Below are 45902 nucleotides of genomic sequence, written 5' to 3'. Positions count from 1 at the left end.
AAGAACGCGGACGCATGGTGTTTCAGGATGAATCGGGTCTATTGGACCTGCCGCTGCCAAATCTGCCGGGCCCACATCAGATACAAAACGCCGGGGCGGCGCTGGCGGCGCTGCGCCATCTGGGTGCCGATAGCACCGCCTGCGAGGCGGCCCTGACCCGCGCCGAATGGCCCGCCCGGATGCAGCGCCTGCGCCACGGGCCGCTGGTGGAGGCCGCGCCATCGGCTGAACTATGGCTGGACGGCGGCCATAACCCCGCCGGCGGACAGGCCATCGCCGCCACGCTGGCGCGGATGCCCGCACGCGCGACCCATCTGATTGTCGGCATGCTGAACACCAAGGATGTCACCGGCTATCTGCGCCCGCTGGCGGCAGGGACCACCAGCCTGACCGCCGTCTCGATCCCGGACGAGCCAAACACCCTGCCCGCCGAAGCAACCGAGACCGCCGCCCGCGCCGCTGGGTTTACCGCAACCGCACAAGCCAAAACCGTGCTGGACGCGGTGCGCCATCTGGCCAAAACCACCCCCGGCGCGCGGATTCTGATTTGTGGGTCGCTTTATCTTGCCGGGCAAATCTTGCGCGACAACGGCTAGACCCCTAACCCGCCCTGGCATTTAGCCGCCCCAATCCGCAGCCTGCATTTCGCGCAGGCGGCTTGCCGTGCGCTCAAACTCAAAACTGCCCTCGCCCTCGGTATAAAGACTTTCCGGCTGATCTGCGGCCGAACAGATCAGCGCCACCTTGGCCTCGTAAAGCGCGTCAATCAGCGTCACGAAACGCTTTGCCTCGTTATAGTTCGCCGCAGACAGATAGGGGATACCCTCAAGGATCAGCACACGCACGGCTGCGGCAACGGCCAGATAATCCGCCGGGCCCAAGGGCTTGGCGCACAGATCCCAGAAGGACACCCGCGCCACGCCATCATGATGCGCCGGCAGCACCACATCGCGCCCCTTGACCCTCAGGTGCAGCGGCGCGGCCACGCTGCCTGCGGTCAGATCCTGCCAGATCCCGTCGATTGCCTGCGCCGCTTCATGCCCGGCGGGGGTAAAGTAGACCTGCGCACCTTGCAGCCGATGCTGGCGGTAATCTGTTTCACTATCCAGCGCATACACGGTCATCCGCGCCTCGATCAGGCTGATGAAGGGCAAGAACAGCGCCCGGTTCAGCCCGTTGAGGTATAGCGCTTCGGGGGCGCGGTTCGAGGTGGTGACGATCGTTACCCCCAGCTCGAACAGGTATTCAAACAGCCGCCCCACAATCATCGCATCGGCAATATCGGTGATGTGCATCTCATCAAAACACAAAAGCCGCGCGTCTTCAGCGATGGCGGCCGCCACCGGGCGGATCGCATCCGGCGCGCCGGTTTTGCGGGCCTCATTCAGGCCGGCCTGCACCTCTTGCATGAATGCGTGGAAATGCACCCGCCGTTTGGCCGCGATATCGACCGTCTCATGGAACAGATCCATCAGCATCGACTTTCCGCGCCCGACACCACCCCAAAGGTAAAGCCCCTTTGCCATTGGTGCGGGCTTGCCAAAAAGACCGAACAGCCCGTTCTTTTTTGCCGGCCGCTCCAGCATCGCGCGCACGGCTTCCAGATATGGCAAGGCGGCGCGTTGGGCGCTCTCGGCCTGAAGGCTGCCATCTGCCACGCGGGCATCGTAGATTTGGGTCAAGGTCGGCTTCATGGCTCTGCGATAACGTCTGGTTCACACAAAGAAAAGGGCCTGCCCCGGCCGCATGACAATTGATATTGCCCCCGTGTTCCGCCAGCATCGCCCTGCCGATAAAGGAGACCACCATGCCCAAAGACCTGCCCGTGCTGGGCGTCGCCCTTAGCCTCGACATGCTGGCGCTGCACCGCAACTGGATTATGGAAAAGCAACGCGACATTGAAATTCAAAGCTTCTGCTGGCCGATGGTGCAGGAAGATGACATCACCGCCATGACCCCCCGCGCCAAGGCCCTGCTGGATGGTCATACCGGGCGCGTTGGCCTGCATGGTCCCTTCATGTCGTTTTCCATTGATTGCGCTGACCCGCTGATCACCGAGGTAATTCGTGCGCGGATGCTGCGGACCTTGCAGATCTGCGAAGATCTTGGCGCCGATCAGATGGTGGTCCATTCGCCCTACACCACCTGGGATGATGCCAATAACGCCATCAACCCCAGTGCGGCACATATTCAGGTGGAACGCACCCGCTATGTGATGGACCCGGTAATCAAGCGCGCCGAAGACGCCGGCGTGACGCTGGTCATCGAAAATGTCGAAGACAAGAACCCGCATGACCGGGTGGCGTTGGCACGCGCGCTGAATAGCCCGAAGGTCAAGGTCTCGCTTGATACGGGGCATGCGCATTACGCCCATGGCACGACCGGCGCGCCACCGGTTGATGTTTTCGTGCGCGCAGCCGGGGCCGCGTTGGAACATGTTCACCTGCAAGACGCGGACGGCTATGCTGACCGGCACTGGCACCCGGGCCAGGGCACCATCAACTGGCACGCGGTTTTCGCCGCACTGGCCGAACTGCCGAAACACCCCCGCCTTATCCTGGAGGTGAACGACGAACGCGGCATCCGGCGCGGTGCCGATCATTTGATCGGGCTGGGAGTGGCGCTTTGACCACCGTCCAACCGCGCGGTGCGGCTTGAGCCTGCGATCACCTTGGCATAGGGTCTGCGCCACACCACCCCGCATGACAGGAGTCCATATGAGCAACCCCGCAACGCAACGCCTTCACCTGGTATTTGGCGGCGAACTGACCGATCCAGCCCGGACCGAATTCAAGGACGTGAACGATATCCATATCGTCGGCATCTTCCCCGATTATGCCTCGGCGCATCGCGCCTGGAAGGCCGAAGCGCAGCGTACCGTGGACAACGCGCATACGCGCTACTTTCTGGCTCACCTGCACCGCCTGCGTGACGAAGAAATCGCCGCCAGCCCCACCGAAGAGCTGGGCGGCTGATCAAAAGCCATGGCGCGGCCCTTTCCGACGTGGCTTAACCTTGCAACCCGGTCGCGCAAGCCTCGGTTGACGGTGGATGCGCCAACTACCCCGCGCCCGGAAGGGCCGCTGGTCTGGCTACATGCAACCACGCCTGCCGCCCATGCCAGCGCCGGGCAACTTGCCCGCCACATCAGCCACGCCCGCCCCGGCCTTGCGGTATTGCTGTCTGAACAGGGTCTGGACCCCGGCTTGGCTGCGCCAAAATCGGCCAACCCATCAGGCACGCAGGCCGCACATAAAGGGCCCCCCACGAATGAAATCATCGCAACCGCCCCCCCTACCGGCGATGACCCGGCATTGGCACGGGCGTTTATCGACCACTGGCACCCGGATCTGAGCGTGTTTGTCGCCACCACCTTTTCTGCCGACACGCCCCCCACACTCCCCACCGCCCTGATCGAGGCCTGTCACGCCAAGGGGCACCCGTTAATGCTGTGTGACACGCGTTTACCGGCCACGATGGCCCAACGGTTCAACCTGAAACGCCCGCTTTTGCGCGCTCTTTTGGGGCGATTTCGGTTGTTGCTGGTGCAAGATCAGATCAGCGTCACAACGCTGACCCAGCTTGGCGTACCTGCGGACCGCATCGAGGCCCCCGGCACTGTTTCAGAAACCGCCGAGCCACTGCCCTGTTTCGAAACTGAAAGGGCCGCTATTGCCTTGACGCTGCGCGCGCGCCCGGTCTGGCTGGCCATGGCACCCCCCGCAGCCGAGGAAGCGGCCGTTCTGGCGGCGCATTCATATGCCCTGCGTCACGCGCACCGGATGCTGCTGATCCTTCTTCCCGAAGACCCCGGACGCGGCGCCGAACTGGCTGACCAGCTGCAAAGCGAGGGCTGGTCCGTTGCCCGCCGCACAGAAGAAGGCGAGCCCGACGAAGACACCCAGATCCTGATAGCCGACGATCCATCCGAACCGGGGCTGTGGTATCGGCTGGCGCCGGTCACCTATATGGGCGGCACATTGTCCGGCACGGCAATCAATCCACATTCGCCACTGGAACCCGCAGCGCTTGGGTCGGCCATTCTGCACGGCCCGCAAACAGTGCCTTTTGCCGCCGAATACGCCCGTTTGGGCGAGGCCCGCGCCGCCCGGCTGCTGGCTGATGAAAATGCGCTCGCCATGGCGGTGGCCGACCTGATCGCACCGGACAAGGCGGCGGCGCTTGCGCATAACGCCTGGGCGGTCACTTCGGGCGGCTCTGGCGTGGCGGAAACGGTGGTGCGCAAAATTCTGGCGCTACTGGACAACCCCCGCGCCGAGGTCGGGTGATGCGGCCCCCTTTGTTCTGGTTCACCCCCCCGACCAAGCCCACGTTGGCCGCGCGGCTTCTGGCGCCTTTGGGGGCGCTCTATGCCGCGGCCACGGCCCGCCGACTGGCCCGGGGGGGGGCGGGCTTTCGCCCCGGCGTTCCGGTGATCTGCGTCGGCAACCTGAACGCCGGCGGGACCGGCAAAACCCCCACCGTCATAGCGCTGATGCAGCTTTTGACCGAACGCGGGATCACCGCGCATGTTGTCAGCCGCGGCCACGGCGGCAGCCTGCCACGCGGCACAACAACCGCCACCCGCGTCGATGAACGCCGTCACACCGCCGCCGACGTCGGTGACGAACCGCTGCTGCTATCGGCATTTGGCCCCACATGGGTTGCCCAGGATCGCACCATCGCCGCCCGGGCGGCCGTGCAGGCTGGCGCGCAGGCGATTTTGCTGGATGATGGCCACCAGAACCCGGCGCTGCACAAAGACCTGTCACTGATTGTCGTTGACGCGGCCAAGGGGTTTGGCAACGGGCGCTGCCTGCCCGCAGGCCCGCTGCGCGAACCCGTGGCCACCGGCCTTGCGCGCGCCGATCTGCTGCTGTCGATCGGCCCTGCCGCCGCGCAGACCCGCTTTGCCGCGACGTGGCCCAGCCCGTTGCCGCACCTGACCGGCACGCTTGAGCCGCTGGAAACCGGGATGGACTGGCAGGGGCTACCAGTTCTTGCCTTTGCGGGCATTGGTCATCCGGAAAAGTTCTTTGCGACGTTGCACGACCTTGGCGCCCATCTGTTGCGCGCCGAGCCGTTGGACGATCACCAGCCCTTCACGCTGGCCCTGCTGACGCGCCTTGAAACCGAAGCGCGGCTTTTGGGGGCGCAACTTGTCACCACCGAAAAGGATGCGGCCCGTCTGCCCGCCTCTTTTCGGCCCAAAGTGCTGACGCTGCCCGTGCGACTTGCCATTCAAGACCCCGCGCCCCTGCTTGCTGCGCTGGGGCGAATTGGCCTCTAATCCTCTGCCGGTCGACGGATCGAAAGCTGGTTCAGGGCCGGCCACTACCGCGCAGACCCGAATCTTGCGCCGCCTCGCATTTTGCAAGGTTCGGCCTTACTCTGCCCACCTTGCCCTATGCGGTATGAGGGTCTTCTTGCGTGCGGAATTCTATTACGACCCGCAACCCCGGCGCGTTATCCGAAAGCGTGACCTGCGCCCCATGCCGTTCAGCGATAGCCCGAACCAGTGCCAGCCCCAGACCACTGCCCGGCGTGCGGCGGCTGGCATCAAGCCGGTGGAACGGCTCAAACACGGCCTCGCGCGCGGCCTCGGGAATACCTGGGCCAGTATCGGCAACCGTCAGGCGAACAGCGTGCGCCTTTCGGTCAAGACATAGCTGGATCTGATTGCCCATGCCGCCATGGCTAACGGCATTTTGCAGCAGGTTGACGACCATCTGCTGTAACATCGCCGGATCCCCGATGATGTCAAAGCGATCATCGTCCGAGCGCACATAACGCAGGGCCTGCCCCGCATCCTCGGCCACCATTTGATAGGTTTCGGTCAGGTCATCCAGCAACGCGACAAGATCGACGGTGGTGAATGCGGCACCATCGCCGCCCGACTCGATCCGTGAAAGCCGCAGGTAGGCATCGAAAATCCCTGTCATCCTTTCCAATTCGGCCTGTGTATCCTCAACCTCGGCTTGCGGGTCCAGCCCCGCGTCTATCCGGTCAAGCGCGCGTCCCAGCCCAAGATAGGCCCGTGCCAGCGGTGATTTGAGGTCATGGGCGACTGCGGCGGCGGTTGTGCGGGTTGAAACCACCATCCGTGACAGCCGGTCCAGTTGCGCATTCATACGCGCGGCTATTCGGTCGATCTGGTCATTATCGGCCAGGACCGCCATGCGCGCCGTCATATCCCCGGCGGATACCTGAGCCAATGTCGCCTCCATCGCTTCCAGCTTGCTCTGGCTTTTGCGGCTTAGAAGATAGCCCGTGCCCAACATTGTCAGCACAATGACAAAGCCGGCCATGGCCAGGGTCCGAAAAAGGGCATGGTTGACCAAAAGCAGCCGATCCATGCGCTGCCCAACGACAAGTGTATAAGGCTCCATGGTATCGCTAAAATAAAGATAGTCGATCTGGCGGCTTTGGCCCTGACCTTGCGCAGCGGCGACAACACCATCCAGCGGCCCGCTTTGCCACCCGGCCCCATCAGGCCGTAAAAGCATGTTGCCCGCGATCAGCACACCGTCTGGATCAAACAAGCCGATCACGCGATGTTCGCCTGCGGTAAAACGCGTGGCGGTTTCAATCAACTCGGTCAGGGGAGTTAGCCCTTCGTGCCGGTAATCGGTTTCGAAAAGCGTCCACCTAGACTGAATATCCACGCGTAATTCTTCTGTCAGGCTACGCTCGACGTATATGTGCGATACCACCCCGACCGAAACAAGAACGGCCAGAAAAACCATCGCTGACATCAAGACAGCCGTGAATGCGGCCCCCGAAAGGACGTTACCGCGGTCCATGCAGCGAATATCCGGTGTTGCGGATCGTATGGATCAGGGGCGTATCAAAAGGTTTGTCGATCTTGGTGCGCAATCGGCTCATGTGGGTTTCAACAACCGTGGTGTTTGGCTCAAAGTTGAAATTCCACACTCGCTCCAGCAACATTGTGCGTGTCACCACGCGCCCGGCGTTACGCATCAAAATTTCCAGCATTGCGAATTCCTTGGCGTGAAGCTCAATCACCTTGCCCTGACGGGTTGCCGTGCGGGACAAGAGGTCAAGATGCAGATCGTGAACATCAATCGCATGGGTTTCACCGCTATCGTATTTTCGCCGGGTGACTGTTTCGATCCGAGCCAGAAGTTCTGAAAAATGAAAGGGTTTGACCAGATAATCGTCGCCACCCGCTGACAGGCCTTCGACCCTGTCTTCGACCTGCCCCATAGCGGTCAAAAACAATACCGGCAGGTCCTTATGTGCTGCGCGCAGCGCCTTGAGCACCGAAAGCCCGTCCATCCCCGGCATCATCCGGTCCAATATGGCCATATCGCAATCATTATATAGGCAATAGCTAAGCGCGTCCCGCCCATCAGCCACGCGATCGACGCTGTGGCCATTTTCAACCAGCCCCGCCGACATGTATTCGGCCATCTTTTCATCGTCTTCGGCCAACAGGATTTTCATGGGCAGCTCCGTACTTTACCCAGAGATTACGCACTGCGCACAGCTTCAGCCAGCTTTTCCGTGAATCTTGCACAGAAGTAAGGTTCAGATGAGTTTCGCGGATAGGTCAAAGATTAAAGGAGTTCCAGCTGGCTGGTTGTCGGAATCCGCCATCATTGAGGAATACAAAGATGAACGCACAAGATCACTCATTTGCAGGCACGGCGCACAAACCCACATTTTCAAAGCGGCTGACACATATCGGAATTGTGTTTGCCGCAATCGGGCTATTGGCCATTTTATTGCCCGGATGGGCCACACTCGCAGGCGAAATCCTGATTGCCTGGATGCTTTTGCTGTGGGGCGTGGTCGGCCTTTGGTTTGCCTGGGAAATGCGGCCGGCGAAAGAATGGTTTTATGGCGCTATCCTATTCGGACTTACGCTGCTGCTAGGTCTGGTGTTCCTGCTATTTCCGGGGGTCGGGATCGCAACATTGACCATTGTGATGATCATTGTTTTTCTGATGGAGGGGATCGTTTCCATCCTACTGGGCCTGCGGATCAGTGGCCATTTGCGCAGTTGGGGGTGGATGGTATTCAGCGGAATTTGTTCACTGATTGTGGGTGCCATCATCCTTTTTGGCTGGCCTGAAACGGCCGTCTGGACGCTGGGTCTGCTACTTGGTGTAAACTTCCTCTCAAGCGGCCTGTCTCTGATCATGCTGGGAAAAAACGTCAAAGAAACCCTCTGACATAGTAAGATCAGCAAGACCCGGTGCCGCAACCTGCCAGATTTATCACGCCCACCGGCAGGCTTTTTACCGCGAAGGTGAATCGGGTCTTTGATCTGATCGCCAAGGCTGCACCGGGCCGGGCCGAGGGCCAGGCGCAGCCCCATGTGATAACCGTTAGGGGCGCTGCCGGCCAGTCAACGAACGGCCGGCAGCGTTGACGATATGCAGCCGGCTGCCGCACGGATAGGCCAAGTTGCGATCAGCACTGGACCCCACTTTTCTATCGACTTGACGTCATTGGAAAGAAGGGGTGGTCACCGCACATGCAAAAGTGGCACAACAGCGCTGTTTGACACCGGAAAGCTGGTCGGCAAGAAGCAGGCTTTCAGAAGCTAAACGGTAGTAAGGAATCGTCTGCGCGTCAGCATCGCCGCAAAGTTGCCCCAGCCGGAGAAGAAACCCTATGCACAAAGCGAATGCCCTCATTGGAAAAACACTGAAGAAGATGGGTGCAAACAGCTTGTTGATGCGTTTGTTGCTGGAGAGCATTCCGCAGCATCGCAAACGCTACGCCTTTGCCATACTCTCGATGGTTCTCGTTGCGCTTACCACAGGTGCCAGCGCATGGATAATGGGCGAGATTGTCGATGCGATGACCGATTCAGAAAACCGGGCGCGGGTTTTCTATGTGGCGGGCGGGGTGGTCCTGACCTTTTTCCTCAAGGGAATCGCGTCTTACGCCCAGGCAACGCTGATGGCGCGCGCTGGCAATCGAATTGTGGCTGAAAAACAGACGACCCTTTACAATCGTTTATTGGAGCAGGGGCTGACCTTTTTCAACGCGACCGAATCTTCGGATGTTCTTTTGCGCGTCACACAAAGTGCACAAATGGCGCGAAACGTGATTGATACGATAGTTACAGGGTTCGTAAGGGACCTTCTAACGCTTATCGCACTGGTTTCGGTGATGGTATATCAACAGCCCCTTCTTTCAATAATATGTCTCTTCGTGGGTCCGGCCGCGCTCTTTGGAGTGCAGAAAATTCTAAGGAACGTGCGCTCGGTGATGGCACAGGAAATGGCCGGACTTACCGAGATCATCAAGGTCGTTCAGGAAACAGCCGTGGGTGCGCGGGTGGTAAAGTCCTTTGCGCTAGAACGTATGATGTCAGAAAGAATGGATCTGGTTGTTCGTCAGGTGGAATCACGTGCGAACAAGATGGTCCGGCTACAGGCGGCGACGGCGCCACTGATGGACACGATAACCGGCCTCGCGATAGCCGGAATTGTCATTCTGAGTGCTGTCGACATTTTTGGAAATCCTGCGGGGACGGCAGGGCAGCTCATGTCTTTTGTTACGGCCTTCCTGATGGCCTATGAACCGGCGAAACGGCTTTCGAAAATGCGGATTAGTATTGAGGCCGGAATGATTGGGGTTCGCATGATGTATGAACTTATCGATCAGCCGATAACCATGACCGAAAGCAGTAATTCCGTGACCCTTCCGGAAGGGCCCGTTTCGCTGAAACTCGACAATATTCGTTTTGGATACGATCCCTCCAACCCCGTTGTTGACGGCATCACATTTGAATTTCCACAGGGGCAAACCACCGCGCTTGTGGGGCCATCCGGAGGTGGGAAATCTACGCTTCTTAACCTAATCCTGCGCCTTTATGACCCGCAGGAGGGGCGGATCTTGCTAGGGGGGCATGATCTGCGAGAGATTTCATTCGCCAGCCTTAGAAAATCCATTGCGTATGTTGGTCAGGATACGTTCCTGTTTTCCAATACCGTCATGGAAAATCTTCGCATCGCAAGGCCAATGGCCAGCGATGACGAGGTGCGCGAGGCGGCGCGTATTGCGCATGCTGACGAATTTGTCATGAGACTGCCGCTGGGGTACAATACGCCAATCGGTGAAAACGGCACCTTCCTGTCAGGGGGGCAACGGCAAAGGCTTGCCATTGCGCGCGCGGTGCTCAGGCGTGCGCCTGTTCTTCTTCTTGATGAAGCAACCAGCGCGCTCGATAGCCATTCAGAGGTGTTGGTTCGTGACGCTTTGGAGCGGATAACCAAGGGTGTGACCACCATTGTGGTTGCGCACCGCCTGTCTACGGTGCTGCGCGCTGAAAGAATTTGCTATGTGGAAGAAGGCAAATTGGTTGAGACGGGCACCTTGTCCGGTTTACTTGCCAACGGTGGCAAGTTCCGACAGCTATATGACCAGCAATTCAGCAAAGGCCTTTAACGGGCTGCTGAAAGATCGGCGCTCGGCGCGATGACTGCAACAATATCGGGCCGCATTCATCGCGGGGGGTAAAGCATCTGGGTTGCGCCGCAAACCTGTCCGGAAACGCAGGGCCCCTTCAAGGGGCGCCTTGGGTCACAACGTCCGTCATCCGAAAATGTGCCAATAGCCCACTGGTTTCAGCCACCAAGCAGTTCCCCAAATCGCGCCTCAACCAGTTCTAGAAAGCGCGTTGCCACACGCGAGGGTTCGCGCAGTGCGGGCAAGAGCAGATCGTAGCGGAACGGTTGTTCTGGGTGCAGATGGCGCGTGATGATCTTTCCTGTCGCCGCAAAATTAGCGGCTGTTACCGGCTCGACGATCGAGATACCCGCACCCTTTGCGACAAGTTCGCAGATGGATGCCGATAGCTGGGCTTCTGCGACGATCCGTGGACGGGCATTGCCGATGGCAAAGAAAATATCGGTCTCGGACCGGGTGGCGATTTCTGCACCAAGCGCCACAAAGGGTTGTTCATCAAAATCGGCCGGCTCCAATCGGTCCTTTTGCCCCAGCGGATGCCCGATCGGTAGAACGGCCTGCATGGGCGCGGTAAAGATCGGGCTGCGCCGCACTGCCGGATGGTCATTTTCAAGCGCCGCAAACCCGAGGTCGAACTGCTGCGAACTCAGGTGCCGCAAGACCGCTTGAGAGCTTCGCGCCCGAAGCGAGACGATGATCCCCGGTTCCAGCTTGATAAAGGCCCCGATCACATCGGGCAGAAACTTGAGCGCCAGCGCAGGCATACCCGCGATCAGCAGACTTCCGCGACGAAAATCACGAATGTCATCAATAACGCGGGAAATCTCGGCCAGGCCGACAAAGGACCGCTCTACCTCTTCGTAAAGCGCCAGCGCCTCTGATGTCGCAACCAGCTGCCGTCCGCGTCGCTCAAAAAGCTTGAAACCTGTGACAGTTTCAAGATCGGCGAGTATCCTGCTGATCGAAGGTTGAGTCGTATTAAGCACGCCGGCCGCAGCCGTGACTTTTCCGGTCTCTATCACTGCGCGGAACGCTTCAAGTTGGCGGTGGGTAAGGCGGTTCAGCATGATGTGGATACATACCATGAATGAATGATTATAACAAAATAAAGAATTTTTCGTATGAATGATTTTATGCGATTTTCAACTGCGGAGGAATCGCATGGCAACCCAAACATCAGAAATTACGATCATCGGCGGTGGCGTCGTGGGCCTGTCAATTGCGATTGGCCTTTTGCAGGCAGGGCGCCGGGTGACAATACTTGACGGCGCCGACGGAGACTTTCGCGCATCGCAGGGAAATTTCGGTCTTGTGTGGCTGCAAGGCAAAGGTGCCGACTTTGCGCCCTACGCGGAATGGACACGCGATGCCGTTACCGCCTGGCCCCAATTTGCGGCGATGCTGGAAGAGATGTCCAACCTCAAATTGGCGCTGTCACAGTCAGGCGGGTTTGAGTTTTTTACGGATACGACGGAATTTGATCAGTTCAGGGCATCGCTGGAACGGCAGCAGGCGCATCTCGGGAATCGGTTCAGCCACGAAATCATTGGCCCTGATGACCTGCGGCGGATGTATCCGGGGATCGGGTCGGGTGTCGTCGGGGCCACCTTTTGTGCAGCCGACGGCCATGTAAACCCGCTGCGTTTACTTAGGGCGCTACGTTGCGCGGTCACGGCGCTGGGGGGTAATCTGGTTTCGGATGCTTTGATAACCAGCATTTCGCCATCAATGTCAGGGGGGTTTGATCTGTCATTGCAGAACGGAAATCATCTTGGGGCGGACCGCGTCATCCTTTGCGCGGGCCTTGGCACATCGCAATTGGCGGCACAATTGGGCTTTGAAACCCGCGTCCGGCCACAGCGCGGCGAATTGTTGATTACCGAAAAGCTGGCCGACCGGCTTCCGTTCTTGTCCAGCACGATCCGGCAGGTAGATGAGGGCGGCGTGCAGATCGGTGGGACCAAGGCCGACGCTGGCCCCGATGACAGTGAGACGCTTCCCATCATGGCGCAGTTGGCGCGCCATGCAGTGACGGTTCTTCCTGCTCTGGCCGATGTTCGGGTCGTCCGCGCCTGGGGTGCGCTGCGCGTGGTATCGCCGGATGGCTATCCGGTCTACGCGCGGTCAAAACAGCATCCCGGCGCCTATCTTGTAACTTGTCATAGCGGCGTCACGCTGGCCTCTCTTCATGCGACCGTACTGGCCGAATGGATCGACGATACTTCACGCGCACCAAATCTGGAGGCATTCGATGAAAATCGCTTCGCGCTTTCTGGCGCGGCCTGAGGCTGCCAGGGCCATAAAATTGACGTTGGATGACCAGCCCATCACGGCACATCCCGGCGATACGGTCGCGGCGGCACTGCTTGCGCATTCGGGCGACGCCGCACGCCATACCGTCAAGGGTGCGCCCCGTACGGCCTTTTGCATGATGGGTGTCTGTTTCGATTGTCTGGTTGAGGTTGACGGGCGACCGAATGTTCAGGGCTGTATGATTGCCGTCCGCGATGGCATGGTTTTGCGGCGACAGCATGGATTGCGCCCTTTGATCGGAGGCGGCGAAGATGCGTGACACCGATTTGATCATCGTCGGCGCAGGCCCCGCTGGAATGGCCGCCGCCGCCACCGCCGCAAACGGCGGCGCGCGTGTGTTGCTGCTGGATGAACAGCCCCGTGCCGGTGGGCAAATCTTTCGCAATGTGGCCGCGGGTGGTGCGGAACGCCCCTATCTTGGCAAGGAATACACGGCGGGAAAACCGCTTGTTGCGGCGCTTGATCACCCAAATATAACCGCCAAATATGGCGCAACCGTCTGGCGTCTTGAGGCGGGACCACGCCTTATCTGGTCCCGCGATGGGGGAAGCAATGTCAGCTGCGCACCCCACATCCTTTTGGCAGGCGGGGCGCAAGAACGCCCGGTTCCATTTCCGGGGTGGACGCTGCCCGGGGTGATGCCGGCAGGTGCGGCGCAGATACTGATGAAAACCGCAGGGCTTTTGCCGCGCGACGCGGTCTTGGCCGGGTCCGGGCCGCTTCTTTATCTTATTGCGGCACAGATGATCGACGCAGGCACACCGCCAAAAGCGATGGTGGAAACGCAGTCACAGGCGATGATGTTGCGCGCCCTGCCACGACTGCCCCGCGCACTTCTTGGCGCAGGCACGCTGATCAAGGGCCTTGGCCTTATACGCAAAATCCGGGCCGCTGGCGTGGCGCGGTATACCGGTGCCTCTGGCTTCAAAGCCGCCACGACGAAGGACGGCACGATCGCCTTTTCTTTTGTTGCCAAGGGGCGTGAACACCATATGGACACGCCCATCCTTTTGACGCATCAGGGCGTTGTTCCCGCAACCCACTTAAGCCGCGCCGCGGGGATCGTTCATGCCTGGAACGAGGCACAGCAAGCGTTTCAGCCGGTAGTTGATTCATGGGGCCGGACCAATGTTTCAGGCATTCATGTGGCAGGTGACGGCGCCGGGATTGGCGGCGCCGAGGCTGCCCAAGCGGCGGGGCGATTGGTGGCACTGGATGTCTTGCATCTTTCAGGGAAAAGCAGCCAGGCGGCGCGCGATCAGCGCTCTGTGCCAGAACGTGCCACGCTGCGCCGCGCGCTGGCAATCCGGCCATTTCTTGACGCTGTCTATGCGCCCCTTCCAGAATTTCTATCCCCCCCAGACGACACAATTGTGTGCCGCTGCGAAGAGGTCACCGCGGGCGATATCCGCCGGTCACTGCAAGAGGGCGCGAACGGCTTGAGGCAGGTCAAAACCGCAACACGCGCCGGAATGGGCCCGTGCCAAGGCCGGATGTGCGACTTGACGGTGCGCGGCATCCTATCATCCTGCGGGGCCACCCCCGCAACACCACGCGCCCGCAGCCCCATAAAACCCATCTCACTTGGCGAATTGGCGGCACTCACATCTCAACAGGAGACATCAGCATGACCGGCATTTCCGCCCTGAGGGTCGACAACCTGCACAAGAGCTTTGGCGACCACGAGGTCATCAAAGGGGTGTCGATGGAGGCGCAAAAGGGGGACGTGATTGCAATCCTCGGCGCCTCGGGCTCGGGCAAGAGCACCTTCCTGCGCTGCATCAACCTTTTGGAGACACCGAATTCAGGCGATGTCTATCTGGGCGGTGAAAAAATCCGCATGAAGAAAAACCGTCATGGCGAAATGGTCCCCGAGGATATCCGGCAGGTCGAGCGCATGCGTGCAAGGCTTTCGATGGTTTTCCAGGGCTTCAACCTTTGGTCCCACATGACGGTCATGGAAAACGTGCTGGAAGGCCCGCTTTACGTTCAAAAGACCCCCAAGGCCGAGGCCCGGGAAAAAGCCAAGGCGCTGCTTGCCAAGGTCGGGTTGGCCAACCGCGCCGACTATTATCCCGCGCATCTTTCGGGTGGCCAGCAACAGCGGGTGGCAATTGCCCGGGCACTGGCAATGGACCCCGATGTGATGCTGTTTGACGAGCCAACCTCGGCGCTGGACCCCGAACTTGTGGGTGAGGTCCTGACTGTGATGCGCAACCTGGCCGAGGAAGGCCGGACCATGCTGGTCGTGACCCACGAGATGGGCTTTGCGCGCGATGTATCGTCAAAGACAGTGTTTCTACATCAGGGCGAGGTCTGCGAAGAAGGCCCGCCGCGCAAGCTTTTTGCTAACCCCGAAACTGAACAGTTCAAGGCCTTTTTGTCGCGCATGAACTGACAAAACCCATCTGAAGGAGGAAACAACCATGAAAAGAAGAACATTGTTCGCAACCGTGGCGGCGCTGGGGATCGCGCTAAGCAGCACAGCCGCTGTAGCAGAAACCCTGCGCATCGGGGTTGAAGCCGCCTATCCGCCGTTCTCCTTCAAGGATTCCGATGGAACACTTGGCGGTTTCGATATCGACATTGCCAAGGCGCTTTGTGCCCAGATGCAGCGTGAATGCGAACTGGTCGAACAGGAATGGGATGGGATGATCCCGGCACTGAAGGCCAAGAAATTCGACGCCATTGTCGCCTCTATGTCGATCACCGAAGAGCGCAAGCATCAGATCGACTTTTCTGACAAATACTATCAGACCCCGGCGCGGCTGGTCGCCAGGAAAGATGTGACATTTGAGGGCACACCCGAGGGATTGACGGGCAAGCGTATCGGCGTGCAGCGCGGCGCAACCCACCAATGTTATGCCGAGAAAATGTTCCCCGGCGCCGAGATCGTGCTTTATGGAACACAAGAAGAAGTATTCCGGGACCTCGCGCTAGGTCGGATCGACGCCCAGTTATCGGATTCGCTGATTGCTTACGAAAGCTTCCTGTCAAAGGAAGAGGGGGCCGATTATGCCTTTCTTGGTGGCGATCATCTTGACGTGGAATGCTACGGCGAAGGCGTCGGCATAGCTGTTCGCAAAGGCGATGCAGAACTGCGCGACGCGCTAAGCGCCGCCATCACCGCGATCCGCGAAAATGGCACCTACGCCAAAATCAACGATACGTATTTTGCTTTCGATATCTACGGCGGCAGCCCCGCCGCGAAATGAGCTGAACCGACAGGGCCGCATGCCGCGGCCCTGTTTTTTTCCGAAAGGACCCGGCGATGGACCTCATTTTCGAATATCGATCACAGCTGATGGCTGGCGCGGCCATGACAGTTCAACTCGCGCTGGCGTCCCTGATTATTGCGGTGGTGTTCGGGCTTTTGGGGGCTTGGGCCAAGCTGTCCGCCAGCCGGATCGCACGGCGGTTGGCGCAAATCTATACGACAATCGTGCGGGGTATCCCGGATCTGGTCCTGATCATGTTGGTGTTTTATGGCGGGCAAGTAACGCTGAACGCTATGGGCGACCTGACCGGGCTTTGGGGTTATATCGAGATCAGCCAATTTGTTGCTGGCGCAGGAACCATTGGCGTGATCTTCGGCGCCTATTTCACAGAAACCTTTCGCGGCGCGATCATGGCAATCCCGCGCGGGCAAATCGAGGCTGGTATCAGTTGCGGCATGCCCCGTTTGCTGATCTTTCGCCATATCATCTGGCCGCAGATGGTGCGCTACGCATTACCGGGTTTTACAAATAACTGGCTGGTACAGCTCAAGACGACCGCGCTTGTCTCGGTCATCGGGTTACAGGATCTTGTCTATAATGCGTTCACGGCCGGCCGGTCGAGCGGGCAGCTCTTTACCTTTATGGCGGCGGCGTTCGTAATTTACCTGATCCTGACCGGCCTGTCGGACATTGCATTTCGCATGCTGGACCGGCGCTATAGCCGCGGCGTGGAAAGGGCATGACCATGGAGCAAATCCTGTCCTATATCCCGCTTGATATTTCACTGATCGCTGAAAATTTCGACAGGTTCCTTTATGGGGTCTGGACAACGTTGAACCTGACGTTTCTCGCGCTTTTCGTTGGGGGCCTGCTGGCAATTCCAATGGCGATAGCGCGGGCTTCGCATCACCGGGTTCTGAATCCCATTATCTGGGCTTACACCTATGTTTTCCGCGGCACGCCGCTTTTGGTGCAAACATACCTGATCTACTACGGTTTCGGCCAGTTTGAGTTTATCCGCAAAAGCTGGCTTTGGGAGCCGGTCTTGTCTTCGGCATGGTGGTGCGCGCTGATTGCTTTCACGTTGAATACCGCGGCCTATTCCACAGAACTGTTGCGCGGCGCCATCGTCGACACCCCGAAAGGCGAGGTCGAGGCCGCCATCGCCACGGGCCATTCCTACACCGGACGTATGCGCCGCATCATCCTGCCGTCGGCTTTCCGCCGGGCCATTCCCGCCTATTCAAACGAGGTCATCTTTATGTTGCACGGATCGGTTGTCGCCAGCACGATCACCTTGCAAGACATCCTGGGCGTCGGGCGTTGGCTGAACGGGCGCTACTATCTGGCCTATGAGGGTTTTATCACCGCGGCCCTGCTTTATTTCCTTATCGTGCTTTGCATCACATCGGCCTTTCGCTGGCTGGAACGGCGCTATCTGCGTCATTTGACACGCCGCGAAACGCCGCAAACCCCCAAAATAAGCCCGGAGCCAGCCCCATGACCCAAAAGACACACATGATTGACCGGATGCACACCAACACCAGGATGAGCCGCATCGTGACGCATGACGGAACGGTATATCTGTGCGGTCAGGTTGGTGATGGCATTGATATCGCCGCACAAACCAGCGATTGCCTGTCTCGCATTGATACGCTTCTGATCGAGGCGGGATCGTCACGCAAACATATTCTTCAGGCGGTGATCTGGCTGGCTGATATGTCCGATTTTGATGCAATGAACGCGGTTTGGGATGCCTGGGTGCCCCAAGGATATGCCCCAGCGCGGGCCTGCGGTGAGGCGCGTCTGGCCGGTGATGACCTGAAGGTTGAAATCATCATCACCGCCGCTGAAACCGGGGCTGACGGGGGACCCAGCAAATAATGCAAAAGCGATGCGGATTGATTGGTCTGCCGGTAGCCTGCGGCAAGCGGCGCCGCAGGCACTGACAGGCCAGGATCGCAGCGCCACTTTTTTATCTTGGGGCGCCACGCCTATAGCCCTCTGACCCGCAACCATTCGGGACGGGATACCCTGACCGGACCCAAGCACAACTTGCCGGCACGGTGATTATGTCAGCAGCCTGTTACAGGCTGCTGTTCAACGCCGCGATGATGACATCACCCATTTCCGAGGTTGAGATCGGCTTGCCACCCTCGGGGCCCATCAGATCAGCCGTGCGGGCACCCTCTGTCAGTACCTTCTCTACGGCTTTTTCCAGCCGCGTCGCCTCATCGCCCAGATCAAAGCTGTAACGCAGCGCCATCGCAAAAGACAAAATACTGGCGATAGGATTGGCTTTGCCCTGACCCGCGATATCTGGCGCCGATCCGTGCACCGGTTCATACAGCGCTTTTGGGCGACCGTTGGCCATGGGTGCCCCCAGCGACGCCGAGGGCAACATCCCAAGGCTACCCGTCAGCATCGCCGCACAATCCGACAGCACATCGCCAAACAGGTTGTCGGTGACGATCACGTCAAACTGCTTTGGCCAGCGGACAAGCTGCATCGCACCGTTGTCGGCATACATGTGCGACAGTTCCACCTCGGGGTATTCGTTGTCGTGAACCCACTGCACCTCTTCACGCCACAGAATGCCCGATTCCATGACGTTGGCCTTCTCCATCGAGCAGACCTTGTTGCCACGCCGCTTGGCCAGCTCAAACGCCGAACGCGCCACGCGGCGAATTTCGTCCGTGGTGTAGCGTTGGGTGTTGATGCCAACGCGACCACCCTCATTATCGGGGAAAATCCCGCGCGGTTCGCCAAAATAGATGCCCGAAGTCAGTTCGCGCACAATCATGATATCAAGGCCCGCCACCACGTCTTTCTTAAGGCTGGAAAAATCGGCCAACGCATCAAAGCACTGCGCCGGACGCAGGTTTGAAAACAGGTCCATTTCCTTGCGCAACCGCAACAGACCGCGTTCCGGCTTTACGCTGAAATCCAGCGTGTCGTATTTTGGCCCCCCTACGGCACCCAGCAACACCGCGTCGACTTCCTGCGCGCGCGCCATGGTTTCGTCCGACAAGGGCGCACCATGCGCGTCATAGGCAACACCGCCGACTAGCCCTTCAGACACGTCAAAGTGGATGTCGCGCGTGTCACCATACCAGGTGATGACCTTTTTCACTTCGGCCATGACTTCGGGGCCGATACCGTCACCGGCAAGAATAAGGATCGAGGGGTTCGCCATTGCTGTCTCCAACCGAAAATAGGGTTGGTTGCGGCGTAACGGCTGGGCGACGCATGGTCAAGCGGCAGCCCTTCAGGGCAAGGCAATATCGACCCAGACCAGCCGATGGCGCGATGCCGTCTGTACCGCCACCGCAAGCGGTTCATCAGGGGTAGGCCAAAGGACGCCCGAGTTGGTAACCGTCAGGCTGGCAGCGGGCAGGATGTAATCGGCGCGCATATTGCCGGGGCCGGGGCTATCGGGCCAGTCGGCAGTGTCGTGCGCCGCATCGCCCCGCTGACCTGCGTTCGGGCCACCCTGCGCGGCCGCAGCCAATGGGCCGCCCAGACTGCGCGGGGCCGGGTCTTGCACCAAGGGGTGGGCAACAAGGGCCGCCAATGCCTCGGCCCGCCCTTCACCATCTATCAGATCCAGATTGGCATCGCCCAGAATGATAAACGGGGCATCCGGCACGGGGGGGAACGCCCCTTCCAGATACCGCAGCCACAGCGCGGTTTCGTCATGGTTGCGACGGCCGTTCCGGTCTTCGGGGCCGTCAAAAACCGGCGGGGTCGCAGCATAGGCCCAAAGATGCAGCGCGCTGCCATCGGGCAACTGCAAGGGCACATCCCAATGACCCGTGGTCGAAAGCCGCTGCACCGCCGCAGCATCGGGTGCAAGTCCCGCGCCCGCCATCAGATTTCCGGGCAGGTCACGCCACAGCATTGACGTAAAGTCGCGGGCTTGATCGGTGGCAATCGGCAGGCGCGACAGAATGGCCATCCCCTTTTGCCCTGCAAACCGGCCATAGCCCTGCGCATCGCGCGCCTCGCCCAGACGGCCGTTGCCGTTGAGGTCCAGCCCCGTCGCCATCCCGGTATTGGGGCGCAGCGCAAAGCGGTGCGGATATGCGGCACCACGGACGGCAAGCCGCGCCTCAAACGCGGTCAGCGCGGCGCTGTCATGGTCCCAGTCAAACCCGGTCAGCAAGATCACATCAACCGCAGCGGCGGCAATCACATCGGCCACCGCCTCAATCTGGGGGTCGTCACCCTTGGCGATATCGCGCAACAAAAGGCCGGGGCCCTTGCGCGACAGATCGGGCGAATAGGTTGCCACGCGCAATGTATCGGCCATGACGGGAAGCAGGCCGCAAACCCAAAACGCCAGCGTCAGGCCGTAGCAAAGCTGCTTTCGTCCTGATGCTCTTGTTCGCGCTGCTGTTCGATCATCGTGGCGATGCGCCCCATGGCAATGCCGCGCATGAACAGACTTGCCGGAAGAAATGCCCATGCGCTTACCGTCCAGACCATTGTTTGCGGAGATTCCAGTGTAACAGGCGAAAAGCCCGTGGAAACCAGTTTCACCAACGCCGGAATAACAAACGGCAACACAAAGCCAAGCCCTACATTGAACCAGGCATCACGGCGCAACCGGTCAACAACATCCCCACCCGCTGTAGGGTCAAACGTTGGCAGGTTCACCCAAACGTTGAACCCGCCAATGCTGTGCGGCCAACCGATAGTGCGCAAGATCACCACAAAATAACCAAGCGTTATCAACGATATAATATAGCTTATGCCACCCGCGGTACGAACCATATCAATATGGCGCACATCGGCGTCAGCGGGCAGCATCAGCACCAAAAGCCGCACCGGGCTATAGGGTACGTCGATTGACTGGGCAACGGAAGCACCCAGAACCTCGACAAAGCGGGTCAGCGTTGTGGGTTCGGCGTGGCTGGTGACGACAATCGACAGCAGCATCACCGTGACCAAAAGCGACACAAAGCGGATACGGTTGAACGGGGGCGCGTCGCGGAACTCTACCAGGCCGGGGTAGGCAGAGGCGTATTCAAAGAACGTCAACGCCGCCGCAAACATGGCCATAAGCGCCACAATCTGCGTTGTGTCAGACCCAACCCCAGGTATCATCAATGATGGTGTCGCAATCAGAAGTATTACCAGCACAGCGCGAAAAAGCGCCCCCGAAAGACGTGAAACCACTGTCCTAACCCTCTTCCCCGGACGACCCCGATGCGATGCCGGTGTCTTGTTCCGTATTATTGCCGCCAATTGTGGCGGGATGCCTTATTTGCGCCTTGATTCTGCCCATATCCGCTTCCTCTGGCAATCAATTGTTAAGAATAAGGAATTCTTTGAGGCAATTTGACGGAAGGAGTGGTGCGCGATTGCATCAATATTCAAGCAATAAAAAGGCCGCCTATGGCAATGACCCACAGGCGGCACAAAATGTAGTGGCGATGGCAGGGATCAGACCCAGGGGCGCGATTGGTTTGCGGCCATCTCGAACGTGTCGATAGAGTCGATCTTTTGCATCGTCAGGCCGATATCATCCAAGCCATTCAACAGGCAGTGTTTCTTGAACGGGTCCACGTCAAACGCAAAGGTTTGTCCGTCAGACGAAGTGACCGTCTGCGTCTCCAGATCGACGGTGATGCGGGCGTTCGCGCCTTTTTTGGCGTCCGCCATCAGCACGTCAATCGCCGCCTGCGGCAGCACAATCGGCAGAATGCCGTTCTTGAAACAGTTGCTATAGAAAATGTCGGCAAATGAGGTGCTTATGACCGAGCGGATGCCAAAATCGTGCAGCGCCCACGGGGCATGTTCGCGCGATGAGCCACAACCGAAGTTCTCTCCGGCAATGATGATTTCAGCCTTGCGGTAAGCGGGCTGGTTCAACACAAAGCCCGGAATTTCCTTGCCGTCCTGCGTAAAGCGCATTTCGTCAAACAGGTGCACGCCAAGGCCCGAACGCTTGATCGTTTTCAGGAATTGCTTGGGGATGATCATGTCGGTGTCGATGTTGACCAGCGGCATGGGGGCCGCGATACCGGTCAGGGTGGTGAATTTATCCATGGTGGATCAGGTCCTGAAAAGGGGCACGGAACGGGGGGCCGGCCGGTACGGAAACGGTGCACAAGCTGTGCGTACGTTTGCCGGCCATGGCCCGCCCGCCCGCGCGGATTACATCATCTCGCGGATATCAGTCAGATGGCCGGTAATGGCCGCCGCCGCCGCCATCGCCGGGCTAAGCAGATGGGTGCGGCCGCCGCGGCCCTGACGCCCCTCAAAGTTGCGGTTCGAGGTGGCCGCGCAGCGTTCGCCGGGGGCCAGCTGATCGGGGTTCATCGCAAGGCACATCGAGCACCCCGCCAGACGCCATTCAAAGCCCGCGTCGATAAAGATTTGCGCCAGACCCTCTTCCTCGGCCTGCGCCCGCACAAGACCCGAGCCGGGCACAACCATGGCGCGCATCCCGTCCTTGATCTTCTTGCCTTTCAGCACGGCGGCAGCGGCGCGCAGATCTTCGATCCGGCCGTTGGTGCAAGACCCGATGAACACGGTGTCGATCTGAATGTCGGTCAGTTTCTGACCAGCGGTCAGGCCCATGTAGTCAAGCGAGCGTTGCGCCGCCTCGACCTTACCGCCGGTAAAGTCCGACGGGCTGGGCACGGTGCCGGTGATCGGCAGCACATCCTCGGGCGAGGTGCCCCAGGTGACGACGGGGGCAATGTCTTCGCCCCTGAGCGTCACGACCTTGTCGAAATGCGCACCTTCGTCGGTGTAAAGGGTTTTCCACCACGTCAACGCCGCTTCCCATTGCGCGCCTTTGGGGGCGTGCGGGCGGCCCTTGCAATAATCGAAGGTCTTTTGGTCAGGCGCGATAAGGCCCGCACGGGCGCCACCCTCGATGGCCATGTTGCATACCGTCATCCGGCCTTCCATCGACAGATCGCGGATCGCTTCGCCGCAATATTCGATGACGTAACCGGTGCCGCCGGCGGTGCCGGTCGCACCGATGACGCTGAGGGTGATGTCTTTGGCGGTGACACCGGGGCGCAGTTTGCCGGTGATTTCAACCTTCATGTTTTTGGATTTCTTCTGGATCAGCGTTTGCGTGGCCAGAACGTGTTCTACCTCGGATGTGCCGATACCATGCGCCAGCGCACCGAATGCGCCGTGGGTGGCGGTGTGCGAATCGCCGCACACCACGGTCATGCCCGGCAGGGTCCAGCCCTGTTCGGGGCCAACGATATGCACGATACCCTGGCGGACGTCGGAAACGGGATAGTAGTGCACCCCGAAATCGCGCGCGTTCTTGTCCAGCGCCTCGACCTGAATCCGCGATTCCTCATTCTTGATGCCCTGTTCGCGGTCAAGCGTGGTGGGCACGTTATGGTCAGGCACGGCGATGGTTTTTCCGGGGGCACGCACCTTGCGCCCAGCCAGTCGCAGCCCTTCAAAGGCTTGCGGGCTGGTGACTTCGTGGACCAGGTGGCGGTCGATATACAGCAGGCAGGTGCCGTCAGCGTCTTCTTGCGCGACGTGGGCATCCCAGATTTTGTCATACAGGGTCTTGAGCGCGGTCATGGCTCTCTCTCATAGATGGCTGTGGATTAGATAAGGGGCAAAAGAGGGGTGCAAAGACCCCGGCGTATCAAAGATACGCGAGAATGGAGCGGCTTTCGCCGTAAAAGCGTTCCCGCAAGCGGGCGCGATCGTCCATATCAAAAAACCGGGTCATGCGTGTTAGATACCTTGGAATCGGCTTTGTGGCAATATGGCACCCGAATAGGGCTGGTCTTGGCCCGCGTTTCTTGAGATTTAGCGCCGCTGATGCTAGTTTCATGGTATTCCCCGCGCCGGGGGCCTTCGGCGCGCCTATCTGGAGGGCACTGTCCTGACTCATTCTGACCCTGCAACCGGGCTGCCGGTTGGACCGCGCGCGGTGCGCACCGCCAATGCAAGAAACGAAAAAGGTGAGCTGGTCGACCAGCCAAGCAGCGAAGAGCTGCTGACAAGCGTTCTGGCGTCACTGGAAGACGACAAGGCCGAAGATGTGGTGACGATCGACCTGAAGGGGCGGTCCTCGATGGCGGATTACATGGTGATCTGTTCGGGGCGCAGCTCTCGCCAGGTGGGGGCGATTGCCGAAAAGCTGATCGACCGGCTAAAGCAGGAATATGGTCGGCTAAGCCGGATCGAAGGCAAGGAACAGGGCGACTGGGTGTTGATCGACACCGCAGATGTCATCGTGCATGTGTTCCGCCCCGAAGTGCGCGACTTCTACCAACTTGAAAAGATGTGGATGCCCACCTCGGATCTGGGGTCGGGGGTCGTCTGATGCGGGTCCATGTCTGCGCCGCGGGGCGGCTGCGGGCGGGGCCGGAAAAGACGCTGGTTGACGATTATCTGGAACGTTTCGGCAAGACCGGGCGGGCGCATGGCCTTGGCCCGGCGCAGGTGATCGAGGTTGAGGACAAGAAGAACGCCGGGATGGAGGCCGAGGCGGTGTTGCTGGAACGGGCCGTGCCTGCGGGTGCGGTGATCTGCTGTCTGGATGAGCGCGGGGCGGTGCTGTCCTCGCCCGAGTTTGCGGCACGGGTGACCGGCTGGCGCGACGCGGGGCGGCAGGATCTGGCCTTTGTGATTGGTGGGGCCGACGGGATCGCGCCGGGGCTGCGCGAACGGGCGGATTTCAGCATGAGCTTTGGGCGGATGGTCTGGCCGCATATGCTGGTGCGGGTGATGCTGGCCGAACAGATTTACCGGGCGGCGCAGATTGTGGCGGGAACGCCTTACCACCGGGTCTAACGGGGGCGCTGCCCCCGCACCCCCGGGATATTTACGCCAGAAAGAATGCCCAGAGTTGCCCTGCCGCGCCGCCGCGCGTAATCAGGGGCAGGATTTTGCAGGAGGCCCAGATGACCCATCCCAAACCCGTGGTTTTGTGCATTCTGGATGGTTGGGGCGAGAGGGCCGAACGTGAGGGCAATGCGCCCCTGCTGGCAAACACGCCGAATTTCGATGCGGTCATGGCAGGTTGCCCTCGGGCGACGCTGATTACACATGGGCCCGATGTGGGGTTGCCAAGCGGGCAGATGGGGAATTCAGAGGTTGGGCACACCAATATCGGCGCGGGCCGGGTGGTGGCGATGGATCTGGGGGCGATTGATCTGGCGATTGAGGATGGCAGTTTCTTCAGCAACGCCGCCCTGTTGAGCTTTGTCGCGCGGCTGAAAGAAACGGGCGGTGCGGCGCATCTGATGGGGGTGGTGTCGGATGGCGGGGTGCATGGGCATATCCTGCACGTTCTGGCTGCGGCGCGGGCGATTGCCGGGGCCGGGGTGCCGGTGGTGCTGCATGCGATCACTGACGGGCGCGATGTGGCCCCTACCTCGGCGGGCGAGTTTGTGGCCGAATTGCTGACCGGGCTGCCAAAGGGCGTGCGTGTCGGCACCGTCATCGGTCGCTACTGGGCGATGGACCGTGACACCCGCTGGGAGCGGGTCAGCCGCGCCTATGGGGCGATTGTTCAGGCCAAGGGCGCGGCGGCAGCCGATGCCCGCACCGCCGTGGCCGATGCCCATGCGCGGGGCGAAACGGATGAGTTCATCGCCCCCACGGTGATTGATGGTTACCGGGGTGCCAAGGATGGCGACGGGTTCTTTTGCCTCAACTTCAGGGCCGACCGCGCGCGCGAGATTCTGGCCGCATTGGGCGCACCGGAGTTTGACGGGTTTGACGTGGCGGGGCGGCCGCAATGGGCGGCGATGCTGGGGATGGTCGATTACTCAAAGGCGCATGACGCCTATATGACCAGCGCCTACCCCAAGCAGACCATCGTCAATACGCTAGGCGAATGGGTGGCCAAGCACGGGTTGACGCAATTCCGACTGGCCGAAACGGAAAAATATCCGCATGTGACGTTTTTTCTGAACGGCGGCAAAGAGGCCCCCGAACCGGGCGAAGACCGCTGCATGCCAAAGTCACCCAAAGTGGCAACCTATGATTTGCAGCCCGAAATGTCGGCCCCCGAGGTGACAGCGAAATTCATAGCCGCGATCAGCCATGGCTACGATCTGATCGTGGTCAACTATGCCAACCCCGATATGGTGGGCCACACTGGCGATCTTGCCGCCGCGATTGCTGCCTGCGAGGAAATCGACCGCGATCTGGGGCAGGTGCTGAATGCGCTGAAGGCGGCGGGCGGGGCGATGATTCTGACCGCCGATCATGGCAATTGCGAGGTGATGATCGACCCCGTGACGGGGGGGCCGCATACCGCGCATACGACCAATCTGGTGCCGGTCGCGCTGATTGGCGGGCCTGCCGGCGTGCGGCTGCGGCATGGGCGGCTGGCCGATCTTGCGCCGACGCTGCTGGAGTTGATGGGCCTGCCGCAACCCGATGAGATGACCGGCAAAAGCCTGATCGAGCGGTGAGGATGCGCGCGACCATACTGGCTTTGGCGTTGGCCCTGACCGTGCCGATAATGGCGGCGGCGGCCCAAGGGCAAAGTGCTGCGGCCAAGGCCGCGCTGCTGGCCGCTGACAATCTGCGCACGGCGGTATCGGCGCTGGATGTGGCGAAATCGTCGAAAGACCGCGTCGCTGCGCTGACCGAAACGATCCGCGCCTATGAGGAAGGTCTGGGGGCGCTGCGCGACGGGTTGCGCCGCGCCGCCATCCGCGAGGCCGAGATCCGCGCCGTGTTCGATGCCAAACGTGACCGCGTCGGGCGGTTGCTGGGGGTGATGTCGACGATGGAGCAATCCGACGGGCCGCTGTTGCTGCTGCATCCGGCGGGGCCGGTCGGGGTGGCGCGATCGGGCATGGTGTTGGGGGCGGTGACGCCCGCGCTTCAGGCCGAGGCTGAGGCGATGCGAACGACCTTGCAGGAAATATCAGACCTGCGCAGCCTACAGCAAAGTGCCGCGGCGACGCTGCAAAGCGGGCTCGCCTCGGTTCAAGAGGCGCGCACGGCGCTAAGCGAGGCGGTGGCAGAGCGGATCAACCTGCCGACCCGCTATCTGGAAGAGCCCGAAGAACTGCGCGCGCTGGTCGAAAGCGCGGACACGATGGAGGGCTTTGCCTCGGGGTTGGCGGATATTGACAATGACATCGGCGCCCCGATGGATGATTTTGCGGGTGCGATGGGCACGCTGCGCCTACCGGTGATGGGTAGCCTGCTGCGCCGCGCCGGTGAGGCCGACGCCGCCGGTATCCGCCGCCCTGGCATGATCTTGGCCACCGCACCGGCCGCGCTGGTCACGACACCCTGGCCCGCGACCATTCGCTACCGCGGGCCGCTCTTGGACTACGGAAATGTGATCATCCTAGAGCCCGCAAAAGACTATCTTCTGGTTCTGGCGGGCCTGGACACCGTCTATGGTGAAGTAGGGGACGTGCTTGCGCAGGATGCGGCAGTGGGTCTGATGGGCGGATCCGAGCCGGGCGCGAAAGAGTTTGGCACGGATTTTGTGGCAGCGGCACAGATTGGCGGTGGCGCAGGGCGGTCAGAAACGCTTTATATTGAACTGAGACTGAACAAGAAGCCCGTGGACCCCGCCCAATGGTTCACTGAAACGCGTAAAGACCAGGGATGAGGAAAACCAGGGATTGACGATGAAAAAATTCGTAATGGCCGCGATTGGCGGTACTATCGCCGGGGCAATTCTGACAACGCAGGTTGCCGGGCCCCTGGTGGCACAAGAGGCCGCCAAATCGGCCTCGGTCTATGAGCAGTTGGACCTGTTTGGTGACATCTTTGAACGGATCCGCACGGATTACGTCGAAGAGGTCAAGGACTCGGATCTGATTGAGGCGGCGATCAACGGGATGTTGACATCGCTTGACCCGCATTCCAGCTATCTGCCGCCCGACGCCTATGACGATATGCGCACGCAGACGCGGGGCAGCTTTGGCGGGCTTGGCATTGAGGTGACGCAGGAAGAGGGCTTTGTAAAGGTCGTCTCTCCGATGGACGGCACGCCTGCAGCAGAAGCGGGGATCGAGTCGGGCGACTATATTACCCATGTGGATGGTGAATCGATCCTTGGGCTGACGCTGGATGCCGCCGTGGAAAAGATGCGCGGGCCGGTGGGCAGCGAGATTGTCATTACCGTGGTGCGCGAAGGCACGCTTGAGCCGTTCGATGTGTCGATCATCCGCGACACGATCAAACTGACCGCCGTAAAGGGCCGCACCGAAGGCCAGACCGTCGTGCTGCGGATCACCACGTTCAATGATCAAACCTACCCCAATCTGGTGGACAGCCTGAAAACGGCGGTCAAGGACGCGGGCGGTATGGACAAGGTGAACGGCTTTGTTCTGGATATGCGCAACAACCCCGGTGGCCTGCTGACCCAGGCGATCAAGGTGTCTGACGCGTTTCTTGATGCGGGCGAAATCGTATCGACCCGTGGCCGCAAGGCCGAAGACAGCGAACGTTTCAACGCCTCGGCCGGCGATCTGGCCGAAGGTAAACCCATTGTGGTGCTGATCAACGGCGGGTCTGCCTCGGCCTCCGAAATCGTGACCGGGGCGCTTCAGGATCATCACCGCGCAATCGTCGTGGGGACGAAATCCTTTGGCAAGGGCTCGGTCCAGACGGTGATGCCGATCAAGGGCGATGGCGCGATGCGGCTGACCACGGCGCGCTATTACACGCCGTCGGGTCGCTCGATCCAGAACCTGGGGATTGCGCCCGATGTGGTGGTGCAACAGCCGCCCAAAGCCCCGGCCGTCGAAGAGGACGAAGCCGCGACCAAGATCAGAACCCGGTCAGAAGCCGATCTTCGCGGCACGTTAAGCAACGATTCCATGTCCGAGGACGAAAAAGCCCAAGCCGAGGCGGAACGCACCAAGGCCGAAGAGGCGGCAAAGCTGCGGTTGGACGATTATCAACTGGCCTATGCCATTGATATTCTCAAGGGCCTGTCGGTGATTTCACCCGACGTCGTCAAATCGCTGGCCGACGCGACAAAGAATTAGCGCGGCAATTGCGCCATTGAACCGGGGGGCCTTGGCCCCCCGTTTCGCCATTGCCCCTTGCTATCACAGGACACCGTATGACCCCCGATCAGATTTCCACCCTTCCCTATCGGCCCTGCGTGGGTGTGGTGCTGATAAACCCCCAAGGGTTGATCTTTGCAGGGCAGCGCATCGACAGCCCGGTTGCCGCCTGGCAGATGCCACAAGGCGGGATCGACGCGGGCGAGGCCCCCTATGACGCGGCGCTGCGCGAATTATGGGAAGAGACCGGGGTGACGGCGGATCTGGTGGAACCGGTCGCCGAAACCGCAGATTGGGTGACCTATGACCTGCCCGATGAATTGATGGGCAAGGTCTGGAAAGGCCGATACCGGGGGCAGCGGCAAAAGTGGTTCCTGCTGCGATTTCAGGGCGCCGACACCCAGATCCGCATTGCCACCGACCACCCGGAATTTGCGTCCTGGCGCTGGATTGGCGCGGCAGAGATGGTCGCGGCGATCGTGCCGTTCAAACGGGCGGTTTATGAATCCATCACCGCCGAATTCGCACCTTATCTGCACGGGATCAACTGACCGGCCGTCTAGAAATCCAGGCCAAGGTCCAGCGTGCGCGCTGAATGGGTCAGCGCCCCCGATGAGATGTAATCAACCCCGGTGGCCGCCACCTCTGCGATGCGTGGCAGTTGCATATTGCCCGACGCCTCCAGCACGACCCTTCCGTCGGCCATTGCCACCGCTTGGTGCAGCGTGGGCGTGTCCATATTGTCAAGCAGCACGACATCGGCACCGCCGATGGCCAGCACTTCGGCCAGTTGGTCCAGCCGGTCAACCTCAATCTCAATCCGCATCATGTGACTGCGGGCTGCCTTGGCGGCGGTCAGAACGGCGGTAATCCCGCCGGCGGCGGCTATGTGGTTGTCCTTGATCAGGATCGCGTCCGAGAGGCCGTAGCGGTGGTTAAAGCCGCCTCCGTGCTGCACCGCCAGCTTTTCCACCGCACGCAGGCCGGGGGTGGTTTTACGGGTGCAGGTGATGCGCGTGTTCGTGCCGCGCGTTTTCGCCACAAAGGCCGCGGTCAGCGTGGCAATGCCCGTCAGCCGCCCGGCAAAGTTCAGCGCCACCCGTTCCGCCATCAGGATCGAGGCGGCGGCGCCGTCGATGGTCATCAGCGTATCGCCGGGCTGGCAAGGCTGGCCATCAGCGACCTGCGTTTCCAACCGAAGCGCGGGGTCGACCAGCCGGAACGCCACCGCGGCGATCTGCATGCCGGAAACCACGCCCGCCTCGCGCGCGTTCAGGCGGGCAGTGTAGCGGACACCGGCGGGAATGACTGCGCGGGTGGTCACATCCCCCATCGGGGACAGATCTTCGGTCAGCGCCGCACGAACCAGTGGTTCAAGCAGGAAATCAGGCAGGGTTGCAGTCATCGGGTATCCTCAGTGACATCGGCGCGAAGGGCCAGGGCGGTGGCCAGTGTCAGGCGCGATCGTTCGGCCTGCGCCGGGTCGGCGTCAGGGTAATCGGTGCGGAAATGCCCGCCCCGGCTTTCCTCCCGCATCAAGGCGGCGGCGGCGATCAGCGTGGCGGTGGCGGTCATGTTCGCCAGCGTTTCGGACGGTGGCGCCAGGGATTCGATTTCGCCAATCTCGGCCAGCGCGCGGCGCAAACCTGCCTCGTTGCGCATGACGCCGACATGGGCGGTCATCAACTGCCGCAACCGGGCGATGGCGTCAGGGTCCGGAACGGTGCCACCTTCCGGGAAGGTCAGGCTGACCGCAGGGGCCGCGACCACCGGGCCAAGGGCCGCATCAATCGACAGGCTGCACAGACGGGCGAAAACCAGCGCTTCAAGCAGCCCGTTCGAGGCCAGACGGTTTGCGCCATGCAGCCCGGTAGACGACGCCTCGCCGCAGGCCCAAAGGTTGCCAAGGCTGGACCGGCCCTGCGCATCAACCGCAACGCCCCCCATGTGGTAATGCGCGGCGGCGGCAACCGGAATAGGCTGTGAAACAGGGTCTATTCCGGCCCGTTTGCAAGCTTCGGCCACGGCGGGAAAGCGGGTCAGTACCGACGCGCCCAGCGCCGCGCGGGTATCAAGCATCGGCCGGTGCCCGGCCACGGATTCAGCAAAGATCGCGCGGGCGACAATATCGCGGGGGGCCAGTTCGGCATCGGGGTGCAGGGGCAGCATGAAGCGGGTGCCATCGGCGTTGATCAGGGTGGCCCCTTCGCCGCGCAGCGCCTCGGTTGCCAAGGGGGCGGGGTCTTCGCCGCAATCAATGGCGGTGGGGTGAAACTGCACGAATTCGGCGTCAGCGATAACGGCACCCGCGCGGGCGGCCATACCGATCACCTGGCCGCGAATCCGCGGCGGGTTGGTGGTCACTGCATAAAGCCCGCCTGATCCACCGCCTGCCAGCAGCACCGCCGCCCCGCGCAGCAGCACCCGCCCCGAAGGCACATCCGCGCGTTCCAGCCAAACGCCGGTGACGGTACCGTTCAGCGCCTCCAATCCCGACGCCAGCACCCCCTCAAGCACCTGCACCGAGGGCGCCACACGCACGGCAGCGATCAACGCCTGCATGATCTCGCGGCCGGCTTGATCGCCCTTGACGCGGACCACGCGCGGCTGGCTATGCGCCGCTTCGCGCGACATGATATAGTCGCCGCTCGCGTCGCGGTCGAACGGCGTGCCAAGGGTGGTCAGGTTCAGGATATGTGCCTTTGCCTCGGCGGTGACCATGCGGGCGATTTCGGGGTCGACTGTGCCGGCGCCCGCACGCAGCGTGTCTATTGCGTGGCTTTCCGGGCTATCACCAGCCGACATCGCCGCCGCAACCCCGCCCTGTGCCCAGGCAGACGAGGCCCCTGCCCCCAGCCGTTCAGGCGAAATCACCAGCACCGGGCGCGGCGCCAGTTTCAGCGCCGCGTAAAGCGCCCCCAGACCCGCCCCGACGATAATCACGCGGTCAGTGGCAAGGTGGGCGGCAGACTGCGGTATCATGCCATGGTTTTCCGCGACAGATCTATCATCCGCTGCACAGCCACGCGGGCACGGGCGGAAATTTCAGGGTCGACCACCACTTCGGTCGTCATCGTATGAAGCGACCAGAGAATCTTTTCCAAGGTGATTTTCTTCATATAGGGGCACATGTTGCAGGGGCCGACAAAGTCGACTTCTGGCAGTTCATCAGCGATGTTCGAGGCCATGGAACATTCAGTAACAAGCATCGCCCGGCCGGGTTTGTGGCTGTGCACATAGTCGATGATACCCGAGGTCGAGCCGGAAAAATCAGCCTCGGCCACCACATCGGGCGGGCATTCGGGATGCGCGATGATCTGCGTGTCAGGGTAATGGGTGCGAAATTCGCGCAGGTCGGCGGCGGTGAATTGTTCGTGGACGATACACGACCCCGCCCACCAGACCACCCGCTTGCCCGGCACCTGGCGCGCCACGTTCTGGGCCAGATACTGGTCAGGGGTCATGATGACGGTATCGCCTTCCATCGCGGCAACGATCTGCGCGGCGTTGGACGATGTGCAGCAGATATCCGAGGCGGCCTTCACCTCGGCAGTGGTGTTGACATAGCTGACAACCGGCGCACCGGGGTATTTGGCGCGCATCTCGGCAACGCCTTCAGCGGTAATGCTTTCTGCCAGCGAACAGCCTGCCGCCATATCCGGGATCAGCACGGTTTTCGCCGGGTTCAGGATTTTTGAGGTTTCGGCCATGAAATGCACACCGCATTGCACGATCACGTCGGCCTCGACCCTGGTCGCGGCAATCGCCAGTTGCAGACTGTCGCCCACAACATCGCCAACCCCGTGAAACACCTCTGGCGTCATGTAGTTATGCGCCAGAATGACGGCATTTCGTTCGCGTTTCAGGCGATTGATTTCCATCACATAGGGCGCATAACGGGCCCAGTCGGCCAGCGGCACGACGCGGTTCATCCGGGCGTGTATATCGGCCGTGGCTTCGGCCTTTTCCAGCGACGGCGCAAGATCGTAGGCCTCGGCAAGCGAGCTCCGCATCAAGGCAATATCCAGCATGGGCTTCCTCCTCCCAACGTAGGCATGGTTGCATTTAAGGGCTGTGGCGGGTGGGCGCTATGGGAATATTGACGGAAAATTTGCTTTTTTCGGGAATGGAGCCAAGATCGGGGCCATGTCGCCACGATTTGCCGAGCAATCGCCTGTATTATTTCAGGATCACTCAATTTTCGGAAAATAGTCCGCAGGCGAAAGATGGACGTTTTGCAAAGCTGAATCACCGGGCGTCAACGGCAGGATTTTTGGCCCCCGTTTGCCGACCCTTCGATGGTCTTGCAAAAACGTCAACACTTGGCGCAACGCCATTCGCCCCTGCTCTTGCGGGTCATCGAAGGGCGCAAACAGCACGCTACCGCCCACCAGGCCACGCTTGACCGTATGGGCAAGATAGGTCGCAATCAGCCTTGGCGTTCTATTTGCATCAGGATGCGCGCGCAAATGGCCCATTGCGGCCTCAATCGTGGGGGCGCTGCCGATGATATAGTCAACATCAGGGTGTCGGGACAGTGCGGTTTCGACCAGTGCCAATTGGGCATCCAGGCCGGTATCTGCGCCGTAAACGGCGATAATCCGGGTGCTGCTGTTGACCAACGCATCGCGCAAACCTGCCTCTAACGGCGCGGTCCAGCCGGATTCGCGGGGACCGGAAATCAACACCGCCGTTTTGAGGGGACCGCCCGCGGGATCGCGCGCGGCAAGATAATTCCCCACTGCCCGCCCCATATCAGCCCAGTCGACCCCTACCGACCCACTCAGAACAGGCGAATGCAGCACATTGACCAGCGCAAAGACTGGCACTTTTTCAGCCGCCCGCACGATGGCCGCCAGTAAATCGGGGTGGTCTGACGTAACGGCCCCGATCACAATTGCATCGACGCCCGCTTCCACACAGGCATCAACCTGCCGGATCTGGCTTTCGCGGGCCTGATAGCCGCCCGCCTCTTGGATCCACAGGGTTGCATCGCGCAGCCTTGCCTCTTGCTCCAGCCCATAGCCGACGCTGAGCCAGTATTCATCCTTGAAATGCGGCACCAGCACGCAGACCGAAACCGCCGGCGCCGCTAAACCCGGGCCTCCCATGGCAAGCGCCGCGCCAAATATCACGGCCAGACGCAATCGCGTTGAACCGCGCAGAAAGGCTTCGTAATACTGCATCATGCGCAAGGCTCGTTTTGACACGCGGCTCCTTCAGGTTTTTGCCATCATGGGGGTCATGACCCTGATGGTCGGCGGCATTTCCATTGCCGTCAACCGCCATCTTATCAAAACCAACGACGCGATGATGGCGCGTAGCCTGCCAGCGGTGGATTTGGCCAGCCGAATTGGCGCATCGGCTGATCTGGTCGGGTCATTGGCGGCAAGCTTTGTCAACGCAAATGCCGAAACGGAGCTGGACCGTGCGGCGAAAGTCCTGGCCGATACCGTTGCTGGCATCCATGACGACATGGCTAAACTGCAATCGCTGATCGGGCGGATCGCAACACCCGACGACAGCCCCCCGATCAGCACTTTGGTGACGCAGATGACCGCCGATGCGAGAGATGCACTGATCCTGGGTCAAAGCATCGCGAAGGTGCGCAACCGCCTGGACCAGCAGGCGCAGCGCCTTTCCCTGCTATTGGCCCAACAGTTGGATCTGGCGCGATTACGGATCACATCGGCTATTGCTGATCTGTATATGCAAGACGGCAGCGCACTGCGGCCACGGCTTGACCGGATGGCTGACGACTATTTCTTTTCGTTCGAGAGAATTGGCGAATTGGTTCGCGCGGCCGATCTGATCCGTATCCTGACCGCGCAGATGACAGAGGCAGAAACCTCCGGCGCAATAGACACGCTGGCCGCAGATCTGACCCGCTGGATCAACCTTGCCGATCAGCGCATCGACTACCTGCCAATGACAGCCGCCAAAGCCGAGTCACGGGCGCTGCTACAGGATTTTCGCGCGGCACTGGGAACCGGTGGGGTGGCAGCAGAGGGTGTGCGGCGCGCGCAAGCCTTGGCGCGCATCGGATCGGCAAGCGCGCAGTTGCACAACCGCATCCAAGCATTGGCCCAGCGCGCGCAGGCTTTACGGCAGGCCGCCCAGCGCGACAATATTGCGCGGGTAACTGCAGCCACGAAGCTAAGTGAAAGGCTGTCAGTGGGCCTGTTTATCGCCGTCGGAATTGCTGTTTTGCTTAGCGCGTTACTGCGGGCCTATGTTCGCAGGCAATTGGTGCAGCGCATGGCCAATGTCTCGCGCCGGATCATTGCGGTGGCGCGCGGCGACAACGACACGCCAATTTCGATCAGTGGCAATGATGAAATTGGCCGGATGGAAAAGGCGCTGAACATTCTGCGGCGCCGTGCCGCCGAAGCTGCACGCCTGCGCAACCGGCTGGAAGAGGCGGTAATCGCACGCACCGGCGATATCCTGCGCGAGATGCACGATTCCAACGCCGCCCGCGCCGAGGCCGAGACCGCCAATCTGCGCAAATCGCAGTTTCTGGCGCGGATGAGCCATGAGATCCGCACCCCGCTGAACGGCTTTATCGGGATGCTCAACCTGTTGGTTCTGGATGAACAGCGCCCCGACGAACGCGCGCGGTTGCACGTCGCGCTGGAGTCGGCGCGCAACTTGTTGGAGATTACCAATGACATTCTGACGTTTGCCAGTGCCGGTGAAGAACAGGGCGGCAGCACCGATGTGCATTTCTTTTTGCGCAAACTGATAGGGCAACTGGCGCTGCAACTGGAGGCGCTGGCAGGTGCAAAGGGGCTGACAGCCGTTGTCGATCTGGCAGAAGATGCGCCGCCGGTGCTGTTTGGCGATCTGGTCAAGATCCGGCAGGTGGTGACCAATCTGATCTCGAACGCGGTGAAATATACGCCGTCGGGGCGGGTGTCGCTGCTGATCGACCATGCCCGCGATCCTGCGACAGGTGCGCCGGTGCTGGCCTTCACCGTGGCCGATACCGGGGTGGGTATGACCCGCGCAGCGGCGGACCGGGCGTTTGATGCCTATAGCCGGGCGGCCTCGGCGCGGCGGGCCGGGGTCGAGGGGGCCGGGCTTGGCCTTGCGATTTCGCGCCGGCTGACGGAACAGATAGGCGGCGCGCTGGATTTTGAAAGCGCGCCGGGGGTGGGCAGCCGTTTCACGTTGACGGTGCCGCTGAAGGTCGGTGACCCGGCTCGCATCGAAGAGGCGCAGACGGTCGTGCCCTTGTCGGCGCAGGGGCGGTCGGTGCTGGTCATCGAGGATCATCCCGTCAACCGGATGGTCGCGCGCGGCTTTTTAGAACGGATGGGCTGTCGCGTGACCGAGGCGGTTGACGCTGCCGCCGGGTTGCGGGCCGCCAAGGCGCAGCACTTTGACCTTTTGCTGATTGACCTTGGCCTGCCCGACATGCCGGGCGAGGCGCTGATTGCAAAGCTGCGCGAGGTGCCCGGTCAGGGGGCGCTGGTCGCGCTGACCGCGCATCTGCTGGACGACAGCGCCGAAAGCCGCGCCGCGCTGGGGGTGTCGGTGATCTTGACCAAACCGCTGTCGCCGCGCGCGCTGGCCGAGGTGCTTTCGGGTCTTTCCACGCCAGGGCCGCAGACCCCTGCCGCCGCGCCACCCGAGGTTCTGGCCGCGCTGCAATCTGACCTGAAGGAGATCGGTGCGGCGGAAACCGAAGCCATCGTGCGCGCCTTTCTGGAGGATCTGCCCGCCGCGCTGCACCAGATTGAAACCGCCCCACCCGATGGCAGGCGCCGCGCCGCGCACCGGTTGAAGGGGGCGGCGGCGAACTTTCGTCTGACCGAGTTTTGCACCCTATTGGCCCGGTTGGAGATGCTACCGGGCGCGCTGTCCGCCGCTGATCTGACCCGGCTCCGGGCCGGGGCCGATGCGACACGCAACGCGATAGAGGCGGCGGCGGTGACGGCGGGGCTTCAGCCTGCTTCTGGCGCGACCAGCCTGTAACCCTCGCCGTGGATGGTCAGAATCCAGTCAGGGTTCACGGGGTCTGCTTCGATCTTGCGGCGCAACCGGCCGACCACCACGTCGATCACCCGGTCCGCGGCGCGATGCTGGCCACGGCCGATCAACTCTGACAGGCGGTCGCGGCCCAGTGTCAGGCCGGGGTGGTCGGCCAAGGCGCCCAGCACCTCGAACTCCTGCTTGGTCAGGGGAACGTTGCACGCCTGCGACACCAGCCTGCGGCGAATCCGGTCAAAGCGCCACGGCCCGATCACGTCTGTCGGGGCGAGGCCTTCGGGCGCCTGCCCGATATCCGCGATCCGCGCGAGCAGGTTTTTCACCCGTGCCGCCAGTTCGCGGGGATCGAACGGCTTGGTCACATAGTCATCGGCACCCATTTCAAGCCCGACGATCTTGTCAACCTGATCGGCCCGCGACGACAAAAGGATAATCCCCACTCGCGATTTCGAGCGCTGTTCGCGGGTGATCGTCAACCCGTCCTTACCCTCAAGATTGATATCAACCAACAACAGCTCTGGCGGGTCCATTTCAATGATGTGTTCCATCGCGTCGGCATCTTCGGCCTCTGAAACACGGTATCCCAGTTCGCGCATATAGGCGGCAAGGCGCATCCGCGTGACGCGATCATCTTCGACGATAAGGATATGTCGACGCATGGCCTCGCCTTTACATTTCTTTACAAGATCGAACATCTGAACTTGCGTCATGTCAACAAGAATCGCTGCGGTGGTGACTAGTGTCCGGCAAAGTTCAGCCATTGGAGGCACGCATGTCATTCACCACCCCAAGCCGCCGCGCATTCCTGCAAGGCACCGTCGCGCTAGGCGCCAGCAGCCTGCTGGCCAGCCGCGCCATGGCCGCCATCGACCCCAACTCATTCGCGGGGCGTGCTTTTCATGCAACCCACTACGGCCCGTTTGAGGCTGTGGTGCGTGACGGCAAGCTGATCAACATCAGCGCGGTGCCCGAATTGGACGCCCGCCCGACCGAGATGCTGCTTCATGGTGTCGTGGACCGCACCTATGACAAGACCCGCATCAACTATCCGATGGTGCGCAAATCCTATCTGGAAGGCTGGCAGACCGGCGATACCAAGCCCGAACTGCGCGGCAAGGAAGAATATGTCCGCGTCGATTGGGATACCGCGCTGAAACTGACCGCCAAGGCGATTGTCGACACGATCGAGACCCATGGCAACCAGGCCATCGTCTCTACGTCTTATGGCGGTTGGAGCCATGCCGGCCTGATGCGCCCCAACGTGCTTCAGGGCAAGTTTTTCAACATGCTGGGTGGCTGCACGCTGACCGTGGGCGACTGGTCTGCCGGCGCAAGCCAAATCAGCCTGCCGCATGTCATCGGCGATATGGAGGTTTATTCGGCCCAAACCGCCTGGGAAGTGATCCGCGACAACACCGAGGTGTTCGTGCTGGTCGGCTGTGACCCGATCAAGAACAACCGTATCGAATTCACCGTGGCCGATCACGGCATGTATGGCCCGTGGGAGCAGATCCGCGACAACGGCACCAAGTTTATCTCGATCAACCCGCAGCGCACCGCGTCAGACGATTTTCTTGAGGCCGACTGGGTCAGGATCGTCCCCAATACGGACGTGGCGCTGTTCAACGCCATGGCCTATCACATTCTGGAACTGGGGCTGGAAGACACCGAATATATGGCGAAATACACTGTCGGGTCAGACAAGTGGATTGCCTATGTAAAGGGTGAAGGCGACGACAAGACGCCGAAAACGCCCGAATGGGCCGCCGCGATCACCGGTATCGACGCGGACAAGATCCGCGAACTGGCCGAGTTGATGGCCAAATCCAAAACCGAGATTGCCGGCGCATGGTCACTGCAACGCGCCCACCACGGCGAGATGACGCACTGGGCAATCATCAACTTTGCTGCGCTGACCGGCAAGATCGGCAAGCCGGGCGAAGGCGTAGGCTTTAGCTGGCACTACGGCTGTGGCGGGATGCCACAATCGGGCAAGGCCACCCCTGTCGGGCTGAGCCAAGGCAAGAACCTGGTGACCGAGTATATCGTGCCTGCCTCGCGGATCACCGAGGCGCTGGAAAACCCCGGGGCCGAGATCATCTATAACGGCAACGTTCGCAAATACCCGACCACCAAGATGATCTATAACGCTGGCAACAACTTCATGTCGCACCAGCAAGACACCAACCGGCTGATCCGCGCGCTGGGGACGGTTGAAACCATCGTCAGTCAGGACGTCTGGTGGACAGCGGCGACCCGCTGGGCCGATATCGTGCTGCCCGCATCCTCGACGCTGGAACGCGATGACATCAGCGTGGGCGGCACCTATTCAAACGACCGTATCTACGCGATGAAAAAGGTGATCGAGCCGGTCGCCGAAAGCCGCAGCGATTTTGACATCTTTGCCGACCTGGCGGACCTGATGTACAAACGCAGCCAGTTTGTCGAAGACCAGCAATACGAAGAATATATCGACATCATCAAACAGGCCTATTCGCGCACGACCGCCTCGGAAACCACGCCGTTCGAAGAGTTCTGGGAAAAAGGCTACGCATGGCAAAAGGCCCCCGAAGCGGCCCGCGCCTGGGTGCGCCACGGCGATTTCTACACCGACCCGGAAAAGAACAAGCTGCACACCCGGTCGGGCAAGATCGAAATGTTCTGCGACACCATCGCAGAGATGAACCTTGAAGATTGCCCCGGCATGCCGACGTGGCTGGAGCCGGCCGAATACCTTGGCAACGCCCAAGAGGGCCAATTGCACATGGTCAGCCCGCACCCGTGGTTCCGTCTGCACAGCCAGATGGGCAACTCGGAACGGCTGCGCGACCTTTACATGATCCAGGGCCGCGAGCCGGTGCGGATCAACAGTGAAGACGCCGCCGAACGCGGTATCGCCAACGGCGATCTGGTAGAGATTTACAATGACCGTGGCGCCGTTATCGCCGGGGCCGTAGTATCGGATGAGATCATGCCAGGCGTAATTTCGATCTATGAAGGGGGCTGGCCACAGCTGGACAGCAAGGGGCGCTGCAACTCGGGTCTGGCCAACTTCCTGACGTCGTCGCAAAAGTCGTCGGGGCTAAGCCAGGCAACGACCGCAAACACCTGCCTTGTTTCGATCAAGAAATGCGAAGACCCGGAAGGCCCGAACATGGCCTATGACAAACCTGCGATCATCGACGACATGGAGATCACCGAAATCGACGATGATCTGCTGAACCTGGACCGGATTGATGCCTTGGTCGAGGCGCTTTACGCCGATATGTCGCCGGGGGAAAAGATGTTCTACGAACGTTGCACGGTCTGCCATAGCCCGCGTGACCCGGCCGCCTTTACGCAGTTGCAGTGGAAATCCATCACCCCCTCCATGTTCCCGCGCGCGGGGCTGGATGCGGACGAGGAAACCCTTGTGATGGACTTCCTGATGAAAAGCGCCTCTGACGCGTCGAAATAAAACCAAAGCATGGCGGCCGGGTATTGCCGGCCGCCATCCATTTATTCTGTGACCTGCCCGATCGCCCACGCACCACAAACGCGGTCAGCTACCCCCAAAACGCGACAACCGCGGCCAAAGCCGCGGTTGCCGGGGAGGCACAGAGGTACTGAAAATCAGTCCATGGCAACGGTAAACGGCAGGTTCTTGGCAGCGTCGCGATACCATTTGCGCACCAATTGACGCTCTTCCGGTTCCATATACGATACGTTCGCGGGGGGCATGGCAACTGTCAGACCTGCCTGGACGTAGATCAACCGCGCATTTTTGGCGATGTCCGCAGGCGTTTCCAACAAGATATTCTTGGGCGCATGGTAGATGCCCTCATACCCCGGCTCGCGGGAATGACACATTGCACAGCGCCCCGGAATCACACCCGTCACCTCTTCAAACCCTTCCGCATTGGCAAACACCTGCTCTGTACGGTTAAGGTCGCGTGCCTCGGATTCTTCGTAGGTGTCCTGATCCAGCGGCGAGTTGGACAGCCAGACTATCGCAGCAAACAGTGCCGCGGTCGCAAACCAGGTCCAGATCGGTTTACCCTTACGGGCGTGCATCGTGTTGAAGTAGTGACGGATCGTCACCCCCATCAAAAATACCAGACCCGCAATCAACCAGTTGTATTTGGTCGCAAAGGCCAGCGGATAGTGGTTCGACAGCATCAAGAACAAAACCGGCAGCGTCAGATAGTTGTTGTGGGTCGAACGCAGCTTGGCGATCTTGCCGTATTTCGGATCAGGGGCACGGCCCTCTTGCAGGTCTTTCACCACGATGCGCTGGTTCGGCATGATGACGAAGAACACGTTGGCCGTCATGATCGTGGCGGTAAAGGCGCCCAGATGCAGCAGCGCGGCGCGGCCGGTGAAGATCTGGTTATAGCCGTAGGCCATCGCGACCAGTAGAATGAACAGCAGCACCATCAGAAAGGTTGGTTTTTCGCCCAGCCCCGATTTGCACAAGAAGTCATAGACCAGCCAGCCAATCGTCAGCGATGCCGCAGAAATGGCAATGCCCTGCCAGATCGCCAGATCTGCCTTTTGCGCATCAACCAGGTAAAGTTCGGCACCCGCCCAATAGACGATCATCAACAGCGCCGCCCCCGAAAGCCAGGTCACATAGCTTTCCCATTTGAACCAGGTCAGATGCTCTGGCATCTGCGACGGTGCGACCAGATATTTGCGGATGTGGTAGAAGCCGCCACCGTGGACCTGCCACTCTTCCCCATGCGCGCCCGCCGGAAGATCCGGTGCCTTGCGCAGCCCCAGATCAAGGGCGACAAAATAAAACGATGATCCGATCCAGGCGATTGCGGTGATGACGTGCAACCAACGCACGGCAAACCCCAGCCATTCCCATGAGATTATAAGATCCATCATGACTTCCTCCCAAAAAAATCAGATCTCAACCCTAGCCGGATGTGCCATTTCACTGTATTGTGAAAAGACTCCTAGCTGTTTCAAATAAAAACGAACAATAGCTGATGGCATATCTGGACAACATACGCACCTTTGTTCGTGTATTCGAACTGGGAAACATGTCAGCGGCAGCACGGGATTTGCGGATCTCGGCGGCGGTCGCGTCGGCACGGATTTCCCAATTGGAAGACCACCTTGGCATCAGATTGTTTCAGCGTACGACACGAATATTAAACGCTACAGAACAGGGTAACATCTTTTATCCCGGTGCGCGTAAGATCCTTGATGCCGTGGACGAAGCCGAAGCCGACGTGAACGAGGTGACGCTGATCCCGCGTGGCATTTTGCACATTTCGGCACCGCTAGGGGCTGGTAGCCGGTTGATCGCGCCCGAAATACCAGACTTTCACGCACAATACCCCATGATCAAGCTTAGGCTGCGGCTGTCAGACCGTAAGGTAGACTTGGCGATGGAAGGATTGGATGTCGCATTTTATCTGGGAATCCCCGAGGATTCGAGCCTACGCATCCGCAAAATCGCAGATTGCCCGCGGCTGCTGTGCGCGTCACCCAGTTATGTCGAAAAGCGTGGCGACCCGTCCAATAGTGAAAATTTGCGCACCGAACACGCCTGCCTGAATCTGCGCTATCCCGGCGCCCCCGAATTTCAGTGGCCGCTGCAAACCGCGGATGGTGTCAAACGCATCGAGATTTCAGGCCCGTTCGAATGCGACGATGGCGACGTGCTGACCGATTGGGCGATTGCCGGGCACGGCATTATCATGAAACCGCTGTTTGAGGTGGCGCAGTATATAAGGGAGGGCAAGCTCGTGCAGGTTTTAGCGCACGAGCCTCCGGTGCCGATCCAGATGGCCTGCCTTTACACGCATCGGCGCAAGCAAGACCCGAAAACGCGACTGTTCATAGATTTCATGATCGAGCGAATGACGGTCGCTATTTCCGACGCGAGACAGGTCGCTCAGCTACCGCGGTAAGTGGAATATGAATACGGCGACAGCAGCAACGGAACATGGTAATGGACCGCCTCAGACATGCCAAAGCGCAGCGGAATCTGGTCCAGAAACTTTGGGTCTGCCAAGTCGGCGCCACTGGCGTCAAGGTATTTACCTGCGTGGAAAACCAGCTCGTAAGTGCCAACGACAAATTCAGCAGCGGGAAGAATATGTTGATCGGTGCGACCGTCATCATTGGTGGTCAGGGCGCGAATCAACGTGCGGCTCTCGCCTTCCAGCCGGAACAGCTCGATCCTGAGGCCAGCAGCGGGGCATCCGCGCGCAGTATCAAGCACATGGGTGGTAAGATAGCCAGACATCCATTCCTCCAATATATATTCAGGGTATTGTGCCCCGTATGGGGCTTGTGCGGCATCACAAACGTTCAAGCAACAGCTTCAAAAACTTTTTGAAGGTTTCCGGCGTTCTTCCGTTCTACAACTACAGAAAACCAAGGAGTCCCTCATGAACCGCTATCCTCGCGATTTCAGGGGTCACGGGTCCAAGCCCGTCGACCCGCAATGGCCAAACCACGCCAAGATTGCCGTGCAATTCGTCGTCAACTACGAAGAGGGCGGTGAAAACTGTGTGCTTCACGGTGATGCGGCGTCCGAGGCTTTCCTGTCGGAAATCGTAGGCGCCGCCGCATGGCCGGGTCAGCGGCACTGGAACATGGAATCCATCTACGAATATGGCGCACGGGCCGGGTTTTGGCGCCTGCATCGCCTGTTCACCGAACTGGATATCCCGGTGACGGTTTACGGCGTCGCAACCGCGCTGGCACGCAACCCCGAACAGCTGCGCGCGATGCAGGACGCCAACTGGGAAATTGCCAGCCACGGCCTGAAATGGATTGAATACAAGGATTATTCCGACGCCGACGAACGCGCCGACATGCAAGAGGCGATCCGCCTGCATACCGAAGTGACCGGCACCCGCCCGACTGGCTGGTACACCGGGCGCTGTTCGGCCAATACCGTGCGTTTGGCGGCGGAAGAGGGCGGTTTTGACTATGTGGCCGACACCTATGCCGACGATCTGCCATATTGGGTGCGCTACGGCGACCGCGATCAGTTGATCGTGCCCTATACGCTGGACACCAACGATATGCGCTTTGCCACGCCGCAGGGGTTCAATTCGGGCGATCAGTTCTTTGCCTATCTGAAGGACAGTTTTGACGCGCTTTACGCCGAGGGCGAGGCGGGTGCCGCCAAGATGCTGTCAATCGGGCTGCATTGCCGGCTGATCGGGCGGCCGGGCCGCGTAATGGCACTGCGCCGGTTCATGGAATACGCCAAATCAAAAGCCGATGTCTGGTTTGCACGGCGCATCGACATTGCCCATCATTGGCAAGAAACCCATCCGCCCCGGCATTTCGCCCGACCATCCGAGATGACCAAGGCCGATTTCGTCAAAGCCTACGGTGGTGTTTTCGAACATTCCCCCTGGATCGCAGAGCGCGCCTGGGAACTGGAGCTTGGCCCCGCGCATGACTGCGCCACCGGTCTGCACCACGCACTGGCACGGATGTTCCGTTCAGCAACCGAGGCCGAGCGCCTGGGCGTTCTGACCGCCCACCCCGACCTTGCCGGGAAACTGGCCGCCGCCGGCCGGCTGACCGCAGAAAGCACCTCAGAACAGGCGGGCGCGGGGTTGGACAATTTGACAGACGCGGAACGCGAAACGTTCACCGCGCTCAACGAAAAATATACCGCAAAGCACGGCTTTCCGTTCATCATTGCGGTGCGCGACAATAGCAAAGCCTCGATCAAGGCGGCGTTTGAGCGGCGCATCGACAACGACCGCGACACCGAATTTACCGAGGCGTGCCGTCAGATTGAACGGATAGCCGAGTTGCGCCTCAAGGACGCCTTGCCGCAATGAGCAACCCGCTGTCTGTCGCGCCACTGACGGCTGCTGCATTTGCCCCCTACGGCGAGGTGATCGAAGTATCCGGCACCCCGGACAAGATCATCAACCAAGGCATGTGCGGCCGTCACCATGATCTTGCCCAACTGGACTTTGCCAGCGGCCATGCCGGGATCAGCCTGTTCGACGCCAAGGCGCGGCAGCTGCCCTACCTGGTGGATATGGTTGAACGCCATCCTTACGGCAGTCAGGCCTTCATTCCGATCACCGGCACCCGGTTTTTGGTGATCGTGGCGGACGATGCAGACGGCAAGCCAGCCAACCTGAAAGCGTTTCTGACCGGTCCTGGCCAATCCATCAACCTGCATCGCGGCGTCTGGCATGGGGTTCTTGCCCCGTTGAACGCCCCCGGCCAATATGTGGTAATCGACAGGATCGGCACGGGAAACAACCTTGAGGAGCATTGGTTCAAAAACCCCTTTCTTATTGAGACCGTGCCAGCCTGACACAGGGGGGCCGCAAACGCCCCTTTGCTGCAAGACAAGGCGGCGCGCCAGGCACGCGCCGCCAGTGTCAAGCCGCCGTCTTTTGCGTCAACACCTTACCGGCGGGTCACCCCAACAGGCACCCGGGTGAACTTTCCAGCGATCTGGAACTGAAATAGTGCAATCCGAATATCGATCCTTGAAACGCGAAGATCTGCGTTGCTTTTTTACGATTACTCACTCCTCCCTGAGAATGCGTTTCTCACGCCAAAGTCGGCCCTTCTCTTGAGCAAGGCTCAGATCCCCTTTCGACACGGCATCAGTGTCGCGGTGTGCCGTGATCCACTTATTCGGCGTCGCCATTCCGACACCCAGATCATTAGCCACCTGCTTACGCAGACGCCCACTGGCCAACGCGATGTGCATCGCACTCTTGCGGGATTTGTTCGTTCTTCCATGTATCATGGCTCGTCTCCTTTCTTGTAGCAGTAAATGCTGCCAAAAGAGCGGCATCAAACCGCGATGGGCCCAATATTGCGCATCGGGTGTGGCGCCAGAACCCGGTCTTTAGGATCAACATAGGCCAGCACCTGGGTAATCAGAGGTAGTTCGGTCTGTTTGACCAGGTTCGGGGCGTTTCGTAAGTGGATTTCC

General features: G+C 60.4%; 42 protein-coding genes and 1 pseudogene. 26 read left to right on the top strand and 17 right to left on the bottom strand.

Translation table 11 applies throughout. The features are described 5' to 3' along the window. On the top strand, positions 1-596 hold a 596-nt coding region (locus ACM62R_RS13270), incomplete at its 5' end, for a glutamate ligase domain-containing protein (protein WP_415184521.1). A gap of 21 nt (positions 597-617) precedes the next feature. On the opposite strand, the gene zapE is transcribed toward ACM62R_RS13270, so the two are convergent. Next, positions 618-1694, bottom strand: a complete 1077-nt coding sequence (zapE, locus tag ACM62R_RS13265) for a cell division protein ZapE (RefSeq protein ID WP_415184520.1) — start codon at positions 1692-1694, stop codon at positions 618-620. Between the two features lie 113 nt (positions 1695-1807). On the opposite strand from zapE, the gene ACM62R_RS13260 reads away from it, so the two are divergent. The 4 genes from ACM62R_RS13260 (at position 1808) to lpxK (ending at position 5290) form a co-directional block, all read left to right on the top strand. Next, entirely contained in the window at positions 1808-2629 is an 822-nt protein-coding gene (locus ACM62R_RS13260; protein ID WP_415184519.1) for a sugar phosphate isomerase/epimerase family protein, read from the top strand. 88 nt (positions 2630-2717) lie between these two features. Beyond that, complete coding sequence (locus tag ACM62R_RS13255; protein WP_415184518.1) at positions 2718-2975, top strand: DUF4170 domain-containing protein; 258 nt, start codon at positions 2718-2720, stop codon at positions 2973-2975. Between the two features lie 9 nt (positions 2976-2984). After that, positions 2985-4289: a 3-deoxy-D-manno-octulosonic acid transferase gene (locus ACM62R_RS13250; protein ID WP_415184517.1), complete on the top strand. Its 1305-nt coding sequence runs from the start codon at positions 2985-2987 to the stop codon at positions 4287-4289. After that, positions 4289-5290, top strand: a complete 1002-nt coding sequence (gene lpxK / locus ACM62R_RS13245) for a tetraacyldisaccharide 4'-kinase (protein WP_415184516.1) — start codon at positions 4289-4291, stop codon at positions 5288-5290. Before ACM62R_RS13250 ends, lpxK begins: the two co-directional genes overlap by 1 nt. A gap of 115 nt (positions 5291-5405) precedes the next feature. Here the strand turns inward: lpxK and ACM62R_RS13240 are convergent, their stop codons facing one another. Both ACM62R_RS13240 and ACM62R_RS13235 read right to left on the bottom strand, forming a co-directional pair. After that, complete coding sequence (locus ACM62R_RS13240) at positions 5406-6755, bottom strand: sensor histidine kinase (RefSeq protein WP_415184515.1); 1350 nt, start codon at positions 6753-6755, stop codon at positions 5406-5408. 34 nt (positions 6756-6789) lie between these two features. After that, positions 6790-7467 carry a response regulator transcription factor gene (locus ACM62R_RS13235; protein ID WP_415184514.1) on the bottom strand — a complete coding sequence of 226 codons (678 nt, stop codon included), beginning with the start codon at positions 7465-7467 and terminating at the stop codon, positions 6790-6792. Between the two features lie 170 nt (positions 7468-7637). On the opposite strand from ACM62R_RS13235, the gene ACM62R_RS13230 reads away from it, so the two are divergent. Then, on the top strand, positions 7638-8198 hold the full coding sequence (locus ACM62R_RS13230) for an HdeD family acid-resistance protein (RefSeq protein ID WP_415184513.1): 561 nt from the start codon (positions 7638-7640) through the stop codon (positions 8196-8198). A gap of 445 nt (positions 8199-8643) precedes the next feature. Next, positions 8644-10428 carry an ABC transporter ATP-binding protein gene (locus ACM62R_RS13225; RefSeq protein ID WP_415184512.1) on the top strand — a complete coding sequence of 595 codons (1785 nt, stop codon included), beginning with the start codon at positions 8644-8646 and terminating at the stop codon, positions 10426-10428. Positions 10429-10607: 179 nt separating this feature from the next. Here ACM62R_RS13225 and ACM62R_RS13220 read toward each other — a convergent pair whose 3' ends face one another. Next, positions 10608-11516, bottom strand: coding sequence for a LysR substrate-binding domain-containing protein (locus ACM62R_RS13220; RefSeq protein ID WP_415184511.1), 909 nt, complete (start codon positions 11514-11516; stop codon positions 10608-10610). A 94-nt stretch (positions 11517-11610) separates the two neighbouring features. Between ACM62R_RS13220 and ACM62R_RS13215 the strand changes: the two genes are divergently transcribed. From ACM62R_RS13215 to ACM62R_RS13180, 8 genes are read left to right on the top strand one after another with little or no spacing between them, the layout of a single operon-like run. Continuing rightward, the gene (locus ACM62R_RS13215) at positions 11611-12735 is read left to right on the top strand and encodes an NAD(P)/FAD-dependent oxidoreductase (protein WP_415184510.1); all 1125 of its coding nucleotides are present in this window, start codon (positions 11611-11613) and stop codon (positions 12733-12735) included. Further along, positions 12701-13021 carry a (2Fe-2S)-binding protein gene (locus ACM62R_RS13210; RefSeq protein WP_415184509.1) on the top strand — a complete coding sequence of 107 codons (321 nt, stop codon included), beginning with the start codon at positions 12701-12703 and terminating at the stop codon, positions 13019-13021. The genes ACM62R_RS13215 and ACM62R_RS13210 overlap by 35 nt, the downstream gene beginning before the upstream one ends. Beyond that, positions 13014-14393, top strand: a complete 1380-nt coding sequence (locus ACM62R_RS13205; RefSeq protein ID WP_415184508.1) for an FAD-dependent oxidoreductase — start codon at positions 13014-13016, stop codon at positions 14391-14393. Before ACM62R_RS13210 ends, ACM62R_RS13205 begins: the two co-directional genes overlap by 8 nt. A gap of 5 nt (positions 14394-14398) precedes the next feature. Further along, a complete protein-coding gene (locus ACM62R_RS13200; protein WP_415184525.1) occupies positions 14399-15160 on the top strand; it encodes an ABC transporter ATP-binding protein in 762 nt (253 codons plus the stop codon). 28 nt (positions 15161-15188) lie between these two features. Beyond that, positions 15189-15977 (top strand): ABC transporter substrate-binding protein, encoded by a 789-nt coding sequence (locus tag ACM62R_RS13195; protein ID WP_415184507.1) that lies wholly within the window; start codon positions 15189-15191, stop codon positions 15975-15977. A gap of 56 nt (positions 15978-16033) precedes the next feature. After that, positions 16034-16723, top strand: a complete 690-nt coding sequence (locus tag ACM62R_RS13190) for an ABC transporter permease (RefSeq protein WP_415184506.1) — start codon at positions 16034-16036, stop codon at positions 16721-16723. Next, positions 16720-17484: an ABC transporter permease gene (locus ACM62R_RS13185; protein WP_415184505.1), complete on the top strand. Its 765-nt coding sequence runs from the start codon at positions 16720-16722 to the stop codon at positions 17482-17484. Before ACM62R_RS13190 ends, ACM62R_RS13185 begins: the two co-directional genes overlap by 4 nt. Before the next feature lie 14 nt (positions 17485-17498). Continuing rightward, a complete protein-coding gene (locus ACM62R_RS13180; protein WP_415184524.1) occupies positions 17499-17864 on the top strand; it encodes a RidA family protein in 366 nt (121 codons plus the stop codon). Positions 17865-18066: 202 nt separating this feature from the next. On the opposite strand, the gene leuB is transcribed toward ACM62R_RS13180, so the two are convergent. The 5 genes from leuB to leuC all read right to left on the bottom strand — a co-directional run bounded on the left by leuB (position 18067) and on the right by leuC (position 23549). Then, on the bottom strand, positions 18067-19176 hold the full coding sequence (gene leuB / locus ACM62R_RS13175) for a 3-isopropylmalate dehydrogenase (RefSeq protein WP_415184504.1): 1110 nt from the start codon (positions 19174-19176) through the stop codon (positions 18067-18069). A 72-nt stretch (positions 19177-19248) separates the two neighbouring features. Then, complete coding sequence (locus ACM62R_RS13170; protein WP_415184503.1) at positions 19249-20292, bottom strand: endonuclease/exonuclease/phosphatase family protein; 1044 nt, start codon at positions 20290-20292, stop codon at positions 19249-19251. 35 nt (positions 20293-20327) lie between these two features. Beyond that, positions 20328-21089 (bottom strand): hypothetical protein, encoded by a 762-nt coding sequence (locus ACM62R_RS13165; RefSeq protein ID WP_415184502.1) that lies wholly within the window; start codon positions 21087-21089, stop codon positions 20328-20330. Between the two features lie 339 nt (positions 21090-21428). Continuing rightward, on the bottom strand, positions 21429-22034 hold the full coding sequence (gene leuD / locus ACM62R_RS13160; protein ID WP_415184501.1) for a 3-isopropylmalate dehydratase small subunit: 606 nt from the start codon (positions 22032-22034) through the stop codon (positions 21429-21431). A 108-nt stretch (positions 22035-22142) separates the two neighbouring features. Continuing rightward, complete coding sequence (gene leuC, locus ACM62R_RS13155; protein ID WP_415184500.1) at positions 22143-23549, bottom strand: 3-isopropylmalate dehydratase large subunit; 1407 nt, start codon at positions 23547-23549, stop codon at positions 22143-22145. Positions 23550-23973: 424 nt separating this feature from the next. Between leuC and rsfS the strand changes: the two genes are divergently transcribed. The 6 genes from rsfS to ACM62R_RS13125 all read left to right on the top strand — a co-directional run bounded on the left by rsfS (position 23974) and on the right by ACM62R_RS13125 (position 29526). Further along, on the top strand, positions 23974-24303 hold the full coding sequence (rsfS, locus tag ACM62R_RS13150; RefSeq protein WP_415184523.1) for a ribosome silencing factor: 330 nt from the start codon (positions 23974-23976) through the stop codon (positions 24301-24303). Continuing rightward, the gene (gene rlmH, locus ACM62R_RS13145; protein ID WP_415184499.1) at positions 24303-24773 is read left to right on the top strand and encodes a 23S rRNA (pseudouridine(1915)-N(3))-methyltransferase RlmH; all 471 of its coding nucleotides are present in this window, start codon (positions 24303-24305) and stop codon (positions 24771-24773) included. Before rsfS ends, rlmH begins: the two co-directional genes overlap by 1 nt. 110 nt (positions 24774-24883) lie before the next feature. Continuing rightward, complete coding sequence (gene gpmI / locus ACM62R_RS13140; protein WP_415184498.1) at positions 24884-26404, top strand: 2,3-bisphosphoglycerate-independent phosphoglycerate mutase; 1521 nt, start codon at positions 24884-24886, stop codon at positions 26402-26404. A 2-nt stretch (positions 26405-26406) separates the two neighbouring features. Then, on the top strand, positions 26407-27567 hold the full coding sequence (locus tag ACM62R_RS13135) for a murein hydrolase activator EnvC family protein (RefSeq protein WP_415184497.1): 1161 nt from the start codon (positions 26407-26409) through the stop codon (positions 27565-27567). A gap of 19 nt (positions 27568-27586) precedes the next feature. Then, positions 27587-28954 carry a S41 family peptidase gene (locus ACM62R_RS13130; protein ID WP_415184496.1) on the top strand — a complete coding sequence of 456 codons (1368 nt, stop codon included), beginning with the start codon at positions 27587-27589 and terminating at the stop codon, positions 28952-28954. A gap of 77 nt (positions 28955-29031) precedes the next feature. Beyond that, positions 29032-29526, top strand: coding sequence for an RNA pyrophosphohydrolase (locus tag ACM62R_RS13125; RefSeq protein WP_415184495.1), 495 nt, complete (start codon positions 29032-29034; stop codon positions 29524-29526). Positions 29527-29534: 8 nt separating this feature from the next. On the opposite strand, the gene nadC is transcribed toward ACM62R_RS13125, so the two are convergent. The 4 genes from nadC to torT all read right to left on the bottom strand — a co-directional run bounded on the left by nadC (position 29535) and on the right by torT (position 34185). After that, on the bottom strand, positions 29535-30380 hold the full coding sequence (gene nadC, locus ACM62R_RS13120; protein WP_415184494.1) for a carboxylating nicotinate-nucleotide diphosphorylase: 846 nt from the start codon (positions 30378-30380) through the stop codon (positions 29535-29537). Continuing rightward, positions 30377-31957, bottom strand: a complete 1581-nt coding sequence (locus ACM62R_RS13115) for an L-aspartate oxidase (protein WP_415184493.1) — start codon at positions 31955-31957, stop codon at positions 30377-30379. The genes nadC and ACM62R_RS13115 overlap by 4 nt, the downstream gene beginning before the upstream one ends. After that, complete coding sequence (nadA, locus tag ACM62R_RS13110) at positions 31954-33006, bottom strand: quinolinate synthase NadA (protein WP_415184492.1); 1053 nt, start codon at positions 33004-33006, stop codon at positions 31954-31956. The genes ACM62R_RS13115 and nadA overlap by 4 nt, the downstream gene beginning before the upstream one ends. 159 nt (positions 33007-33165) lie before the next feature. Then, positions 33166-34185, bottom strand: a complete 1020-nt coding sequence (gene torT, locus ACM62R_RS13105; protein ID WP_415184491.1) for a TMAO reductase system periplasmic protein TorT — start codon at positions 34183-34185, stop codon at positions 33166-33168. 34 nt (positions 34186-34219) lie between these two features. Between torT and ACM62R_RS13100 the strand changes: the two genes are divergently transcribed. Continuing rightward, positions 34220-36955, top strand: coding sequence for an ATP-binding protein (locus ACM62R_RS13100; protein ID WP_415184490.1), 2736 nt, complete (start codon positions 34220-34222; stop codon positions 36953-36955). Here the strand turns inward: ACM62R_RS13100 and ACM62R_RS13095 are convergent. Further along, on the bottom strand, positions 36925-37629 hold the full coding sequence (locus ACM62R_RS13095; protein WP_415184522.1) for a response regulator: 705 nt from the start codon (positions 37627-37629) through the stop codon (positions 36925-36927). The genes ACM62R_RS13100 and ACM62R_RS13095 overlap by 31 nt on opposite strands. A 113-nt stretch (positions 37630-37742) precedes the next feature. Here ACM62R_RS13095 and ACM62R_RS13090 point away from each other — a divergent pair, with 113 nt between their 5' ends. Next, positions 37743-40427: a molybdopterin-dependent oxidoreductase gene (locus ACM62R_RS13090; protein ID WP_415184489.1), complete on the top strand. Its 2685-nt coding sequence runs from the start codon at positions 37743-37745 to the stop codon at positions 40425-40427. A gap of 155 nt (positions 40428-40582) precedes the next feature. On the opposite strand, the gene ACM62R_RS13085 is transcribed toward ACM62R_RS13090, so the two are convergent. Then, positions 40583-41842, bottom strand: a complete 1260-nt coding sequence (locus ACM62R_RS13085) for a urate hydroxylase PuuD (protein WP_415184488.1) — start codon at positions 41840-41842, stop codon at positions 40583-40585. A gap of 104 nt (positions 41843-41946) precedes the next feature. On the opposite strand from ACM62R_RS13085, the gene ACM62R_RS13080 reads away from it, so the two are divergent. Then, positions 41947-42876, top strand: a complete 930-nt coding sequence (locus ACM62R_RS13080) for a LysR family transcriptional regulator (RefSeq protein ID WP_415184487.1) — start codon at positions 41947-41949, stop codon at positions 42874-42876. Here the strand turns inward: ACM62R_RS13080 and uraH are convergent. Next, the gene (uraH, locus tag ACM62R_RS13075) at positions 42861-43214 is read right to left on the bottom strand and encodes a hydroxyisourate hydrolase (protein ID WP_415184486.1); all 354 of its coding nucleotides are present in this window, start codon (positions 43212-43214) and stop codon (positions 42861-42863) included. The genes ACM62R_RS13080 and uraH overlap by 16 nt on opposite strands. A 145-nt stretch (positions 43215-43359) precedes the next feature. Between uraH and puuE the strand changes: the two genes are divergently transcribed. Together puuE and ACM62R_RS13065 are read left to right on the top strand one after the other, a co-directional pair. Beyond that, entirely contained in the window at positions 43360-44778 is a 1419-nt protein-coding gene (puuE, locus tag ACM62R_RS13070; RefSeq protein WP_415184485.1) for an allantoinase PuuE, read from the top strand. After that, positions 44775-45269: an ureidoglycolate lyase gene (locus ACM62R_RS13065; protein ID WP_415184484.1), complete on the top strand. Its 495-nt coding sequence runs from the start codon at positions 44775-44777 to the stop codon at positions 45267-45269. The genes puuE and ACM62R_RS13065 overlap by 4 nt, the downstream gene beginning before the upstream one ends. A gap of 219 nt (positions 45270-45488) precedes the next feature. Here ACM62R_RS13065 and ACM62R_RS13060 read toward each other — a convergent pair. After that, positions 45489-45713: pseudogene (locus ACM62R_RS13060) on the bottom strand (IS3 family transposase); the annotation flags it as partial. Between the last annotated feature and the right edge of the window lie 189 nt (positions 45714-45902).

It is taken from the genome of Phaeovulum sp. (genome assembly GCF_047638075.1).
In the GTDB taxonomy this organism is placed as follows: Bacteria; Pseudomonadota; Alphaproteobacteria; order Rhodobacterales; family Rhodobacteraceae; genus UBA6197.
The sequence above is the reverse complement of the archived record's forward strand: the minus strand, read 5'-3'. Positions and strand labels throughout refer to the sequence as shown.

Coding starts and splice junctions, on each gene's coding strand:
- zapE (WP_415184520.1), bottom strand. CDS start 1,694: ATGAAGCCGACCTTGACCCAAATCTACGATGCCCGCGTGGCAGATGGC.
- ACM62R_RS13260 (WP_415184519.1), top strand. CDS start 1,808: ATGCCCAAAGACCTGCCCGTGCTGGGCGTCGCCCTTAGCCTCGACATG.
- ACM62R_RS13255 (WP_415184518.1), top strand. CDS start 2,718: ATGAGCAACCCCGCAACGCAACGCCTTCACCTGGTATTTGGCGGCGAA.
- ACM62R_RS13250 (WP_415184517.1), top strand. CDS start 2,985: ATGGCGCGGCCCTTTCCGACGTGGCTTAACCTTGCAACCCGGTCGCGC.
- lpxK (WP_415184516.1), top strand. CDS start 4,289: ATGCGGCCCCCTTTGTTCTGGTTCACCCCCCCGACCAAGCCCACGTTG.
- ACM62R_RS13240 (WP_415184515.1), bottom strand. CDS start 6,755: ATGTCAGCGATGGTTTTTCTGGCCGTTCTTGTTTCGGTCGGGGTGGTA.
- ACM62R_RS13235 (WP_415184514.1), bottom strand. CDS start 7,467: ATGAAAATCCTGTTGGCCGAAGACGATGAAAAGATGGCCGAATACATG.
- ACM62R_RS13230 (WP_415184513.1), top strand. CDS start 7,638: ATGAACGCACAAGATCACTCATTTGCAGGCACGGCGCACAAACCCACA.
- ACM62R_RS13225 (WP_415184512.1), top strand. CDS start 8,644: ATGCACAAAGCGAATGCCCTCATTGGAAAAACACTGAAGAAGATGGGT.
- ACM62R_RS13220 (WP_415184511.1), bottom strand. CDS start 11,516: ATGCTGAACCGCCTTACCCACCGCCAACTTGAAGCGTTCCGCGCAGTG.
- ACM62R_RS13215 (WP_415184510.1), top strand. CDS start 11,611: ATGGCAACCCAAACATCAGAAATTACGATCATCGGCGGTGGCGTCGTG.
- ACM62R_RS13210 (WP_415184509.1), top strand. CDS start 12,701: ATGAAAATCGCTTCGCGCTTTCTGGCGCGGCCTGAGGCTGCCAGGGCC.
- ACM62R_RS13205 (WP_415184508.1), top strand. CDS start 13,014: ATGCGTGACACCGATTTGATCATCGTCGGCGCAGGCCCCGCTGGAATG.
- ACM62R_RS13195 (WP_415184507.1), top strand. CDS start 15,189: ATGAAAAGAAGAACATTGTTCGCAACCGTGGCGGCGCTGGGGATCGCG.
- ACM62R_RS13190 (WP_415184506.1), top strand. CDS start 16,034: ATGGACCTCATTTTCGAATATCGATCACAGCTGATGGCTGGCGCGGCC.
- ACM62R_RS13185 (WP_415184505.1), top strand. CDS start 16,720: ATGACCATGGAGCAAATCCTGTCCTATATCCCGCTTGATATTTCACTG.
- ACM62R_RS13180 (WP_415184524.1), top strand. CDS start 17,499: ATGATTGACCGGATGCACACCAACACCAGGATGAGCCGCATCGTGACG.
- leuB (WP_415184504.1), bottom strand. CDS start 19,176: ATGGCGAACCCCTCGATCCTTATTCTTGCCGGTGACGGTATCGGCCCC.
- ACM62R_RS13170 (WP_415184503.1), bottom strand. CDS start 20,292: ATGGCCGATACATTGCGCGTGGCAACCTATTCGCCCGATCTGTCGCGC.
- ACM62R_RS13165 (WP_415184502.1), bottom strand. CDS start 21,089: ATGATACCTGGGGTTGGGTCTGACACAACGCAGATTGTGGCGCTTATG.
- leuD (WP_415184501.1), bottom strand. CDS start 22,034: ATGGATAAATTCACCACCCTGACCGGTATCGCGGCCCCCATGCCGCTG.
- leuC (WP_415184500.1), bottom strand. CDS start 23,549: ATGACCGCGCTCAAGACCCTGTATGACAAAATCTGGGATGCCCACGTC.
- rlmH (WP_415184499.1), top strand. CDS start 24,303: ATGCGGGTCCATGTCTGCGCCGCGGGGCGGCTGCGGGCGGGGCCGGAA.
- gpmI (WP_415184498.1), top strand. CDS start 24,884: ATGACCCATCCCAAACCCGTGGTTTTGTGCATTCTGGATGGTTGGGGC.
- ACM62R_RS13135 (WP_415184497.1), top strand. CDS start 26,407: ATGCGCGCGACCATACTGGCTTTGGCGTTGGCCCTGACCGTGCCGATA.
- ACM62R_RS13130 (WP_415184496.1), top strand. CDS start 27,587: ATGAAAAAATTCGTAATGGCCGCGATTGGCGGTACTATCGCCGGGGCA.
- ACM62R_RS13125 (WP_415184495.1), top strand. CDS start 29,032: ATGACCCCCGATCAGATTTCCACCCTTCCCTATCGGCCCTGCGTGGGT.
- nadC (WP_415184494.1), bottom strand. CDS start 30,380: ATGACTGCAACCCTGCCTGATTTCCTGCTTGAACCACTGGTTCGTGCG.
- ACM62R_RS13115 (WP_415184493.1), bottom strand. CDS start 31,957: ATGATACCGCAGTCTGCCGCCCACCTTGCCACTGACCGCGTGATTATC.
- nadA (WP_415184492.1), bottom strand. CDS start 33,006: ATGCTGGATATTGCCTTGATGCGGAGCTCGCTTGCCGAGGCCTACGAT.
- ACM62R_RS13100 (WP_415184490.1), top strand. CDS start 34,220: ATGACCCTGATGGTCGGCGGCATTTCCATTGCCGTCAACCGCCATCTT.
- ACM62R_RS13095 (WP_415184522.1), bottom strand. CDS start 37,629: ATGCGTCGACATATCCTTATCGTCGAAGATGATCGCGTCACGCGGATG.
- ACM62R_RS13090 (WP_415184489.1), top strand. CDS start 37,743: ATGTCATTCACCACCCCAAGCCGCCGCGCATTCCTGCAAGGCACCGTC.
- ACM62R_RS13085 (WP_415184488.1), bottom strand. CDS start 41,842: ATGATGGATCTTATAATCTCATGGGAATGGCTGGGGTTTGCCGTGCGT.
- ACM62R_RS13080 (WP_415184487.1), top strand. CDS start 41,947: ATGGCATATCTGGACAACATACGCACCTTTGTTCGTGTATTCGAACTG.
- uraH (WP_415184486.1), bottom strand. CDS start 43,214: ATGTCTGGCTATCTTACCACCCATGTGCTTGATACTGCGCGCGGATGC.
- puuE (WP_415184485.1), top strand. CDS start 43,360: ATGAACCGCTATCCTCGCGATTTCAGGGGTCACGGGTCCAAGCCCGTC.
- ACM62R_RS13065 (WP_415184484.1), top strand. CDS start 44,775: ATGAGCAACCCGCTGTCTGTCGCGCCACTGACGGCTGCTGCATTTGCC.